Source organism: Streptomyces sp. NPDC031554, assembly GCF_055580685.1.
The window spans coordinates 55953-110969 of record NZ_JBVIKX010000013.1 but is presented as its reverse complement, the minus strand read 5'-3'; the positions used below and the strand labels follow the sequence as shown (position 1 = coordinate 110969).

52 protein-coding genes and 3 pseudogenes (2 of these 55 running past the window's edge) are annotated in these 55017 nt (G+C 74.9%); 29 read left to right on the top strand and 26 right to left on the bottom strand.

Annotated features, from left to right (window positions below; all coding sequences use genetic code 11):
* From bioD to ACZ5FU_RS28835, 3 genes are all read left to right on the top strand, one after another.
* Positions 1 to 551, top strand: partial view of a dethiobiotin synthase gene (bioD, locus tag ACZ5FU_RS28845; RefSeq protein WP_468643494.1) — the 3' portion only. The gene continues 244 nt to the left of window position 1, outside the view; 551 of the gene's 795 nt are visible here — the last part of the coding sequence; the start codon falls outside the window, past its left edge; the stop codon is at positions 549 to 551.
* A 65-nt stretch (positions 552 to 616) separates the two neighbouring features.
* On the top strand, positions 617 to 1312 hold the full coding sequence (locus tag ACZ5FU_RS28840) for a class I SAM-dependent methyltransferase (protein ID WP_451530276.1): 696 nt from the start codon (positions 617 to 619) through the stop codon (positions 1310 to 1312).
* 521 nt (positions 1313 to 1833) lie between these two features.
* Positions 1834 to 3108, top strand: coding sequence for a hypothetical protein (locus tag ACZ5FU_RS28835; RefSeq protein ID WP_469047363.1), 1275 nt, complete (start codon positions 1834 to 1836; stop codon positions 3106 to 3108).
* A 105-nt stretch (positions 3109 to 3213) separates the two neighbouring features.
* On the opposite strand, the pseudogene ACZ5FU_RS28830 reads toward ACZ5FU_RS28835, so the two are convergent.
* A pseudogene (locus ACZ5FU_RS28830) lies at positions 3214 to 3474 on the bottom strand (transposase family protein); the annotation flags it as partial.
* Between the two features lie 37 nt (positions 3475 to 3511).
* Here ACZ5FU_RS28830 and ACZ5FU_RS28825 point away from each other — a divergent pair.
* Positions 3512 to 3679 carry a hypothetical protein gene (locus tag ACZ5FU_RS28825; protein WP_469047361.1) on the top strand — a complete coding sequence of 56 codons (168 nt, stop codon included), beginning with the start codon at positions 3512 to 3514 and terminating at the stop codon, positions 3677 to 3679.
* Between the two features lie 667 nt (positions 3680 to 4346).
* On the opposite strand, the gene ACZ5FU_RS28820 is transcribed toward ACZ5FU_RS28825, so the two are convergent.
* Positions 4347 to 4721: a fic family toxin-antitoxin system, toxin component gene (locus ACZ5FU_RS28820; protein WP_451530279.1), complete on the bottom strand. Its 375-nt coding sequence runs from the start codon at positions 4719 to 4721 to the stop codon at positions 4347 to 4349.
* Between the two features lie 4 nt (positions 4722 to 4725).
* Entirely contained in the window at positions 4726 to 4968 is a 243-nt protein-coding gene (locus ACZ5FU_RS28815; RefSeq protein ID WP_451779495.1) for a toxin-antitoxin system HicB family antitoxin, read from the bottom strand.
* 351 nt (positions 4969 to 5319) lie between these two features.
* On the opposite strand from ACZ5FU_RS28815, the gene ACZ5FU_RS28810 reads away from it, so the two are divergent.
* From ACZ5FU_RS28810 to mug, 6 genes are all read left to right on the top strand, one after another.
* Complete coding sequence (locus tag ACZ5FU_RS28810) at positions 5320 to 5745, top strand: GNAT family N-acetyltransferase (RefSeq protein ID WP_451530281.1); 426 nt, start codon at positions 5320 to 5322, stop codon at positions 5743 to 5745.
* Between the two features lie 217 nt (positions 5746 to 5962).
* The gene (locus tag ACZ5FU_RS28805; protein WP_451530282.1) at positions 5963 to 7297 is read left to right on the top strand and encodes a hemolysin family protein; all 1335 of its coding nucleotides are present in this window, start codon (positions 5963 to 5965) and stop codon (positions 7295 to 7297) included.
* Positions 7294 to 8307, top strand: a complete 1014-nt coding sequence (locus ACZ5FU_RS28800; protein ID WP_451530283.1) for a hemolysin family protein — start codon at positions 7294 to 7296, stop codon at positions 8305 to 8307. The genes ACZ5FU_RS28805 and ACZ5FU_RS28800 overlap by 4 nt, the downstream gene beginning before the upstream one ends.
* 116 nt (positions 8308 to 8423) lie before the next feature.
* Positions 8424 to 9212 carry an SGNH/GDSL hydrolase family protein gene (locus tag ACZ5FU_RS28795; protein ID WP_451530284.1) on the top strand — a complete coding sequence of 263 codons (789 nt, stop codon included), beginning with the start codon at positions 8424 to 8426 and terminating at the stop codon, positions 9210 to 9212.
* Positions 9213 to 9295: 83 nt separating this feature from the next.
* Entirely contained in the window at positions 9296 to 10738 is a 1443-nt protein-coding gene (purB, locus tag ACZ5FU_RS28790; protein WP_469047358.1) for an adenylosuccinate lyase, read from the top strand.
* A complete protein-coding gene (gene mug / locus ACZ5FU_RS28785; protein WP_451530317.1) occupies positions 10735 to 11280 on the top strand; it encodes a G/U mismatch-specific DNA glycosylase in 546 nt (181 codons plus the stop codon). The genes purB and mug overlap by 4 nt, the downstream gene beginning before the upstream one ends.
* A gap of 150 nt (positions 11281 to 11430) precedes the next feature.
* Here the strand turns inward: mug and ACZ5FU_RS28780 are convergent, their stop codons facing one another.
* Together ACZ5FU_RS28780 and ACZ5FU_RS28775 are read right to left on the bottom strand one after the other, a co-directional pair.
* Positions 11431 to 12153, bottom strand: coding sequence for an ABC transporter permease (locus ACZ5FU_RS28780; protein WP_469047357.1), 723 nt, complete (start codon positions 12151 to 12153; stop codon positions 11431 to 11433).
* A 2-nt stretch (positions 12154 to 12155) separates the two neighbouring features.
* Positions 12156 to 13076, bottom strand: a complete 921-nt coding sequence (locus tag ACZ5FU_RS28775) for an ABC transporter ATP-binding protein (protein ID WP_469047355.1) — start codon at positions 13074 to 13076, stop codon at positions 12156 to 12158.
* A 108-nt stretch (positions 13077 to 13184) separates the two neighbouring features.
* On the opposite strand from ACZ5FU_RS28775, the gene ACZ5FU_RS28770 reads away from it, so the two are divergent.
* The 3 genes from ACZ5FU_RS28770 (at position 13185) to ACZ5FU_RS28760 (ending at position 16282) form a co-directional block, all read left to right on the top strand.
* The gene (locus ACZ5FU_RS28770) at positions 13185 to 14345 is read left to right on the top strand and encodes a sensor histidine kinase (RefSeq protein ID WP_451530288.1); all 1161 of its coding nucleotides are present in this window, start codon (positions 13185 to 13187) and stop codon (positions 14343 to 14345) included.
* 16 nt (positions 14346 to 14361) lie between these two features.
* Entirely contained in the window at positions 14362 to 15036 is a 675-nt protein-coding gene (locus tag ACZ5FU_RS28765) for a response regulator (protein WP_468838974.1), read from the top strand.
* Positions 15037 to 15124: 88 nt separating this feature from the next.
* On the top strand, positions 15125 to 16282 hold the full coding sequence (locus ACZ5FU_RS28760; RefSeq protein WP_451779511.1) for an ROK family transcriptional regulator: 1158 nt from the start codon (positions 15125 to 15127) through the stop codon (positions 16280 to 16282).
* A gap of 112 nt (positions 16283 to 16394) precedes the next feature.
* On the opposite strand, the gene ACZ5FU_RS28755 is transcribed toward ACZ5FU_RS28760, so the two are convergent.
* Positions 16395 to 17156: a GntR family transcriptional regulator gene (locus ACZ5FU_RS28755; RefSeq protein ID WP_469047352.1), complete on the bottom strand. Its 762-nt coding sequence runs from the start codon at positions 17154 to 17156 to the stop codon at positions 16395 to 16397.
* Positions 17157 to 17638: 482 nt separating this feature from the next.
* Between ACZ5FU_RS28755 and ACZ5FU_RS28750 the strand changes: the two genes are divergently transcribed.
* The gene (locus ACZ5FU_RS28750; RefSeq protein ID WP_451530292.1) at positions 17639 to 18469 is read left to right on the top strand and encodes an alpha/beta fold hydrolase; all 831 of its coding nucleotides are present in this window, start codon (positions 17639 to 17641) and stop codon (positions 18467 to 18469) included.
* Between the two features lie 45 nt (positions 18470 to 18514).
* Here ACZ5FU_RS28750 and ACZ5FU_RS28745 read toward each other — a convergent pair.
* Positions 18515 to 19351, bottom strand: a pseudogene (locus ACZ5FU_RS28745) (EamA family transporter); the annotation flags it as partial.
* Positions 19352 to 19398: 47 nt separating this feature from the next.
* Between ACZ5FU_RS28745 and pdxR the strand changes: the two are divergent.
* From pdxR to ACZ5FU_RS28730, 3 genes are all read left to right on the top strand, one after another.
* The gene (gene pdxR, locus ACZ5FU_RS28740; protein ID WP_468838970.1) at positions 19399 to 20826 is read left to right on the top strand and encodes a MocR-like pyridoxine biosynthesis transcription factor PdxR; all 1428 of its coding nucleotides are present in this window, start codon (positions 19399 to 19401) and stop codon (positions 20824 to 20826) included.
* Between the two features lie 131 nt (positions 20827 to 20957).
* Positions 20958 to 22532, top strand: coding sequence for an alkaline phosphatase D family protein (locus ACZ5FU_RS28735; protein WP_468838967.1), 1575 nt, complete (start codon positions 20958 to 20960; stop codon positions 22530 to 22532).
* A gap of 175 nt (positions 22533 to 22707) precedes the next feature.
* Positions 22708 to 24138, top strand: coding sequence for a GNAT family N-acetyltransferase (locus ACZ5FU_RS28730; protein ID WP_451530295.1), 1431 nt, complete (start codon positions 22708 to 22710; stop codon positions 24136 to 24138).
* Positions 24139 to 24411: 273 nt separating this feature from the next.
* Here the strand turns inward: ACZ5FU_RS28730 and ACZ5FU_RS28725 are convergent, their stop codons facing one another.
* Positions 24412 to 25629 carry a trans-sulfuration enzyme family protein gene (locus tag ACZ5FU_RS28725; RefSeq protein ID WP_451779522.1) on the bottom strand — a complete coding sequence of 406 codons (1218 nt, stop codon included), beginning with the start codon at positions 25627 to 25629 and terminating at the stop codon, positions 24412 to 24414.
* A 60-nt stretch (positions 25630 to 25689) separates the two neighbouring features.
* Here ACZ5FU_RS28725 and ACZ5FU_RS28720 point away from each other — a divergent pair, with 60 nt between their 5' ends.
* On the top strand, positions 25690 to 26181 hold the full coding sequence (locus tag ACZ5FU_RS28720; protein WP_451530297.1) for an Lrp/AsnC family transcriptional regulator: 492 nt from the start codon (positions 25690 to 25692) through the stop codon (positions 26179 to 26181).
* Between the two features lie 33 nt (positions 26182 to 26214).
* Positions 26215 to 27906: a DUF885 domain-containing protein gene (locus ACZ5FU_RS28715; RefSeq protein WP_451530298.1), complete on the top strand. Its 1692-nt coding sequence runs from the start codon at positions 26215 to 26217 to the stop codon at positions 27904 to 27906.
* Positions 27907 to 28355: 449 nt separating this feature from the next.
* Here ACZ5FU_RS28715 and ACZ5FU_RS28710 read toward each other — a convergent pair whose 3' ends face one another.
* Positions 28356 to 28910 carry a rhodanese-like domain-containing protein gene (locus ACZ5FU_RS28710; protein WP_469047350.1) on the bottom strand — a complete coding sequence of 185 codons (555 nt, stop codon included), beginning with the start codon at positions 28908 to 28910 and terminating at the stop codon, positions 28356 to 28358.
* 121 nt (positions 28911 to 29031) lie between these two features.
* Here ACZ5FU_RS28710 and ACZ5FU_RS28705 point away from each other — a divergent pair, with 121 nt between their 5' ends.
* On the top strand, positions 29032 to 29478 hold the full coding sequence (locus ACZ5FU_RS28705; protein ID WP_451530300.1) for an Lrp/AsnC family transcriptional regulator: 447 nt from the start codon (positions 29032 to 29034) through the stop codon (positions 29476 to 29478).
* Here the strand turns inward: ACZ5FU_RS28705 and ACZ5FU_RS28700 are convergent.
* The 5 genes from ACZ5FU_RS28700 to ACZ5FU_RS28680 form a co-directional block, all read right to left on the bottom strand.
* Complete coding sequence (locus ACZ5FU_RS28700; protein ID WP_451530301.1) at positions 29472 to 32462, bottom strand: AAA family ATPase; 2991 nt, start codon at positions 32460 to 32462, stop codon at positions 29472 to 29474. The two genes, ACZ5FU_RS28705 and ACZ5FU_RS28700, sit on opposite strands and share 7 nt — an antisense overlap.
* A complete protein-coding gene (locus ACZ5FU_RS28695) occupies positions 32459 to 33622 on the bottom strand; it encodes an exonuclease SbcCD subunit D (protein WP_468838953.1) in 1164 nt (387 codons plus the stop codon). The genes ACZ5FU_RS28700 and ACZ5FU_RS28695 overlap by 4 nt, the downstream gene beginning before the upstream one ends.
* A 162-nt stretch (positions 33623 to 33784) precedes the next feature.
* On the bottom strand, positions 33785 to 34411 hold the full coding sequence (locus ACZ5FU_RS28690) for a YigZ family protein (protein ID WP_451779539.1): 627 nt from the start codon (positions 34409 to 34411) through the stop codon (positions 33785 to 33787).
* A gap of 31 nt (positions 34412 to 34442) precedes the next feature.
* A complete protein-coding gene (locus tag ACZ5FU_RS28685; RefSeq protein WP_469047348.1) occupies positions 34443 to 34991 on the bottom strand; it encodes a SixA phosphatase family protein in 549 nt (182 codons plus the stop codon).
* On the bottom strand, positions 34988 to 35716 hold the full coding sequence (locus tag ACZ5FU_RS28680; protein ID WP_469047346.1) for a hypothetical protein: 729 nt from the start codon (positions 35714 to 35716) through the stop codon (positions 34988 to 34990). Before ACZ5FU_RS28680 ends, ACZ5FU_RS28685 begins: the two co-directional genes overlap by 4 nt.
* Positions 35717 to 35844: 128 nt before the next feature.
* Here ACZ5FU_RS28680 and ACZ5FU_RS28675 point away from each other — a divergent pair, with 128 nt between their 5' ends.
* On the top strand, positions 35845 to 36252 hold the full coding sequence (locus tag ACZ5FU_RS28675) for a CoA-binding protein (protein ID WP_451779542.1): 408 nt from the start codon (positions 35845 to 35847) through the stop codon (positions 36250 to 36252).
* Here the strand turns inward: ACZ5FU_RS28675 and ACZ5FU_RS28670 are convergent, their stop codons facing one another.
* The 3 genes from ACZ5FU_RS28670 to ACZ5FU_RS28660 all read right to left on the bottom strand — a co-directional run bounded on the left by ACZ5FU_RS28670 (position 36253) and on the right by ACZ5FU_RS28660 (position 38305).
* Positions 36253 to 36813, bottom strand: a complete 561-nt coding sequence (locus ACZ5FU_RS28670) for a YbaK/EbsC family protein (protein ID WP_469047344.1) — start codon at positions 36811 to 36813, stop codon at positions 36253 to 36255.
* A 43-nt stretch (positions 36814 to 36856) separates the two neighbouring features.
* Positions 36857 to 37429: a helix-turn-helix domain-containing protein gene (locus tag ACZ5FU_RS28665; protein ID WP_451530308.1), complete on the bottom strand. Its 573-nt coding sequence runs from the start codon at positions 37427 to 37429 to the stop codon at positions 36857 to 36859.
* A gap of 111 nt (positions 37430 to 37540) precedes the next feature.
* Positions 37541 to 38305, bottom strand: coding sequence for an acyltransferase (locus ACZ5FU_RS28660; protein WP_451779545.1), 765 nt, complete (start codon positions 38303 to 38305; stop codon positions 37541 to 37543).
* Between the two features lie 108 nt (positions 38306 to 38413).
* Between ACZ5FU_RS28660 and ACZ5FU_RS28655 the strand changes: the two genes are divergently transcribed.
* The gene (locus tag ACZ5FU_RS28655) at positions 38414 to 38941 is read left to right on the top strand and encodes a gamma carbonic anhydrase family protein (RefSeq protein WP_451530310.1); all 528 of its coding nucleotides are present in this window, start codon (positions 38414 to 38416) and stop codon (positions 38939 to 38941) included.
* A 28-nt stretch (positions 38942 to 38969) separates the two neighbouring features.
* Here the strand turns inward: ACZ5FU_RS28655 and ACZ5FU_RS28650 are convergent, their stop codons facing one another.
* On the bottom strand, positions 38970 to 39641 hold the full coding sequence (locus tag ACZ5FU_RS28650) for a DedA family protein (protein WP_451530311.1): 672 nt from the start codon (positions 39639 to 39641) through the stop codon (positions 38970 to 38972).
* Positions 39642 to 39927: 286 nt separating this feature from the next.
* Between ACZ5FU_RS28650 and galU the strand changes: the two genes are divergently transcribed.
* Complete coding sequence (galU, locus tag ACZ5FU_RS28645; protein WP_469047342.1) at positions 39928 to 40926, top strand: UTP--glucose-1-phosphate uridylyltransferase GalU; 999 nt, start codon at positions 39928 to 39930, stop codon at positions 40924 to 40926.
* A 218-nt stretch (positions 40927 to 41144) separates the two neighbouring features.
* On the opposite strand, the gene ACZ5FU_RS28640 is transcribed toward galU, so the two are convergent.
* Positions 41145 to 41582 (bottom strand): DUF4442 domain-containing protein, encoded by a 438-nt coding sequence (locus tag ACZ5FU_RS28640; RefSeq protein WP_451530318.1) that lies wholly within the window; start codon positions 41580 to 41582, stop codon positions 41145 to 41147.
* A 164-nt stretch (positions 41583 to 41746) separates the two neighbouring features.
* Between ACZ5FU_RS28640 and ACZ5FU_RS28635 the strand changes: the two genes are divergently transcribed.
* Entirely contained in the window at positions 41747 to 42781 is a 1035-nt protein-coding gene (locus tag ACZ5FU_RS28635) for a DUF8017 domain-containing protein (RefSeq protein ID WP_451530313.1), read from the top strand.
* Positions 42782 to 42906: 125 nt separating this feature from the next.
* Positions 42907 to 44250 (top strand): MFS transporter, encoded by a 1344-nt coding sequence (locus ACZ5FU_RS28630; protein WP_451530314.1) that lies wholly within the window; start codon positions 42907 to 42909, stop codon positions 44248 to 44250.
* A gap of 58 nt (positions 44251 to 44308) precedes the next feature.
* Here the strand turns inward: ACZ5FU_RS28630 and ACZ5FU_RS28625 are convergent, their stop codons facing one another.
* Both ACZ5FU_RS28625 and tuf read right to left on the bottom strand, forming a co-directional pair.
* Positions 44309 to 45154 (bottom strand): spermidine synthase, encoded by an 846-nt coding sequence (locus ACZ5FU_RS28625; protein WP_451530315.1) that lies wholly within the window; start codon positions 45152 to 45154, stop codon positions 44309 to 44311.
* A gap of 170 nt (positions 45155 to 45324) precedes the next feature.
* A complete protein-coding gene (tuf, locus tag ACZ5FU_RS28620; protein WP_451781441.1) occupies positions 45325 to 46506 on the bottom strand; it encodes an elongation factor Tu in 1182 nt (393 codons plus the stop codon).
* 404 nt (positions 46507 to 46910) lie between these two features.
* Between tuf and ACZ5FU_RS28615 the strand changes: the two genes are divergently transcribed.
* On the top strand, positions 46911 to 47705 hold the full coding sequence (locus tag ACZ5FU_RS28615; protein ID WP_451529925.1) for a TVP38/TMEM64 family protein: 795 nt from the start codon (positions 46911 to 46913) through the stop codon (positions 47703 to 47705).
* 187 nt (positions 47706 to 47892) lie between these two features.
* Here the strand turns inward: ACZ5FU_RS28615 and ACZ5FU_RS28610 are convergent, their stop codons facing one another.
* Complete coding sequence (locus ACZ5FU_RS28610; protein WP_468838901.1) at positions 47893 to 49062, bottom strand: thiolase family protein; 1170 nt, start codon at positions 49060 to 49062, stop codon at positions 47893 to 47895.
* 148 nt (positions 49063 to 49210) lie between these two features.
* Here ACZ5FU_RS28610 and ACZ5FU_RS28605 point away from each other — a divergent pair, with 148 nt between their 5' ends.
* Positions 49211 to 49687, top strand: coding sequence for a winged helix-turn-helix transcriptional regulator (locus ACZ5FU_RS28605; RefSeq protein ID WP_451781443.1), 477 nt, complete (start codon positions 49211 to 49213; stop codon positions 49685 to 49687).
* A 165-nt stretch (positions 49688 to 49852) separates the two neighbouring features.
* Here ACZ5FU_RS28605 and ACZ5FU_RS28600 read toward each other — a convergent pair whose 3' ends face one another.
* Together ACZ5FU_RS28600 and ACZ5FU_RS28595 are read right to left on the bottom strand one after the other, a co-directional pair.
* Positions 49853 to 50779 carry a DUF6807 domain-containing protein gene (locus ACZ5FU_RS28600; protein WP_451781445.1) on the bottom strand — a complete coding sequence of 309 codons (927 nt, stop codon included), beginning with the start codon at positions 50777 to 50779 and terminating at the stop codon, positions 49853 to 49855.
* Positions 50776 to 52032: a Gfo/Idh/MocA family protein gene (locus ACZ5FU_RS28595; protein ID WP_451781447.1), complete on the bottom strand. Its 1257-nt coding sequence runs from the start codon at positions 52030 to 52032 to the stop codon at positions 50776 to 50778. The genes ACZ5FU_RS28600 and ACZ5FU_RS28595 overlap by 4 nt, the downstream gene beginning before the upstream one ends.
* Before the next feature lie 316 nt (positions 52033 to 52348).
* Here ACZ5FU_RS28595 and ACZ5FU_RS28590 point away from each other — a divergent pair, with 316 nt between their 5' ends.
* Entirely contained in the window at positions 52349 to 53224 is an 876-nt protein-coding gene (locus ACZ5FU_RS28590) for an undecaprenyl-diphosphate phosphatase (RefSeq protein WP_451781448.1), read from the top strand.
* Between the two features lie 79 nt (positions 53225 to 53303).
* Here ACZ5FU_RS28590 and ACZ5FU_RS28585 read toward each other — a convergent pair.
* Positions 53304 to 53870, bottom strand: a pseudogene (locus ACZ5FU_RS28585) (TetR/AcrR family transcriptional regulator); the annotation flags it as partial.
* A gap of 213 nt (positions 53871 to 54083) precedes the next feature.
* On the opposite strand from ACZ5FU_RS28585, the gene ACZ5FU_RS28580 reads away from it, so the two are divergent.
* Positions 54084 to 54263: a hypothetical protein gene (locus ACZ5FU_RS28580; protein WP_451529931.1), complete on the top strand. Its 180-nt coding sequence runs from the start codon at positions 54084 to 54086 to the stop codon at positions 54261 to 54263.
* 45 nt (positions 54264 to 54308) lie between these two features.
* Here the strand turns inward: ACZ5FU_RS28580 and ACZ5FU_RS28575 are convergent, their stop codons facing one another.
* Positions 54309 to 55017, bottom strand: partial view of an AI-2E family transporter gene (locus ACZ5FU_RS28575; RefSeq protein WP_451781450.1) — the 3' portion only. Its footprint extends 407 nt past the window's final position; the window shows 709 of its 1116 coding nt (coding positions 408-1116); its start codon lies off the right edge, out of view — the gene reads right to left on this strand; it ends in the stop codon at positions 54309 to 54311.

Sequence of the window (55017 nt, the reverse complement as noted above, 5' to 3'; positions counted from 1 at the left end):
CCGGGATGGTGCCCGTGCGGCCGCGTGAGGTCGCCGACGCGGCGGCCAAGCTGGCCACCGAGCACGACCTGGTCCTCGTCGAGGGGGCCGGCGGGCTCCTGGTGCGGTTCGACGAGGCGGGCGGCACGCTGGCCGACGCCGCCGAACTGCTGCGGGCGCCGGTGCTGGTGGTGGCGTCGGCGGGGCTCGGCACGCTGAACACGACCGACCTGACGGCCCGTGAACTGCGGCTGCGGGGACTCGAGCTGCTCGGGGTGGTGATCGGCTCCTGGCCAGATTCCCCCGACCTGGCGACGCGGTGCAACGTCACCGACCTGCCGGACGTCGCCGGCGCCCCGCTGCTCGGCGCGCTGCCCGCGGGGTCGGGGTCGCTCACCCCGGCCGGCTTCCGTGCGGCGGCCCCCGGCTGGCTGGCGTCCCGGCTGGACGGGACGTGGGAGGCGGAGGCCTTCCGGAGCCGGACGGCACCGGAGCCCTGGAGCCCGTCCCCGGCGGGGCCGGGGGACCCGGGCCCGTCCTTCGGCCGGGGGGCGGACCGGTCGGACGCGTGAGCGGGGGCGCGGCGGGCCCGCACGGGGGAGAATCCCGGTAGGCCCGTCCGGCCCGGGAGGTCGCCATGCCGATACGGTCCGCCGGCTCCGGTGAGGTGTCCGGCGATCCCGTCCGCCACCCGCTGTTCGCGCGCTGCTACGCCCGGCTGAGCGTGACCGCGGAGACCCGCGGGGGCCTGGCCGCGCTGCGCGGCCGGCTGCTCGCCGGGCTCTCCGGCCGCGTCGTCGAGATCGGCGCGGGCAACGGCCTGAACTTCGCCCACTACCCAGGCACGGTCTCCGGGGTCGTGGCGGTCGAGCCGGAGCGGCGGCTGCGCGTCCTGGCGGCGCGGGCCGCGACGGGGGCCGGGGTGCCGGTGGACGTCGTGCCGGGCACGGCCGAGGCCCTGCCGGTGGAGAGCGGGGCCTTCGACGCGGCGGTGCTCTCGCTGGTCCTGTGCAGCGTGCGGGACCTGCCGCGGGCCCTCGCCGAGGTACGACGGGTGCTGCGGCCCGGCGGCCAGGTGCGGTTCCTGGAGCACGGCACGGGTGGCGGCCCGGCCATGGCCTTCGCCCAGCACGCGCTGGACCGGACGGTGTGGCCACTCCTGTGCGGCGGCTGCCACCTCTCCCGTGACCCGGTCGGGGCGCTGCGCGACGCCGGGTTCGAACTCGGCCCGTACCGGAGCCTGCTGGTCCCGGAGAGGGGACCGGCGCTGCCCTCGTCGTACTGCCGGCTGGGCACGGCCTGGCGGCCGGTCGCCGACGGGGCGCTCCGCTAGGGCGTGCCTGCCCCTTCCCGTCGGGCGCGCGACGCCCGGCACGGCTCCCCCACGGTCGGCTCCGCTCGCGCGGGAGGGACCCCCACCGCCGCGTCGTCGGACCACCCGGGTGCATCCGGTGCACGGGCGGTCGTACCGGTGTCCTGCCCCACCCCCGTGCGTGGTCACCGCGAGCCTTCCGGTGGCGCGTGGGTCCGCGACCTGATCCGTGGTGCCGGCAGGATCGCCACCGGCGACGGCCTCGCGGGGCGCGGCCCCGTCGTCGGCCGGGGCGCGTTCCGGAGGGTTCCCCCCTTGGCAGCGTGGTGCGGCCGACGAGCGAACGGGACCTTGTGTCGACTTCCGTTCATCTCGCCAGGGTTTGGACGCAACCAGGTGTCATCCAGAGTTGGTTGAGTGAGTCGTGAGCCGACGGAGCGGCCGTCCGGCCCGGTGCCGTGCACGGATGACCGGCCGGCGGCATCGGCGAGCACCGATGACATCGCACCGTCCGCCCCCACCTTCGACAAGGAGCAGTGCTCATGCCGCGTCAGCATGAACCCCGGGCCGGTGAGACGACGGCTTCCCTGGCCGTCCGCCGCGCGGTCGCCGTACCCGTGCCGGGCGAGGATCCCGGCACGGACCTGAGACCGCGCACGCCGGAGTCCGCCCCTGCTCCCGACTCCGCCGCCGATCCGGACGCCTCGGTGTCGACGGTGTCGTCCTCCGAACCCGCTCCCGGGCGGCGCACCCGATGGGACTTCCGGTCCACCACCGAGGAACCGGCGGCAGCCGAGCAGGAGGAGGAACGGCAGGAGAAAGAGGGGCAGCCGGAGGAACAGCGGCGGCAGGCGGCGGAGCCCGGCGAAGCGGGAGCCGGGGTGGTGGCCGGTGCGGTGGCCGGTGCGGTCGCGGCCGGCAACGGTGACGGCGGGAAGGCGGACGCGGACGCCGACGGGACGGGGCCGGGACGTCTGCGCGGGCCCATGGTGGCCGCGGCCGCCATCGTCGGGGCGGTGCTGATCTGCGTACCGCTGCTGATAATCGGACTGAACCGTGAGGACGAGCGCACGGTCGAGACGGCTCCCGCCGGCGGAACGACGCTCGACCCCGGTACGTCCGACGGCATCCCGGCCGTCGACTACCAGGCCGCGTCCCCGTCACCCTCGGCGTCGCCGAGCGGATCCGAGTCCGCGTCCGGCTCACCGGCCGAGTCCGATTCCGGGGCCGAGCCCGAACCCAGGTCCGAGCCCAAGTCCGAGCCCAAGTCCAAGTCTGTGCCGCCCCGTTCGGCCGAGGTGAAGGAAGCCGAGGCACCGGAGAGGAACGCGGCGACCGCCGTCCGGCGACTGGCCGTGAAGGATCCGGGCGGACGGCACATCTGCTACCGGGTCTACGCGGCGGGCCGGGGCTGGAGCGACGCGGTGTGCGACGGCGGGACAGCGGGCACGGCGGGCTCGGGGGCACCGATCACGGCCGTCAACATCGCCGTGTCCGGAACCAGGGGCACGTCCGGCGGCGCCTTCGTCCACGACCCCGCGTCGACCAACGGCGAGGGACACTTCCCCGAGCCGTGGTCGAACGCCGTCGACGGCATCGACAACTACGTCGGCAGTACCGAGAAGGACGCCCCGCACATGCTGGGGTTCACCATCAACGTCGACGGTGGCGCCGGCGCCGTCTGCCAGTCCTCCTACGTCCACGACGACGCCTGGCTCGGCCTGGCGTGCGACGAGCCCGGGACCGGGTACGACTTCACCTACGCCGGCACCCACGACAACAAGTCGTGGATCGAGGCGGTCCGGCTCGCGGTGTGATCCGGACCGTCCGCGGAGGGCCCGGCAAAGGGCCGGCGGGCGCGTGCCGTTCGGCCCGTCGACACGGGAGCGTGACAACGGGGCATTCGGGATGGTGAACCTCTTTCATCCTGAACAGTTGCAGATCAGCAGTGTGCGAACGGCTCGGGCGATGGTGCCGATACGGCGTGTGGAGCATCTGGCTCGTCGGAGCAGCCGCCAGGATCTCAACTGCGCGAAGGCGCGTTCGCCGGGTGCGCTCGGTCGGGCGTGGTCGCGGTTGAACTGCTGGTGGTGCTCGGGTTGTTCGCTGTGGTGGTAGCAGGGGGTGCGGACGGTGACGCCGGCGCCCTGGTAGGCGCGGTCCGCGAGGACGAGGATCTGCCTGTACCGCTCGGAAAGTCGTCGCTGCAGGTGCGTGCCCATGTCCTGGAGCGTCGGTAGCAGCTGGGCTGCCGTCATGGTGATCGCCTCGCTGATACCGCGCCGTCGCCGGGCGCAGGTCTTCCCGGTCCAGCACGGCCGTCCCGGCAAACTCCTACGCACCCGCACCCGCACCCGCACCCTCGGCGGAGCGATCAAAGAGTGCTGACATGCGACTTGACCAGTAGCGATGACTTTCCAAGCGGCACCGGTTCACCCCGGGCGATCGAGCGTTCTCGGCGTCGTGGCCGCACCGGCTGCCGTCGGAGGTGCCGCGCAGTCCGAGGGTGCTGGTGCGTCCAGATACGGTGCTGCGCTGGCACCGCGATCTGGTCGCGCGCCGCCACGCTGCTGCTTCCCGGCCGAAGCGCTCGGGAAGGCCGCGGACCGTGCGCTCCATCCGGCTCTTGGTGTTGCGGCTTGCGCGGGAAAATCCTGGTGGGGGGTATCGCCGCATCCACGGCGAACTCCTCGTTCTTGGGATCAAGGTGGCCGCCTTTACTGTCTGTGAGAGCCTCCAGGAGGCGGGGATCGACCCGGCACCGGACCGCGCTTCCAGTCAGCCCGGTGCGGCGGGAGGGCGTGCCGGGCGCCGCCGGGCAGGCGGACCCCGCGGCGTCCGGTGCTGGGGGCACCTCCCACGCCGTTCGGGCAGCGGGGGAGCGTCGCAAGGCGGCGGGCCGCCCCCGTGCCGGGTGCGGGCGGGCGGTCCCGACGACGCGGCCGGGGGTGCCCCCTCCGGGGGGAGTGGGTGCCGGACGCCGCGAGCCGGGCGGGACTTCGCGGACACCACCCGGCTCCTGTCCGGACGGCGCGTTCCGGGAGCCGGGGACCGCTCACAGGCTCCAGCGGCGCAGTTCCCGTGCGACGTCGTGGACCGAGGCGTCGCCGGTCTTGACCAGCCGGGCCAGGTCGCGGACCTGCTCGGGCGTGGTCACGACCTTCGCTCCGCTCGCCACCAGATAGGCGTAGGCGACGGCGCACGCGAAGAGGGCGTTCGAGCGCTCCAGCGCCGGGACGTGCAGGAGGAGTTGCAGGAGTGCCGCCGCGCGCGCGTGCGGCGAGTCGTAGACGGGGACGTCGAAGATCCGGGCCTCGTGGCGCGCGACCGCCGCCACCAGGGCGCCCCAGTCGGTGACCTGGGGGTCTCCGGGTGTCCTCCGCTCGGCGATCATCAGGAGCCAGGCGAGGTCGATCGTGAGGTCGCTCAAGGGGTCAGCGGCGACCTTCGCGGGCGCCGCCCTCGCGGAGCGTGCCGAACTCCTCCGCGAAGACGTCCTCGTACCGCTTCATGAAGTCGGCCGCGGCCTCGACGAACGTGTGGCCCGCCTCGCCGGTGTCCTGCCTGACCAGTTCCTCGATGTAGCGGTTGACGCTCATGCCGCGCGCGGTGGCGCGTTCGCGGGCGGCCTTGGCCGTGCCCTCGTCGACGCGCACGTTCAGCTGGGTCTTCGCCATACCTCGAAGCTAGCGCCGATCCGCTAGCACCGGCAAGGGCGGACGGGAACCCAGTAGTGATACCGGGTGCACTCCCGGTCACACCACGCTCGACCGGCCCCGGCCGGCCGCTGCGGGCGCGCTCACCGACCAGGACTCCGCCTGGGCTTCGGGACGGAGGGCGCGGCCCGGTCTTCGGCATCGCGACGGTCGCGACGTACGTGCCGGGCGGCCCCGTACGACCGCGAGGCCGGGCGGCCGGGCGGCCGGTCCGGCGTCCCGGCGTCCCCGCGTCCCGGCGGGAAAGGGGCCGCGGGCGTCCGGATGCTGGAATCCGGTGCCGGGGTGTCCCTCGCGTGGTGGGATCGCCCCATGTCTGATCTGCGGATACGGGCCGCGACGCCCGACGACCTCGACACGGTGCTGGCCTTCTGGAGGACCGCCGCCGAGGGCACGAGCATCAGCGACGACCGCGCGGGGGTGGAGCGGCTCGTCGCCCGCGACCCCGAGGCGCTGATCCTCGCGGAGCGCGGCGGTGAGCTGGTGGGCACGGTCATCGCCGGCTTCGACGGCTGGCGCTGCCACCTCTACCGGCTGGCGGTGCGTCCGGCGCACCGCCGGCAGGGCGTCGGCACGGCGCTGCTCGCCGCCGCGGAGGAGCGGTTCGTCCGGCTCGGGGGGCGGCGCGGCGACGCGATGGTGCTGACGCGCAACGAGACGGCCCATCATGCGTGGCGCGCGGCGGGGTACATGCCGGAGGAGAAGTGGCGGCGCTGGGTGAAGCCGCTGACCGGCTGAGCCGACGGCGCTCCGGTCGGGCGGCCGGTCCGGGGCCGCCGACAACGGTCTTTTGCCGCCCCTTTACCCTTGGGGGACCGTGCGATCCGCACGGGCCGCACGGTCCCCCTCACCGAGTCCTCGAAAGGTGTGAGCCTCCGCCCATGGGCGAGCCTCCTGGTTCCCGACGTCGCGCGATCCTTCCCCTCCTGTCCGATCATGGGACGGAGGTGAACCGGTGATGGAACTGCTGTTGCTGTTGGTGGCGATCCTGCTGTCGCTCGCGTGCGGCGCCTTCGTCGCCGCCGAGTTCTCGTTGACCACGGTCGAACGCGGCGAGCTGGAGCGGGCCGTCGAGCGCGGCGAACGCGGCGCGGCCGGTGCCCTCAAGGCCGTCCGCAACCTGACCTTCCAGCTCTCCGGCGCCCAGCTCGGCATCACCGTCACCAACCTGGTGGTCGGCATGCTCGCCGAACCCTCGATCGCCAAGCTGATCTCCGGGCCGCTGGAGTCGGCCGGTCTGTCGAGCGCGACCGCGAGTTCCGTCGCCCTGGTGGTGGGCACGGCGCTGTCGACGGTGTTCCTGATGGTCGTCGGCGAACTGGTGCCGAAGAACTGGGCGATCTCCACCCCGCTGGCCATGGCCAAGCGGGTGGGCAACGCGCAGCGCTTCTTCAGCGCCGCCTTCCGGCCGTTCATCGGTCACCTGAACAACACGGCCAACCGGGTCGTCCGCCGCTTCGGCCTGGAGCCCGCCGAGGAGCTGGCCTCCGCCCGCGGCCCGCAGGAGCTGGCGGCGCTGGCCCGGCACTCGGCCCGGCAGGGCGCCCTGGAGGCGGACACCGCCGAGCTGTTCGTGCGCACCCTGAACCTGGCCGACCTGACCGCGGAGAACGTGATGACCCCGCGCGTGCAGGTGATCGCCCTCGACGCCCAGGCCACCTGCGAGGACGTCGCGAACGCGACCCGGGCGACGGGCCTGTCCCGGTTCCCCGTGTTCCGCGGCGGCCTGGACACCGTCGTCGGCACCGCGCACATCAAGGACGTCCTGGCGGTGCCGGCGGAGCGGCGGGCGCGCGTGTCCGTCGCCGAGCTGATGCGCGAACCCCTGCTGGTCCCCGAGTCCCTCACCGTGGACCGGCTCCTCGACCGGCTCTCCGGCAAGCGGACGATGGCCGTGGTCATCGACGAGTACGGCGGCACGGCGGGCGTGGCGACCCTGGAGGACATCGTCGAGGAGGTCGTCGGCGAGGTGCGCGACGAGCACGACCCGCACGAGACGCCCGACCTGGCCCGCGCGGGCACCGACGACGAGGGCCGCCGGATCTACTCCGCCGACGGCGCCGCCCGCACCGACCAGCTCGCGCGCGTCGGGCTGCACGCCCCCGACGGCCCCTACGAGACCCTCGCCGGGCTGGTCGCCACCGAGCTGGGCCGCATACCGGCCGTCGGCGACAGCCTGGACGTGGCCGGCTGGCGCATGGACGTCGTCGACGCGTCCGGCCGCCGGGCGGCGCGCGTCCTGCTGCACGCCCCGCTCCCCCAGGACGACGTGGAAGGAGCGGACCGGTGACCGCCGTCCAGCTGCTGATCGGCCTGGCGACCCTGGTCGTCAACGCCTTCTTCGTCGGCGCGGAGTTCGCGCTGATCTCCGTACGCCGCTCCCAGATCGAGCCGTACGCCGAACAGGGCGACCGGCGCGCCAAGAGCGTGCTGTGGGGCCTGGAGCACGTGTCCGCGCTGCTGGCGGCCGCCCAGCTCGGCATCACGCTGTGCACGCTGGTCCTCGGCGTGGTCGCCGAGCCGGCGATCGCACACCTGCTGGAGCCGGTGTTCCACGCGGTCGGCGTCCCCGAGGGCGCGGGCCACGCGGTGTCCTTCGTGATCGCGCTGACCCTGGCGACGTACCTGCACATGCTGCTGGGCGAGATGGTGCCGAAGAACATCGCGCTCGCCGAACCGGTGCGCAGCGCCCTGCTGCTCGGACCGCCGCTGGTCACGCTCTCCCGGGCGCTGCGACCGGTGATCTTCACGGTCAACGCCTTCGCCAACGGTCTGCTGAAGCTGCTGCGGATCGAGGCGAAGGACGAGGTCACGGCCACGTTCTCGGACGCGGAGCTGGCGCAGATCGTGCGGGACGCCGGGGAGGCGGGCCTGCTCGACGACCGCGCCCAGGAGCGCCTGCACGACGCGCTGGAGCTGGGCCGCCGCCCGGTGCGCGACGTCGTCCTGCCGCTGGAACGCGTCGTCTACGCGCGCGTGGGGGTCACCCCGGAGGAGCTGGAACGGCTCGGCGCGGAATCCGGGTTCTCCCGCTTCCCCGTCGTCGACGAGGGGCGCCGGATCGTGGGCTACCTGCACGTGAAGGACGCGCTGGACGCCTCGCCGCGCGAGGAGCCCTTCCGGGTGCGGGACCTGCGGCCCATCGCCCGGGTGCGCGAGACCACGCCGCTGGACGACGTCCTCACCGCGATGCGCGGCAGCCGCACCCACCTGGCGGCCGTGCTCGGCTCCGACGGGCGGCTCGCCGGGCTGGTCACCATGGAGGACGTGCTGCGGGAGCTGTTCGGACAGCGGGCCTGAGACCGGGCGGCGAGCGGTTCCGGGGCCGGCCGTCCGGCCCCGGGACCGGGACCGCGACCGGGCGGCGGGGGTGACCGACCGCTGGGTATGGCGTGCGGGTTACCATCGCTGACGCCATGCAGACGAACACCACTCCCCCGTACTCCAGCCTGGTCGCGGTCGGCGACTCCTTCACCGAGGGCATGTCGGACCTGCTGCCCGACGGCACCTACCGGGGCTGGGCCGACCTCCTGGCGGGCCGGATGGCCGCGCACACGCCCGGCTTCCGGTACGCCAACCTCGCGGTGCGCGGCAAGCTGATCGGCCAGATCGTCGAGGAGCAGGTGCCGGTCGCGGCCACCATGGGCGCCGACGTCATCACCCTGGTCGGCGGCCTGAACGACACCCTGCGGCCCAAGTGCGACATGGTCCGGGTGCGGGACCTGCTGACCGAGGCCGTGGAGCGGCTGGCCCCCTCCTGCAAGCAGCTCGTGCTGATGCGCAGCCCCGGCCGCCAGGGCCCGGTGCTGGAGCGGTTCCGGCCGCGCATGGAGGAGTTGTTCGCCTGCGTCGACGGCCTCGCCGCCCGGCACGGCGCCCTGGTCGTCGACCTGTACGGCGCCCCGTCCCTGGGCGACCCGCGGATGTGGGACGTGGACCGGCTGCACCTGACGCCCGAGGGACACCGCCGGGTCGCCGAGGCGGTCTGGCAGGACCTCGGGTACGACCCCGAGGACACCGGGTGGCACGAGCCGATGCCCGCGACCGTGCCGCCGGCCTGGGTCGCGCGGCGGGTGGCCGACGCCCGGTTCGCGCGCCGGTACCTGCTGCCGTGGATAGCCCGCCGTCTGACCGGCCGCTCCTCGGGCGACGGCCTGCCGCCGAAGCGCCCCGACCTGCTGCCGTACGAGGGACCCCGGGCGTGACCGCCCGTGACCTGGGTCTCGTAGGTTCCGACGGACGGGGGCACGGCGCCGGTCTGCACGAATCGCCAGTAGAATCCGTACACGTGACTTCCGCTCCCGCCAAGCCCCGCATCCCCAACGTCCTCGCCGGACGCTACGCCTCCGCCGAGCTCGCCACGCTCTGGTCGCCCGAGCAGAAGGTGAGGCTGGAGCGTCAGCTCTGGCTCGCCGTGCTGCGGGCCCAGAAGGACCTCGGGATCGAGGTGCCGGACGCGGCGATCGCCGACTACGAACGCGTCCTCGACCAGGTCGACCTGGTCTCGATCGCCGAGCGCGAGAAGGTCACGCGGCACGACGTGAAGGCGCGGATCGAGGAGTTCAACGACCTCGCCGGGCACGAGCAGGTCCACAAGGGCATGACGTCCCGCGACCTCACGGAGAACGTCGAGCAGCTCCAGATCCGGCTGTCGCTGGAACTGGTCCGCGACCGTACGGTGGCGGTGCTGGCGCGGCTGGGCAGGCTGGCCGGCGAGTACGGCGAGCTGGTCCTGGCCGGCCGCTCGCACAACGTGGCCGCCCAGGCCACCACGCTGGGCAAGCGGTTCGCGACGGCGGCCGACGAGCTGCTCGTGGCGTACGGGCGGGTCGAGGAGCTGCTCGGCCGCTACCCGCTGCGCGGCATCAAGGGTCCGGTCGGCACCGCCCAGGACATGCTCGACCTGCTCGGCGGCGACGCGGGCAAGCTCGCGGAGCTGGAGCAGCGGATCGCCGGGCACCTCGGCTTCTCGCAGGCCTTCACCTCCGTCGGCCAGGTCTACCCGCGCTCGCTGGACTACGAGGTCGTCACCGCGCTGGTGCAGCTGGCCGCCGCGCCGTCCTCGCTGGCGAGGACGATCCGGCTGATGGCCGGGCACGAGCTGGTGACCGAGGGCTTCAAGCCGGGACAGGTCGGCTCCTCCGCGATGCCGCACAAGATGAACACCCGCTCCTGCGAGCGCGTCAACGGCCTCATGGTGATCCTGCGCGGCTACGCGTCGATGACCGGAGAGCTGGCGGGCGACCAGTGGAACGAGGGCGACGTGTCCTGCTCGGTGGTGCGCCGGGTCGCGCTGCCGGACGCGTTCTTCGCGCTCGACGGTCTGCTGGAGACGTTCCTGACGGTGCTCGACGAGTTCGGCGCCTTCCCGGCCGTCGTCGCCCGTGAGCTGGACCGCTACCTGCCGTTCCTCGCCACCACCAAGGTCCTGATGGGCGCGGTGCGGGCGGGCGTGGGCCGGGAGCTGGCGCACGAGGCGATCAAGGAGAACGCCGTGGCCTCCGCGCTCGCGATGCGGGAGCGGGGCGCCGAGCGCAACGAGCTGCTGGACAAGCTCGCCGCGGACGGGCGCATCCCGCTGGACCGGGCGCAGCTCGACGCGCTGATGGCCGACAAGCTGTCCTTCACGGGTGCCGCCGCCGACCAGGTGGCCCTCGTCGTCGGCCGGATCGAGGAGATCGTGAAGCAGCGGCCGGAGGCCGCCGGCTACACCCCGGGGGCGATCCTCTGACCCGCTTCACCCAGGCGGAACTGGAGGCCGCCCGCGACCGTCTCGTGCCGGACGTCGTCGCGGGCGGCCTCCGGGTGCTCTTCTGCGGCATCAACCCGGGCCTGATGTCGGCGGCGACCGGCCACCACTTCGCCCGGCCGGGCAACCGCTTCTGGCCGGTGCTGCACCTGTCCGGCTTCACGCCCGGGCTGCTGAAGCCGGCGGAGCAGCGGGAGCTGCTGTCGTACGGGCTCGGCATCACCAACGTGGTGGCGCGGGCGAGCGCGCGGGCCGACGAGCTGACGGCACAGGAGTACCGCGAGGGCGGCCGGCTGCTGCGGGAGAAGGTGCTCCGGCTGGAACCGCGCTGGCTGGCGGTGGTCGGCGTGACCGCGTACCGGGTGGCGTTCGACGACCGGACGGCCGGGATCGGGCCGCAGGAGCGGACGATCGGGGACACGCGCGTGTGGGTGCTCCCCAACCCCAGCGGGTTGAACGCCCACTGGACGACGGCGACGATGGCGCAGGAGTACGCGCGGCTGCGGGTGGCGGCCGAGGAGTGAGCCCCGGGGTCTCGCCGGGGGACGGGGCGTCGGCCGGGGCGGGCCGGTCCCGGTGACGGCGGGGCACCTCTCCTTTCACGGGTGGACCCGGCCGGCACGGACCGGGTCCGTGCCGGTCCGGTGGAGCGGCCGTGCCGGGGACCGGCGCGCTCAGGCGTCCCGGTGCCGCAGCCGCCAGGCTCCCGCCGCGAGGGCCGCCGCCGTCCACAGCGCGGTCACCGCCAGCCCGGTCCACGGTCCCAGGGCACCGTCCCACGTGCTGTGGAGGGCGATCTGGCCGGCCCGGTCGGGGAGGAGGTCGGCGGCGGAGCCGGACATGTCGCCGACCACGAAGGAGACGATCAGCAGGAACGGGACGAGGACGGCGAGCGTGGCCACCCCGCTGCGCACGACGGCCGTCAGACCCGCGGCGAGCAGGGCCATCAGCGTGAGATAGAGGCCGCAGCCGACGGCAGCGCGCAGTCCTTCGGCCGTACCGAACCGCGTCGTCCCGCCACCGGCCGCCCCGCCGGCCACGGCCCAGGCCAGCAGGCCGGTGGCCAGGCCCACGGCCAGGACGGGCAGGGCGATCGCCGTGGCCTTGGCGGCGGACCAGCGGCCGCGGTGCGGGACCGCGGCCAGGGACACGCGCAGCGCCCCGCCCTGGAACTCGGCCGCCACCGCCGTCGTCCCGAAGGCCACCGCCGCGATCTGGCCGAAGCTGACGCCGAAGAAGGCGGAGAACAGCGGGTCTGCGTCGGCCGCGTCGGTGTCGGCGGCGGCGAGCAGGGAGAAGGCGACGGTGGCGAGCGGGATCGCGCCCAGGGTGACGGTCTGGGACCGCAGCGTGCGCGTCTTGATCCACTCGGCGTGGAGCGCGGGAAGGAATCCCATGGTCAGACCTCCTGGGGAGCGGCCGCGAACTCGGCTTCGGCGGCGGTGAGATCGAGGTAGGCCTGTTCCAGCGTGCCTTCCTCCGCGGTCAGTTCGAGCAGCGGGACGCCCGCCTCGGAGGCGAGCCGGCCGATGTCGTCCACGCGCGCGCGGTGCACCGTCCAGTGGCCGTCGTCGTGGGCGACCGCCTCGTGTCCGTGCCGGGCCAGAACCTTCTCCAGGGCGGCGGGGTCGGAGGTGCGGACGCGGACCCGGGGCCGTACGCGCGCGTCGATGAAGTCCCGCACGGGGGTGTCGGCCAGCAGCCGGCCCCGTCCGAGGACCACGAGGTGGTCGGCGAAGGAGGCCGTCTCGTTCATGAGGTGGCTGGAGACCAGGACGGTGCGCCCCTCGCCCGCCAGCCGGCGCAGCAGCCCGCGGATCCAGACGATGCCTTCGGGGTCGAGGCCGTTGGAGGGCTCGTCGAGCAGCACCACCCCGGGGTCGCCGAGCAGGGCGGCGGCGATGCCCAGCCGTTGCCGCATGCCGAGGGAGTACGTCCTCACGCGGCGGCGCGCGGCCGGTGCCAGCCCGGTCTCCTCCAGCACCTCGTCGACCCGGCGGACGGGGATGCGGTTGCTCGCGGCGAGGGCCCGCAGGTGGTCGCGGCCGGTGCGGGAGCCGTGCGGGGCCCCGACGTCGAGCAACGCCCCGACGTGGCGCAGGGGTTCGGGCAGCGTGGGATAGGGGCGCCCGCCGAGGGTGGCGGTTCCCGAGGTCGGCCGGTCGAGGCCGAGGACGAGGCGCAGGGTGGTGGACTTGCCGGCGCCGTTGGGGCCGAGGAAGCCGGTGACGCGGCCGGGCAGGACGCGGAAGGTGAGCCGGTCCACGGCCCGCCGGGGGCCGAACTCCTTGGTGAGGTCGCGGACGTCGATGCTGGTCATGGCTCCATGGTGGCCGTCGGGCCGGGTGCCGGTCCTCCCCCGCCGGTGGGGTCCGCCTCCCCCGCCCGGGGGAGACCGCGGGCCGGCGGTGCCTGTCACGATGTCCGCATGGGCCGCTTGCTGCGCCCCCTGCTGCGGGGGACGACGTACACACGACTGCTGCACCTGTGGGTGCCCGGACTGCCGTTCAGCGTGTGGATGTTCATCGATCCCGGGACGCCTTGGCTGCCCGCGCTCGTACTGGTTCCGCTGGGGCTGGTCTCCCCGGTGCGCAGGGGCGAGGGCGTGCAGGCCCGGCTGCTCCTGACGCCCGGTGAGCGACAGCCGGGAATCTCGGAGGAGCCGGCGGCGACGTGGCGGGACCGGCTGCGCACCGCGCTGTGGCTGACGGTGCGTCTGGCGCTGGCGCTGGTGGCGGTCTTCGCCACGGTGTGGCTGCCGCTGCTGACCGTCTCGCTGGTGCAGCTGGCCACCGGGACGGTGCCCGGGGGCGTGCCGGTGCTGGAGGAGGCGCACCACCACTGGGCCTACGCGCTGCTCGCGCCGCTGCCCCTGGTCGTCCTGTACGCGGTCGTGGTGGGTCTCGGCGCACTGGTCACCGCGGCCGCGCGCCGCCTGCTCGGCCCCTCCCCCGCCGAACGGCTGGCCGCCCTGGAGGCCAGGACCGAGCAGCTCCTGGAGCGCACCCGCATCGCGCGGGAACTGCACGACTCCATCGGCCACGCCCTGACCGTCGCCGTCGTGCAGGCCGGTGCCGCGCGGGCGGCGGGCGACCCCGGTTTCACCGACCGGGCGCTGGACGCCATCGAGGAGAGCGGCCGGGCGGCGCTGGAGGACCTGGAGCGGGTCCTGGGCGTGCTGCGCGAGCCGGAGAAGCCCGTCGGCGGCCGCCCGACGCTCGTGGACGCCGACCGGCTGCTGGAGTCCGCCCGCGCGTCCGGGGCGGAGGTCGACGCCGAGGTGACGGGCCCTGTGGAGACCGCTCCGGGACCGGTGTCCCGCGAGGGCTACCGCATCCTGCAGGAGTCGCTGACGAACACGTTGCGGCACGCGGGAACGGTCCCCGTGCGGGTCCGGATCGGCGTCGCCGGGGGCACGCTGCTCCTGGAGATCCGCAACCCTCTGACGGAGGACGTGCCCGGCCCCGGCCCCGGGCGGGGCAGCGGACTGCGGGGCATACGCGAGCGCGCCGCGCTCCTGGGCGGCCGCGCGTGGACGGGGCCCGACGAGGGCGACTGGCGGGTGCGCGTGGAACTGCCGTTGGGCTGATCCATAGACTGGCCGGATGCCGGTCACCGTGCTCCTCGTCGACGACGAACCCCTGGTGCGTGCCGGGCTGCGGGCCGTACTGGAGGCGCAGCCCGACATCGAGGTCGTCGGGGAGGCCGCGGACGGGGCCGCGGTGATCCCGCTGGTGCGGCGCCTGCGGCCCGACGTCGTCGCCATGGACGTGCGGATGCCGTTGATGGACGGGATCGAGGCCACGCGCGCGGTGCTGCGGACGGTGGAGCGGCCGCCGCGCATCCTCGTCGTGACGACCTTCGAGAACGACGAGTACGTGTACGAGGCGCTGCGCGCGGGGGCGGACGGGTTCCTGCTGAAGCGGGCCAGGCCCGCGGAGATCGTGCACGCGGTGCGGCTCGTCGCCGAGGGCGGGTCGCTGCTGTTCCCGGCGTCGGTACGGCGGTTGGCCGCCTCGTACGGCGAGAGGCCGGGCGACCGGGCGGCGCGGGACCTGCTGGAGCGGGCGCGGCTGACCGAGCGGGAGGCCGAGGTGCTGCGGCTGATGGCGGGCGGGTTGTCCAACGCGGAGATCGCCGTGCGGCTGGTGGTCGGCGCGGAGACCGTCAAGTCGCATGTGAGCGCGGTGCTGACGAAGCTGGCGGTCCGCGACCGCACGCAGGCGGTGATCACGGCGTACGAGTCGGGGTTCGTCACGGCGGGCCGGGCCGGCGGGTGAGGCGGGGCGGCGCGCCGTCCGCGCTCGCCCGGGTGCCGCGCGCCGAGTACGATCCGCCCCACACGCGCACGAGCTGGGAGGACGGACGTTGGGGCGGCTGACCGGCGGGGATCCCTCGCTGTTGCGAAGGATCAATTCCGCGGTGGTGCTGCACGCGCTGCGTGCCGCCGACTGCGCGACGCTCACGGAGATCACGCGGGTGACGGGGCTGTCCCGGCCGACCGTCGAGGGGGTCGTCGAGGACCTCATGAGGGCCGGTCTCGTCGTCGAGAAGGCCGCCGAGGAGGGCGCCGCCCGCCGGCAGGGGCGTCCCGCGCGCCGGTTCCGGTTCCGGGCCGAGGCCGGTCACCTGCTGGGTCTGGAGATCGGGGCGCACCGGGTGGCCGTGCTCCTGGCGGACCTGGACGGGCGGGTGCTGGGCGCGCAGGCGAAGGACGTCGACGAGTCGGCGCCCGCCGACGAGCGGCTGGAACGGCTGCGGACCGCCGTCGCCGAACTCCTGCGGCGGGCCGGGGTCCCGCGCAGCTCCCTGCGGGCCGTCGGTGTCGGCACGCCCGGCATCGTGGAGGCGGACGGGACGGTGCGGCTGGGCACCGCGCTGCCCGAGTGGACGGGGCTGCGCCTGGGCGAGCGGCTGAGCCGTTCCTTCAAGTGCCCGGTGCTGGTGGAGAACGACGCCAACGCCGCGGCCGTGGCCGAGCACTGGAAGGGTTCGGCCACCGGGTCCGACGACGTCGTGTTCGTGCTGGCCGGGCTGAGTCCGGGCGCGGGTTCGCTGATCGGGGGACGGCTGCACCGCGGGTACGGCGGGGCGGCCGGGGAGATCGGCGCGCTGCACCTGCTGGGGCGCGGGGTGACGCCGGAGACGTTGCTGTCCACGACGGACGAACCGCTGCACCCGCTGGACGAGCAGGCGGTCGCCGGGGTGTTCGCACAGGCCCGCGAGGGTGACCAGCGGGCGCGGGCGGCCGTGGAGCGCTTCATCCAGCGGCTCGTCCACGACGTGGCCGCGCTGGCGCTCGCCCTCGACCCCGAGCTGGTCGTGGTGGGCGGCTGGGCGGCGGGTCTGGACGGCGTACTGGAGCCGCTGCGGCGGGAGTTGGCGCGTTACTGCCTGCGTCCGCCGAAGGTGGCGCTGTCCCTCCTCGGGGAGGCGGCCGTGGCGACGGGTGCGCTGCGGCTGGCCCTCGACCACGTCGAGGAGCAGCTCTTCGCGGTGGAGGGCACGGTGACGGGCCGCGCGTGAGGCGCGCCGCGCGGTCCGGGAGGCGGCGCGCCCCGGAAGGACTCCGGGGCGCGCCGGCCGTGCGGCCGGGGGCGGGCCGTTCAGGGGGCCTGCCCGTGCGGTCGCCGGGCGGTCAGGACGCCTGGCGTTCCGGGCCGTGGTGGATCTCCACGGCGCCCGAGGCGCCGAAGGTCAGGCGGCAGGTGTCCGCCCGGTAGGTCGCCACGGAGAGTGCCGCGGTGCGGCCCTCGGCGAAGAAGCGGGTGGTGACGACGAGGACGGGTGCGCCGGGGAGCCGGTCGAGTTCCTTGGCGTCGTCCGCGCGGGCCGAGCCCAGTTCCACCGCGCGGTCCTGGCCCTCCAGGGCAGGACGCCGCAGTTCGCGCAGCACCGCACGCGCGCGTGCGGCTCCGGACGGGGTGTCGATCGCGGTCAGGTCGGGCACCGAGAAGCGCGGGACGTAGAGCAGTTCCGCGGCGACGGGCCGGCCGTGGAAGAGCCGTGAGCGCCGCACGATGTGCACGGCCTCGTCGCGGTCGGTGCCCAGCGCGTCGGCGACGGCCTGCGGCGGCGCCGCGACCGTGCAGTCGACGGGCTGCCAGGCGTCCTCGGACGCGCCGGGCCAGGTCTCCCCCTCCGTGCCGACGTCGACCCCGACCCGGGGCGGCGCGACGGTCGTGCCGACGCCGCGACGGCGCTGCAGACGGCCCTCCAGCTCGAGCTGCTCGAGCGCCTGCCGGAGCGTGGCGCGGGCGACGCCGAAGCGCGCGGCCAGGTCCCGCTCGTTGGGCAGGATCTCGCCCACGGCGAACTCCGAGTCCAGTGCCTCGCTGAGCACAGTCCTCAGATGCCAGTACTTCGGTTCCGGTACCGATTCCAGTTGCGTGGTCCCCACCCTGTCCTCCGCAATCGCCGTGGTACGTCGGCGTTTTCGCGCCCTTGTTTATTAAAGGTTGTTGTACTTCTCTGCGACCATAGGACGGCCCCCACCCTTGGTCAAGACCAATCCTCCAACGCCGGGGAGCCCACAGGTGTCCGGCGCACAAGGGTTCACGAGGCGTTCGCACTCGGCCGCTCCCGTGACGTCCCGGCAGAACTCCCGTCGCGCCCGGGGGCGGGGGCACGAGACGGGGAGGGCGGGGGTCGGGGGCACGAGGAAGGCGGGGGCACGAGGAAGGCGGGGGCACGGGGGCGGACGAGGCCGGGACCCCGGCACGTGTCCGGACGGCGCGCCCGCCGGGGGCTACCCGTCGGTAGGAATTGCTGACAAGCTGTCCGGCGACCGGCCGCCGGTCGGCCCGTCCCGGCCGTCCCGTCACCGGCCGCACCGCCGTCGGACCCGTACCGCCTCCGCCCGTTCAGACGAGGAGCAGCCCCATGTCCGCCACCGTCTCCTTCCCGGTCCCCACCCCCGACGGACCGCAGACCGTCACCGTCTCCTACGCGCGCGTGGGACGCGGTGAGCCGCTGCTCCTGCTGCACGGCATCGGACACCACCGGCAGGCCTGGGACCCCGTGGTGGACATCCTGGCCACCGAGCGCGAGGTGATCGCGGTGGACCTGCCCGGCTTCGGGGCGTCCCCGCCCCTGCCCGCCGGGCTCGTCCACGACCTGTCCACGACGACCGCGGTGCTCTCCGCCTTCTGCGAGGCCCTGGAACTGGACCGGCCCCATGTCGCGGGCAACTCGCTGGGCGGTCTGCTGGCCCTCGCGCTGGGCCGGGACAAGCGCGTACGGTCCGTCACCGCGCTGTCCCCGGCGGGGTTCTGGTCGGAGGCGGAACGGCGCTACGCCTTCGGCGTGCTGCTGACGATGCGGCGGATCGCACGGCGGATGCCGCTGCCGCTGGTCGAGCGGCTGGCCCGGTCGGCGGCCGGCCGGGCCGCCCTGACCAGCACCGTCTACGCCCGTCCGGCGCGCCGTTCACCCGAGGCCGTGGTCGCCGAGACGCTGGCGCTGGCCGGGGCCACCGGGTTCGACCAGACCCTGCGCTCCGGTGGGTCCGTCCGGTTCACCGACGACGTCCCCGGCATCCCGGTCACGGTGGCCTGGGGCACCCGCGACCTGCTGCTGATGCGCCGCCAGGGCGTCCGCGCCAAGCAGATCATCCCCCGGGCCCGGCTGGTGCGGCTGCCCGGCTGCGGACACTGCCCGATGAACGACGACCCGGCGCTCGTGGCGCGCGTGCTGCTCGACGGCAGCCGCTGAGCCCCCGCGGAGGCGGCCCCGCGCTCCCGCACCCAGGGCGACCCCGGCTCCGACGAGGGCGCTGCCGACGGCCTGCGCGGGGCCGTAGGAGCCCGTGCCGACGAGCGGCGCGGTGCAGGCGGCGGCGACGGGGATGAGGCCGGAGAACAGCGTGGCGCGCTCGGCGCCGATCCGCTGCACGCCCGTGTACCAGCACACGAAGCCGACGACGGTGACGACGACCGCCTGCCACAGCAGTGCGGCCGCCTCCCCGGCGTCCGGGCGTCGCAGCCACCCGCCGCCGTCGAGGAGCAGGCCCGCCGCCGCGGACTCCGCGGCGGCCAGGGCGCACACCGTGGCCGACAGCAGCCGCGGGCCCAGCGGCCGCAGCACGGGCACGGCCAGCACCGCGAACCCGACCTCGCCGCCCAGCGCGCCCACCGAGCAGGCGAGGCCCGCGCCGTCGGTGCGGCCCCAGCCCTGCACGGTGAACGCGCCGACGGCGACCAGCGACGCGCCGTACAGGACGGCGCGGCGCGGGCGGCGTCCCTCCAGGAGCGGGACGAGGACCGCGACGACGACCGGCGCGCACCCCACCAGGACGCCGGGGACGGCCGGTTCGGCGGAACGTTCGGCGGCCAGGACGGCCAGGTTGAAGCCGACCATGCCGACGGCGGCGAGCAGGGCGAGGCGGATCCACCCACGGGCGGTGAGGGCGCGCAGGCGGGACAGGGAGCCGGCGCCGGCGAGCGGCGCGAGCAGCAGGCACGCGAGGCCGTAGCGCAGGGCCTGGCCGCCCGCGTACGGGTAGGCGCCGAGGACGCTGTTGGCGGTGAAGGATGCTCCCACGAGGACGCAGGCGAGCGCGGCGAGCAGGGCGCCGCGCGAGGTGGTGACGGTCATGAGGGTGACGTTAGGAAGCGCGGCGGCCCGGTTTAAGGTCCACTTCCATGACGTCATCGGGGACCGATCCGGCGGGGGCCGCCGCCTCCGCCGCGTGGGAGGTGCTGCTGCCCGCCGCCTCCGCCCCGCCCCGCGCGCGTGGCCGCACCCTGCGGGCCGCCCTGCGCGAGGCGGTCCGCTCGGGGCGCCTCGCGTCGGGCACCCGGCTGCCGTCGAGCCGGGACCTCGCGGCCGATCTCGGGGTGTCGCGCGGTCTGGTCACCGAGGCGTACGAGCAACTGGCGGCCGAGGGGTACCTGCGCAGCGGGCGCGGCGCCGGGACCTGGGTGAGCGGTGCCGTGCGCGCCGCGCCGCCGCGCGCGCGTGACCTCGCGCCCCGCTCCCCGGGCACGCGGGCCGACTTCACGGCGGGGACGCCCGACCTGTCGCTGTTCCCGCGGGCTGCGTGGGCCGCCGCGCAGCGCGGGGTGCTGGCCGGGCTCGCGCACCACGAGCTGGGCTATCCGGACCCGCGCGGGCTGCCCCGGCTGCGCACCGCGCTGGCCGACCTCCTCGCCCGGCGGCGGGGCGTGGTCGCCGATCCCGAGCGGCTCGTGGTCGTCTCCGGCGTGGCGCAGGCGACGGCCCTGCTGGGGCTGGTGCTCCGCGCGCGCGGCATCGACGCCGTGGGGGTGGAGGACCCCGGCAGCCCGCAGCACGGCGCCCTGTACGCGGCGGCGGGCGTCACCGCCGTGCCCGTCCCCCTCGACGACGAGGGGATCGCGCTCGGGCCGCTGGGGGCATCGGGCGTACGGTCCGTGGTGACGACGCCGGCGCACCAGTTCCCCACCGGGATCGCCTACTCGGCGCGGCGGCGCACCCGGCTGCTCGACTGGGCGCGCTCCGTGGACGGCTTCGTGCTGGAGGACGACTACGACGGCGACTTCCGCTACGACCGTGCTCCGGTGGGCGCGTTGCAGGGGCTGGACCCGGAGCGGGTGGCGTACACCGGGTCGGTCAGCAAGTCCCTCGCGCCGGGGCTGCGGCTCGGCTGGCTGCTGGTGCCCGAGGCGCTGGCCGACGAGGTCGTCGAACGCAAGCGGACCCTGGACCTGGGTCATCCGGCGCTGGACCAGGCGCTGTTCGCCCGCTTCGTGGAGCGCGGCGACTACGACCGGCAGCTGCGCCGCTGCCAGCGCGCCTACCGCGACCGCCGTGACGCGCTCGTGGCGGCGCTCGCGGAGCACTTCCCCGGCACCCGCGTGACCGGCATCGCCGCCGGCCTCCACGTCATCGCGGCGCTGCCCGGCCGCCACGGCCCCGAGGCGGAGTTCGTCGCACGGGCGACGGCGGCGGGCGTGGCGGTGCGTCCTCTCTCGGGGTACGCCCACGCGGGCACCGTCCCCGGCCCGGGGGTGCGGCTGGTCCTCGGGTACGCGCACCTGTCGCCGGCGCGGATCCGGGAGGGCGTCCGCCTGCTGGCGGGAGCGGGGTGACGGGGCGGGGCGACGGGGCGGCCCGCGGGGTTCCGCGGCCGGTTGTTCACCCGTGGTTCGCGTGCGCGCCGCGGCGTTCCCGTAGGTGTGGCGGTGCACACCGGCAGGTTCCCGTTCCAGGAGGCCCACCCATGTCCCACCGTCCACTCCCCGGACGCCGCAGCGTGCTGCGCGGCTCGCTCGCCGCGTCCGCCGCCCTGTCCCTGCCCGTCGGCCTCGGCGCGGCGCCCGCCCTCGCCCTGTCGGGGCGGCCCCGCGCGGAATGGGGTGTGCAGACCGGGGACGTGACCGCGGACTCCGGGCTGGTGTGGGTGCGTTCGGACCGGCCGGCGCGGATGATCGTCGAGACGTCGGCGACGGAGTCGTTCCGCAACGCGCGCCGCTGGCGCGGTCCGCTGCTCGGCGCCGGAACGGACTTCACCGGCACGACGCGGCTGCACGGGCTGCCGTCCGGCCAGGAGATCCACTACCGCGTGCTGCTGGCCGACCCGGAGGACCCGCGCCGTACCGGCGAGCCGGTCACCGGCACCTTCCGGACCGTGTCCGCACGGCGGCGCGACGGCGTGCGGTTCGTCTGGTCCGGCGATCTGGCCGGGCAGGGCTGGGGCATCAACCCGGAGCTGGGCGGTTACCGGATCTACGACGCGATGGCCGCGCTCGACCCGGACTTCTTCCTGTGCAGCGGCGACAACGTCTACGCCGACGGCCCCATCGAGGCGACGGTGGCCCTGCCCGACGGGCGGACCTGGCGGAACGTCACCACGGAGGAGAAGTCGAAGGTCGCCGAGACCCTCGCGGAGTTCCGCGGCAACTTCCGCTACAACCTGCTGGACGAGAACCTTCGGGCGTTCAACGCGCGCGTGCCCTCGATCGTCCAGTGGGACGACCACGAGGTCACCAACAACTGGTACCCCGGCGAGATCCTCGCCGACGCGCGGTACACCGAGAAGAGCGTCGACGTGCTGGCCTCCCGCGCCCGGCGGGCGTTCTCCGAGTACTTCCCGATCTCCACGCTGCGCCGCCCGGACGGCCGCGTCTACCGGGTGCAGCACCACGGTCCCCTGCTGGACGTGTTCGTCCTGGACATGCGCACCCACCGGAACGCCAACTCCCCCGGCGACCAGGGCACGGACGTCCAGGGCATCCTCGGCGAGGAGCAGCTGGCGTGGCTCAAGCGCGAGCTGTCCCGCTCCCGGGCGGTGTGGAAGGTGATCGCCTCCGACATGCCGCTCGGCCTGGTCGTGCCCGACGGCACGGACGGCCGGCCGAACGTCGAGGCGGTCGCCCAGGGCGACCCGGGCGCGCCGCTGGGCCGGGAACTGCAGATCGCCGAACTGCTGCGGTTCGTCAAGCACCGGCGGATCACGGGGACGGTCTGGCTGACGGCCGACGTCCACTACACCTCGGCGCAGCACTACGACCCGTCGCGGGCGGCGTTCAAGGACTTCGCGCCGTTCTGGGAGTTCGTCTCCGGGCCGCTCAACGCGGGCGCCTTCCCGGCGAACGCGCTGGACGGCACCTTCGGCCCGGACCGGGTGTTCGTCAAGGCCCCCGCCACCGCCAACGTCTCCCCGGCCGGCGGCTACCAGTTCTTCGGCGAGGTCGACATCGACGGCGGTAGCGGGGAGCTGACCGTGCGGCTGCGCGAGCAGGACGGCACCGTGCTGTTCACCAAGGCGCTCCAGCCGGGCCGGGTCGGGCAGTAACTCCCTTATCCTGGGAGGCGGTCCGCGCACCGGCGTCATCTCCCGGTGCGCGGCGCCCGCACGGGGGCCACGGCCCGGGAACGTCAAAGAATTAATAAAAAGGACAAATGTATCCTTTACCCATCGGTCACAAACCGTTCGTGATCGCGCAACACCATTCCTTCACAGTGGCTGCATGACTCGAGACATGTCCGATGTGACGCGGACCAGGCACGGCCGCCCGGCGCACCACTGGCGGCGGGACGTCGTGGAGCTCGCCGCCCTGTTCACGGCGGTCGCGGTGGCCGACGTGGTGGCCGACCTCGTGGGCCACGGTCCGCAGGGTCCACGACTGCTGGTGATCTCGGCGGTCGCCCTGGTGGCCACGGCCGGATTCCACGTCTGGTGGTCACGACGCCACGGCCACGCACCGCCCACCGGCGATACCGGCGCCCGGCCGCCCTCCACCGAGGCGCAGGCCGGGCCGTCCACGCTCCCCGACGGCGTCGCCGGCGAGAGCACCCTGTGGCGGATGCGGACCACGGTGAAGGACGCCCCGGGCTCGCTGGCCGCGCTGTGCACGGCGCTGGCGGAGCACCGCGTCGACATCCTGAGCCTCCAGACGCACCCGCTGGGCCGGGACACCGTGGACGAGTTCCTGCTGCGGGCTCCCGGCGCGCTCGCGGCCGCCGAGATCGGCCGGGCCGTGGCACGGGCGGGCGGCTCCGGCACCTGGATCGAGCGGGCCGACGCCCACGACCTGGTCGACGCCCCGACCCGGGTGCTGGGCCTGGCCACCCGGACCGCGCTGGACGCCGCCGAACTGCCGCTGGCGCTGCGCCAGCTGCTGGGTCGCTGCACGATCCGCTCGCTGCCCGCCGCGGTGCGCGGCGCGGGGCGCGGGCCGGAGGGCGTGCCCGTGGAAGGGGTCCTGGACCTGGAGGACACCGTGATGCGCCTGCGGGCGCCTGAAGGCGGAGTGATCACCGTGGAGCGGCCGTACCTGCCGTTCACGCCCACCGAGTTCGCGCGGGCGCGGGCCCTGGTGGAGCTGGACGCCCGGCTGGGTCCGCGCGTCCCGCCGGGCCAGGACGTGCTGACGCTCCCCGAGGGCGACGCCATCACCGTGCGGCGGGCCGACCCCGGTGACCTGGCGGCGGCGAAGGCCATGCACGAGCGCTGCTCGCCGCGCACCCTCGGCATGCGCTACCACGGGCCGGTCGGTGACGCCGACCGCTACCTCAAGCACCTGCTCAGCCCGCGTTTCGGCCGCACGCTGGCCGTGCAGACCCCGTCGGGGCGCGTCGTCGGCCTCGGCCACCTGCTGTGGGACGGCGACGAGACGGAGGTCGCGCTGCTCGTCGAGGACGAGTGGCAGCGGCGCGGCATCGGCGCCGAACTGCTCGGCCGGCTGGTCGCGATGGCCGTCGAGGCGGGCTGCGAGAGCGTGTACGCGGTGACGCAGGCCTCCAACACCGGGATGGTCGCCGCCATGCGCGGCCTCGGCCTCCCGCTCGACTACCAGATCGAGGAGGGCACGCTCGTCATCACCGCCCGTCTGGACACGGCCGCCGCCGGCTCCCGGCAGCCGTACGGGCCGCACACGGAGCGGACCTTCCGCGACTGAGCCGGACGCCGCACCCGATCGTCCCCGGCCGCCCGGGAGACCTCGGTCGACGGGCGGCCGCACGGCGGCTCGGACCGCGGCTCGGACCGCGGCTCGGACCGCGGCTCGGACCGCGGCTCGGACCGCGGCTCGGACCGCGGCTCGGACCGCGGCTCGGACGGCGGCTCGGACGGCGACGGCGAACGGCCCGGCGACAGTTCGGTCGCCGGGCCGTTCGCCGTTCGCCTCCCCTCCTCGGTCCCCCTGCTTCCCCCGGGAGCAGGGCGCGGGGCGTCAGCCGACCGTGACCACGGACCCGTTCAGCGCGGCGTCCAGATCCGCCCACAGGTCCTCGACGTCCTCCAGGCCCACCGACATCCGCAGCAGCCGGTCACCGACCCCGGCTCCCCTGCGGTCCTCCGCGCCCACGATCCGGTGGCTGATGGACGCCGGGTGCTGGATGAGGGTGTCGACGCTGCCGAGGCTCACGGCCGGGGTGACCAGGCGCACGCCGGCGATCACCTCGTGCGGGTCACCGTGCACCTCGAAGGCGACCATCGCGCCGCCGATCCGCGGGTAGTGCACGCGCGCCACGCGCGGGTCGGCGGCCAGGCGACGGGCCAGTTCGGCGGCCGTCGCGGAGGCGGCCCGCACCCGGACCGGCAGTGTCGACAGACCCCTCAGCAGCAGGTAGCCGGCCAGCGGGTGCAGCACCCCGCCGGTGGCGAAACGCACCTGTCGCAGCAGTCCGGCGAACTCCTCGTCGCAGGCCACCACGCCCGCCAGGACGTCCCCGTGGCCGCCCAGGTACTTCGTCGCGCTGTGCAGCACCAGCCGCGCCCCCTGCTCGGCGGGGCGTTGCAGCACCGGCGTGGCGAAGGTGTTGTCGACGAGCAGCGGCACCGAACCGCAGGAGTGCGCGACCGCCCGCAGATCCACCTCGGCGAGGGTCGGGTTGGCGGGCGACTCGACCATGACCAGGCCCGTGTCCGGGCGCAGCGCGTCCGTGATCCCGGCCGGGTCGGTCCAGGTCACCTCCGTGCCGAGCAGCCCGGCGGTCAGCAGGTGATCGCTGCACCCGTACAGCGGACGGACCGCGACCACGTGCCGCAGGCCCAGGGAGGCGCGGGCCAGCAGCACCGCGCTCAGCGCGGCCATGCCGCTGGCGAAGGCGACCGCGCTGCCGGTGCCCTCCAGCCGGGCCAGCGCGGTCTCGAAGCGGGCGACGGTCGGGTTGCCGAGCCGGCCGTAGACCGGTGGGCCCTCCGGTTCGGCGCCGGTCGCCGCGAACGCGTCGATGCGGGCGGCCTCGGCACGGCTGTCGTAGGAGGGGTAGGTGGTGGACAGGTCGATGGGCGGGGCGTGCAGGCCCTGACGGGCCAGGTCGTCCCGCCCGGCGTGCACGGCCTCGGTGGCCAGTGCGCGGGGCGCTCCGGACGTGCGTACGTCGTCGTACGCGTGCGTGCCCGCGGGGTCCGGGTACGCGCGTGTGCTCGCTGCGGCTGAGTCCATGGACGGCAGGGTGAACAACGGACGGCCCCTCCGGGGTAGAAGCCGTGCTACGTTCGGCCGATGGCCGAATCCGTCGTACTCGACCCGGTGGACCTCCAGCTGCTGCGGCTGCTCCAGAACGACGCCCGGACGACCTACCGCGACCTCGCCGCGCAGGTCGGGCTCGCGCCGTCGACCTGCCTGGACCGGGTGACGCGGCTGCGCCGCTCCGGCGTGATCCTCGGCGACCGGCTGCGGCTCGATCCGGCCAAGCTGGGACGCGGACTGCAGGCGCTGCTGTCCGTGCAGGTGCGGCCGCACCGGCGGGAACTGGTGGGGCCGTTCGTGGAGCGCATCCGGGGGCTGCCGGAGGCGCTGACCGTCTTCCACCTCACCGGTCCCGACGACTACCTGGTGCACGTGGCCGTCGCGGACATGGCGGACCTCCAGCGGCTGGTCCTCGACGAGTTCACGGCACGCCGGGAGGTGGCCCGGGTGGAGACCCGGCTGATCTTCCAGCAGTGGGACTGCGGGCCGCTGCTGCCGGCGACGGCTTCGGGCCGAACGCCGTGACGTGCGGCACCGTCGCGTACGAGGATGGTGTCCATGTCACAGACCAACAGTCCGCTGCCCCGTGCGGTCGCCGACGCCTACGTCGACGCCCTCATCGCCCTCGACCCGGTGACCGGAACCTTCCTCGGTGTGCGGGAGAGTTCGAGCCGTCTGCCCGACTTCTCGCCGGCGGGGCAGGAGGCACGCGCACGACTCGCGCGCGACACGCTGGCCGAGCTCGACGAAGCGGAACGCGCGCCCGGCGCGGACAGTGACGTCGAGCGCCGGTGCGCACGCCTGCTGCGCGAGCGGCTGACCGCCCAGCTCGCCGTCCACGAGGCCGAGGAGGGCCTGCGCGAGGTCAGCAACCTGTCCTCGCCGGCGCACCAGGTGCGCGAGGTGTTCACCGTGACGCCCGCGGAGACCGAGGCGGACTGGGCTGCGATCGCCGAGCGGCTGCGCGCGGTGCCCGCCGCGCTGGCGGGCTACCGGGAGTCCCTGGCGCTCGGCCTGGAGCGCAAGCTGTACGGGGCTCCCCGGCCGGCGGTCACCTTCACGGAGCAGCTCGCGGAGTGGACGGACACCGACGGCTCGGGCCGCGGCTGGTTCGAGGACTTCGTCTCCGCCGGCCCCGAGGCGCTGCGCGCCGAACTGGAGCAGGCGGCCCGCACCGCGAACGCCGCCCTGGGCGAACTGCGGGACTGGATGCGGGACGTGTACGTGCCGGCCGTGCAGGGCGCCCCGGACACCGTCGGTCGGGAGCGGTACGCCCGCTGGGCGCGCTACTACAACGGCACCGACCTCGACCTCGACGAGGCGTACGCCTACGGCTGGGCCGAGTACCACCGGCTCCTCGCCGAGATGCGGCAGGAGGCGGAGAAGGTCCTGCCGGGCGCCGCGACGCCGTGGACGGCGCTCGCGCACCTCGACGAGCACGGCCGGCACATCGAGGGCGTCGACGAGGTCCGCGACTGGCTCCAGGGACTCATGGACCAGGCCGTCGACGCGCTGGACGGCACCCACTTCGAACTCGCCGCACCGGTGCGCAGGGTCGAGTCGCGCGTCGCGCCGCCCGGCGGCGCCGCGGCCCCCTACTACACGCCGCCGTCCGAGGACTTCTCCCGGCCCGGCCGCACCTGGCTGCCGACCATGGGCCTGACCCGCTTCCCGGTCTACGACCTGGTCTCCACCTGGTACCACGAGGGGGTCCCCGGCCATCACCTCCAGCTGGCCCAGTGGACCTACGTGGCCAAGGACCTCTCCCGCTACCAGGCCACCGTGGGCATGGTCAGCGCCAACGCCGAGGGCTGGGCGCTGTACGCGGAGCGGCTGATGGACGAACTGGGCTTCCTCACGGACGCCGAGCAGCGCCTCGGCTACCTGGACGCGCAGATGCTGCGCGCCGTGCGCGTCATCATCGACATCGGCATGCACGCGGAGCTGGAGATCCCGGCCGGCTCCCCCTTCCGGCCGGGCGAGCGCTGGACGCCGGAGCTGGCCGAGGAGTTCTTCGACGCGCACAGCAGCCGCCCCGGGGACTACGTGGCGAGCGAGCTGACCCGCTACCTGAGCATCCCCGGCCAGGCGATCGGCTACAAGCTCGGCGAACGCGCCTGGCTGCTGGGCCGGGAACGGGCCCGGGCCCGTCGCGGCGACGCCTTCGACCTCAAGTCGTGGCACATGGCGGCCCTCTCACAGGGCTCCCTGGGTCTGGACGACCTGGTGGAGGAGCTGGCACGGCTCTGACACCGGCAGGCCCCACCCAGCCCGCCGCCCCGCTCCGGCCGGCTGCCGCACCCTCGGCCGTACGCCGAGCAACTCTGCGGGCGCAGGCCCGACCGGGGACGCGGACAGCGGCGGGCGGCACGGGCGGCGGCTGCTCGCCGCCCGTCCCCCGGCAGCGGGCGGGTGCACGGCCGGTCGCCGCACCCTCGGCCCCGTGCGGCCCCGCCGGCGGCGGCGCGCGCCACGCCGGCCGACCGTCCCACGGGGGCGGCGGCCGCAAGGACGTGCGGCGGGCTGGCCCGGCGCGGGCGGTCATCCCGGCGACGGGCAGGGGCACCGGCGGGCCGGCCCGGGGACGGGCCGGCGGAGCGGGCCCCGCACCCACGGTGGCCGGTCGCACCCGCGAGCGGTCGGCGGGTCGGCGGGACGCAGGGGCGGACCGCCCGGCCGGTCCGTGCCGCGGCCCTCGTTCAGCAGCCGCAGTCCGCCGCCACCACCGGGGAAGTGAGCGGATCGGCGCCGCGCCGCTCGGGACCCTGCCGGGTCTCGAACGCGAAGCCCTCGCGCACCCAGTACTCGAAGCCGCCCAGCATCTCCTTGACCCGGTAGCCGAGTTCGGCGAGGGCGAGGGCGGCCCGGGTGGCCCCGTTGCAGCCGGGGCCCCAGCAGTACGTCACCACCGGCACGTCCTTGTCGAGGAGCTGCCCGGCCCGCTCGGCGATGAGCGCGGTCGGCAGGTGGACTGCGCCGGGGATGTGGCCCTGGTCCCAGGACTCGGTGGAGCGGGAGTCCAGGACGACGAAGCCGGGGCCGCCGCCGGCCTCCAGCGCGGCGGCCACGTCGGAGACGTCGGCGTGGAAGACGAGGGAGGCCCGGAAGTGGGCGGCGGCGTCGGCCGGGGCGGCGGGGGCGAACCGCAGGACGCGGTCGGCGGCGGGCGAGGGGGCGGCGGCCACGGCGGTGGCGGTCACGACGGCGGGGGTGGCCACGGCGGCGGCGGGCGCAACGGCGGGGGTGGCGGTCATCTGTGGGCCTCTCGGTGTGGTGGGGATGACCGGAAATCTACGGCCGCCGGCCGTCCCGTTGAAGGGCCGTTCCCCGGCGTGGATCTTGCCGGACCGGGGATTCCCCTGGTATTCCTCGGCAATGACCGTGTATTCCCCGGACGCCACCGACTGGCGCATTCTCGAGGTCCTCCAGCGGGAGGGCCGGGCCAGTTTCGCCGACCTGGCGCGGGCCGTGTCGATGTCCGCGAGCGCGGTCACCGAGCGGGTGCGGCGGCTGGAGGAGGCGGGCGTCATCCAGGGGTACGCGGCGGTCGTGGATCCCGAGCGGCTGGGGCTGTCGATCCTGGCGTTCGTGCGGCTGCGCTACCCCAACGGCAACTACAAGCCCTTCCACGACCTCGTGGCCGTCACGCCCGAGATCCTGGAGGCGCATCACGTCACGGGCGACGACTGCTTCGTCATCAAGGTCGCCGCCCGCTCCATGCGGCACCTGGAGGAGCTGACGGGGAAGATCGGCGGCCTGGGGTCGGTCACGACCAGTGTCGTCTACTCCTCGCCGCTGCCCCGGCGCCCGCTCGGTCACTGACCACGCTGCCGCACCACCGATCCGGACCGTCCCTTCACGATCTCCAGCTGGGCGTGGACGCGCCGCCGCAGGTCGGCGACGTGGCTCACGATGCCTACGCTGCGGTCGCGTTCGCGCAGGGAGTCGAGGACGTCGAGGACCTCGTCCAGCGTCTGGTCGTCGAGGCTGCCGAACCCCTCGTCGATGAAGAGGGTGTCCAGCCGGACCCCGCCCGCCTCGTCGGTGACGACGTCCGCGAGGCCGAGGGCGAGGGCGAGGGAGGCGAAGAAGGTCTCGCCGCCGGACAGCGTGGCCGTGTCCCGTTCGCGTCCGGTCCAGGCGTCGACGACGTGCAGGCCGAGCCCGCTGCGGCCGCGCCCGGCCCGGTCGTCGGAGTGCACGAGGGTGTACCGCCCGGACGACATGCGCTGGAGGCGGACGGTCGCGGCGGCGGCCACCTGTTCCAGACGGGCGGCCAGGACGTACGCCTCCAGGCGCATCTTGCGCTCGTTGTCCGCCGAGGTGCCCGCGGTGAGGCTGGCCAGGCGGGCCACCCGCTCGTACTCCTCGCGCAGCGGTGCGAGCCGCCGTACGGCGTCGGCCGCGTGCGCGGAGAGCCGGTCGAGTTCGGCGCAGCGGCGGGCGGCCGCGTCCTGGGCGGAGGCGGCCCGGCGCAGCCGTTCGGCGGCCCGGCCGGCCTCGTGCTCGGCTGCGGCGAGGTCGACGGGGGGCCGGTGGCCGGCGGCCACGGTGCCGGGCTCGGCGAGGACGGCCCGTACGGCGGCCTCCTCGGACTGCCAGGCGTCCAGGCGGTGTTGCAGGTCGCGGTGGTCCGCCTCGTCGAGGAGGGCGTCGGCGGCGGCCTGCGGGGTGTCGAAGCCGGCCCGGAAGGCGGCCTCGTCGAGGCGGCCGTCGGCGGCCTTGAGGCGGCCGGCGCTCTCCTCGGCGGCGCGGGCCGCGTCGGCCGCGTCGGCGAGCCGCGCGGCCTGCCGCTCCAACTTCTCCGCCCGTGCGGACACACTCGGTGAGCTGCCCCGCGCCTCGGCCAGCTCCTCCTCCAGAGCGAGGCGTTCGCGCTCCAGCCGCTCGCGGTGGCCCACCCGGGAGGCGGCCCTGACGGCGGCCTCCCGCTGGGCGGCCGTGCGGCGCTCGTGTTCCTGCTCGGCCCGGCGCAGCTCCTCGCGCGCGGAGTGCAGCGCGGAGGCGTCCCGGCGGGCCTGATCGTGGACGCGTTCCAACTCGTCGCTCTCCGCGGCGAGTTGTCCGGTGGGGGTGTCTCCGGCCTCGGCGCGGGCGGCGGCGAGGTCCTCCCGGAGGCGTCCGAGGTCGCGCTCGGCGTCCGTGCGCTCCTGTTCGGCGCGCTGGTAGGCGGCGAGGGCCTCCTCCTCCGCCTCCCGGCCGACGTGTCCGGCAACCTTGCGGGCGGGAGCGGGGTGGTCGGTGCCGCCGCAGACCGCGCAGGGTTCGCCCGCGCGCAGGGTGGCGGCCAGTTCGGCGGCGATGCCGCTGAGCCGCTGTTCCTTGAGGTCGAGCCAGTGGGTGCGGGCCGCCAGTGCCCGCTCACCGGCGGCGAGCGCCTCCCGCCGGGCGTCGTCGGTGTCACAGGCTAGCCGGTCGCGCAGCCGGGCGGCGGCCAGCCGGCGGCGGGCGGGCTCGCGCTGCCCGGCGAGCTGTTCGGCGCGGGTGGCGGCCTCCTGGGCGGACTCGACCCGCTCCTGGAGCGCCGCGCGGGTGGCGTCCCAGTCGGCGAGCCAGCCCTCGGTCTCGGCGAGCACGTCCTCGTCGGCGCGCTCCTGGCGGTCCAGGTCGGTGCGCTCCGCGAGGAGTGCGGCCAGCCGTCGTTCGCCGCGGCGGGCCGACTCCAGCCCACCCAGCTCCTCCGCGGCGCGGCGGGCGGCGGAGGCGAGTCCGGCCGCGCCGGCGTCGGCGAACCGCTCCGGCAGCAGCGCGCGTGCGCGTGCCTCGGCGGCGGCGGCCCCGCGGTGCTCGGCGTCGGCGGCCTCCCGCAGTTCCAGAGCCGGCGCCACCGCCTCGGCCTTGCGCGCCCGTTCCTGCCGCGCCCGCGCCTCACGGTGGGCTCCGGCCCGCTCCTCCAGCAGCCGGGCCCGCTCCCGCGCTTCGGCGAACCGCCGCTGCGACCGGTCGAGTTCGCGCGCGTCGGCCAGCGCGCGCTCGGCGGCCGCCTGCACGGAGCCTGCGGCCAGACGGCCGCACTCGGCGATCGTCAGCCGCTCCCGGGCGGTGCAGCGGGCCATGGCGGCGGCGGTCAGCACGGCCTCGGCCAGGCCCGGCTCGCCCGGTGCCATTTCGGGCAGGTCCATGGCGTCGCCGGCGGCCTGCTGCATGCGGTGCGCGTCGGCCAGGAGCGCCGCGTCGCCCTCCCGCACGCGCGCCTCGGCCGTACGCCGGCGCTCGGCGAGCCGTTTCTCGACGTCGGCGAAGCGCCGGGTGTCGAAGAGGCGGCCGAGCAGCCGGCCGCGGGCCTCGGCGTCGGCGCGCAGGAACCGTGCGAAGTCGCCCTGGGGCAGCAGCACGACCTGGCAGAACTGCTCGCGGCTCATGCCGAGCAGTTGGGTGATCTCCTCGCCGACCTCCTGGTGGGAGCGGCTGAGGTCCTTCCAGGTCCCGGCGACGGCGTCGTGCTCGCGCAGCCAGGTCTGGGCCTTCTCGACGGTGGTGCCGGTGCCGCGCTTCTTGGGGCGCTCCCAGGGCGGCTGCCGGGTGACCTCCAACCGCCTTCCGGCGACGGTGAGTTCGAGGGTGACCTCGGTGCGGGTGCCGGGGGCGGCGTGGTCGCTGCGCAGCGACAGGCCCTGACCGCTCTGCCGGGCGCCGGGGACGGAGCCGTACAGCGCGTAGCACACGGCGTCCAGGACGGAGGTCTTGCCCGCGCCCGTCGGCCCGTGGAGCAGGAAGAGCCCGGCGGCGGACAGCTCGTCGAAGTCGACGCTCTGCCTGCCGCCGAAGGGCCCGAAGGCGGTCAGGTCGAGGCGGTGCAGCCTCACCGGGTCACCTCCCGCGCGCTGTCGTCCGCGCGCACCGCGTCGAAGGCGTCCCGCAGCACGCCTTGTTCGTGCGTGTCGGGGCCCGCGCCGCGCACGTGCGCCACGAAGTCCTCGGCGATCTCCTGGTCGCTGCGGTCCGCGAGGCGCCGGGCGTAGGACACGTCGGGGTCGTCCGGGGCGCGCTCGGGGGCGAAGACGAGGCTGAGGGTGTGCGGGAAGCGGTCGGTGAGCCGGGCCATGGGGTCGGCCGGGCGCACGGCGTCGGTGAGGGTCGCCTCGACCCACGCCTCCTCGTGCCGGTCGAGCAGGGGGTCGGCGAGCAGTTCCTCCAGCGTGCCGCGCAGCCGGGCCAGTCGACGGGGGACGGGGCAGTCGATCCGCTCGGCGGTGACCTCTCCGCCGGCGTCGAGGTCGACGAGCCACATGGTCTTGCGGTGGTCGGCCTCCGAGAAGGAGTACGGCAGCGGGGAGCCGGAGTAGCGCACGCGCTCGGTGAGGGTCTGGCAGCCGTGCAGGTGCCCGAGCGCCGCGTAGTCGACGCCGTCGAAGACACCGGCCGGCACGGAGGCGACCCCGCCGACGGTGATGTCGCGCTCGCTCTCGCTGGGCCGGCCGCCCGTGACGAAGGCGTGCGCGAGGACGACCGAGCGGGTTCCCGGCGGGCGGCCCGCGAGGTCGGCCCGGACCCGGTCCATGGCGGCGGCGAGCACCGTCTCGTGCGCGGCCTTCTCCACGCCGAACTCGTCCTTGACCAGGGCGGGTTCGAGATAGGGGAGGCCGTAGAGGGCGACGTCGCCGTGGGCGTCGCCCAGGATCACCGGCGTGCCGGCCGCGGCCGGGTCGGTCAGCAGGTGGACGCCCGCGCGCCGGATCAGTCCGGCGCCCACGCCGAGCCGCCGGGCGGAGTCGTGGTTGCCGGAGATCATCACCGTGGGCACGCCCAGACCGGCGAGGCGGTGCAGGGCGTCGTCGAACAGCTCGACGGCGGCGAGCGGTGGTACCGCGCGGTCGTACACGTCCCCCGACACGAGCACGGCGTCCACCTCGCGCTCCCGCACGGTGTCGACGAGGTGGCCGATGAATCCGGCCTGGGCGCCGAGCATGTTCACCCGGTGGAATGCCCGGCCGAGGTGCCAGTCGGAAGTGTGCAGGAGCCTCATGGTTCCCGAGCGTATCGGGAGGCCACGGCAGCAGGGGCGGCCGCTCCGCCAAGTTCGGCCCTTGGTGCCCGCTTTGGATGGAATGTCAGATATCGCCGTGCCGCGGGATCCCGGTGTGACGTCGTGCCGTCCTGAGCCGGCGCCGTCCCCGGCCACCGCCCCTCACGCGTCGCCGTACGCCTCGCCGCCCGTCTCGAACCCCGCCGTCCCCGCCGTCGCGTCGGCGAGCCAGGCGCGGAAGGCGTCGACGTCGGCCTCGGGGAGGCCGATCTCGATGGTGACCGCCTCGCCGTAGCGCACGTCGCGGACCTCGCGGCCGGTGGCGCGCAGGTCGTTCTGCACCTTGCCGGCCCGCTGGTGGTCGACGGTCACCGTGGCCAGCCGGAAGCGGCGGCGGGTGAGGGTGCCCAGGGTGTCCAGTGCCTCGCCCACGGCACCGCCGTAGGCGCGGATGAGCCCGCCTGCGCCGAGCTTGACCCCGCCGTAGTAGCGGGTGACGACGGCGACGACGTAGCGCATGTCGCGGCGCAGCAGCATCTGGAGCATCGGGACGCCCGCGGTGCCGCCGGGTTCGCCGTCGTCGCTGGCCTTCTGGACGGAGGCGTCGGCGCCGATGACGTAGGCCCAGCAGTTGTGGGTGGCGTCGGCGTGCTCCTTGCGGACGGCCGCGACGAAGGCCTGCGCCTCCTCCTCGGTGGCGGCCGGGGCGAGCGCGCACAGGAAGCGGGAGCGGTTGATCTCGGTCTCGTGCACGCCCGGGCGGGCGACGGTGCGGTACTCGTCCTGCATCGGGCCAGCCTATGCCGTCACCGGTGTCCCCTCAGCCGCCGTCCTCGCGCCCCCGCGGCACGGCCGTCCAGGTCAGCGGGGCCGCGCCCGGCCGCAGGTCGCTCCAGGCCGGGCCGTGCCAGGTCAGGACCGCGACGGCGGAGGTGGGGAACTTCGCCCGGATCCCGTCCGTCGCACCGCCGGGGGCGTCCGCGGCCAGGTCGAGGACGAGTTCCTGCAGACCGGGGTTGTGGCCGACCAGCAGCAGGGTGCCGACCCCGGCGGGTGTCGCGCGGACCACGGCCAGCAGCTCGGCCGCGTCGGCGGCGTACAGACGCGGTTCGTACCGTACGGGCGGCGCGGTGTCCCACCGGGCCGAGGCCAGTTCCCAGGTCCGGCGGGCGCGTACGGCGGTGGAGCACAGGGCGAGATCGGGCAGGTGGCCGGTCCCGGCCAGCGCGCGGCCGACCGCCGGGGCGTCGCGCAGGCCGCGCGGGGCGAGCGGCCGCTCGTGGTCGGGCACGCCCTGGGGCCGGGCCGACTTGGCGTGCCGCAGGACGACCAGCCGGCGCGGCGGTCCGGCCTCGGTGCCGGCGCTCACGCCGGGGTTCCGACGTCGCGGGTGAGTTCGAGGCCGAGGAGGCGGTCGGCGTAGGCGTACGTCTCGAAGCGGGCGCCGTCCGGGAGCCGGGGCCCGGCCTCCTCCACCGAGCGCAGCACGCGCAGCACGGCGGGCAGGTCCAGGTCGTCCTCCCAGGCGGCCCGCAGCCGCAGGCGCAGGTCCTCGGGGACCGGCCGGGAAGGGCTCCGCGCCCAGCCGGCGACGGCCCGGCGCCAACGGGTCAGGGTGGTGCCGGCCTCGCGCAGCGCGGCCTCGTCGAGGGCGGCGGGGGCGCGGTGGTGAGGGGAGAGGAGGGCGAGGCGCAGGGCGGCGGGCTCGGGCGCCGCGCCGGCCGGGGTGTCCGGTCGCACGGCCGCGACCGGCACCCACACGCCCTCCCCCGCCGCGGCGTCGGCCTCCGCCGCCACGTGCACGGTCTGGGCCTCGCCGAATCCCGCGGAGACGTCCCTGCCGTCCTCGAAGGGGCGGACGCCGAGCCGGGTGGCGGCCGCCCGCAGTTCCGCCTGCTCGCGTTCGCCGGTCAGGACGGGCAGGACCGACGTACCGCCGAGTTCCAGCACCCGCACGACGAGGTCGGCGACGAGGAGGACGCGGAGCGTGCCGCCGCCGCACCCCGAGGCGTGGGCCTCGACACGGGTGAGGCCGCGGCGGACGGGGGCGGCGACGACGGGCTCGCCGGTTCGGGGGTCGATGATGCGCAGCACGCGCCCGAGCGTAGGCGGACGAGGGGCCGCCCGCAGTCCCGGGTGCGGAATCGGTGGCGGCCGTCCGATGTTGAGCGGATGGGCGCCGTTCGGCGTCCCGCGATGTCCGTCCGTCAGAGGAGGCCGCCGTGCACGGCGACGAGGCAACCGTCCGCAGGATCCTGACCGAGCTGGGCGACACCTGGGCGGTGGTGGGGCTGTCCACGAACCCGCGCCGGGCGGCGTACGGGGTCGCGGAGGTGCTCCGGCGCCACGGCAAGCGGGTCGTCCCCGTCCACCCGAAGGCGGAGACCGTGCACGGGGAGCGGGGGTACGCCTCCCTCGCGGACATCCCCTTCGACGTGGACGTGGTGGACGTGTTCGTCAACAGCGACCTCGCCGGGGCCGTCGCGGACGAGGCGGTCGCCAAGGGCGCGAAGGCGGTGTGGTTCCAGCTCGGCGTCGTCGACGAGGCGGCCCGTGCGCGCACCCGGGCCGCCGGCCTGGAGATGGTGATGGACCGCTGCCCGGCGATCGAGATCCCCCGGCTGGGCTGATCAGAGCGCGACGCCCAGCCCGTCCAGCACCACCGCGCCGGGCAGTTCGGCGAGCGCCGTGCCGGGCACCAGCAGCTTGCCGCGCCGTCGCCCGCTGCCGACGAGGACGTACGGCAGGTCGACGACGGCCGGGTCCACCAGCAGCGGCCAGGCGGCGGGGAGCCCCACGGGGGTGATGCCGCCGTACTCCATGCCGGTCTCCCCCACCGCCGTGTCCGTCGCGGCGAAGGACGCCTTGCGGGCGCCGAGCCGGCGGCGCACCACGCCGTTGACGTCGACGCGGGTGGTGGAGAGCACGACGCACGCGGCCAGGGTGGTCTCGGTGCCGCGCTTGCCGGCCACCACCACGCAGTTCGCCGACCGCTCCAGCAGTTCCCGTCCGTAGTGCTCGACGAAGACGGCCGTGTCGGCCCACCGCGGGTCGGTGTCGACGTAGACGATCCGGTCGGCGGGGACGGTGCCGCTCCAGTGGCGTACCGCCTCGGCGACCGGGCCGACCAGGTCGTCGAGGCGGTCGGGGGCGGAGGCGGCGTCGTCGAAGTGTCCGAGGGGTGCGTCCATGGCCGCACGCTAACAGCGGTGCCGGGCCGGTCGGCGGGGTGTCTCAGTGCACGGGCGGCACCGACACGGTGAGCACCATCTCGGTCGGGACCTCGCCCCGGTTGGCGTAGGTGTGGGCGGCGTCGGCCTCGAAGGTGACGCTGGCACCGGCCGGGACGCGGTGCTGCGTGCCCTCGACGGTGAGGGTGAGTTCACCGGCGGTGACGTGGGCGATCTCGACCGTGCCGGCCGGGTGCGGGTCGGAGCCGCTGCTGTCGCCCGGCATCAGCCGCCAGTCCCACATCTCCAGCGGGCCGGGGGCCTCCGTGCCGGCGAGGAGCCTGCTGTAGCTGCCCGCGTCGGTGTGCCACAGCCGCACCACCTGGTCGGCGGGGACGACGCGGACCTTGGGCCCCTGCTCGTAGTCGAGGAGGGTGGTGATGCTGATGCCGAGCGCGTCGCCGATCTTGACGACGGTGCCGAGGCTGGGGTTGGTGCGGGCCTGCTCGATCTGGATCAGCATGCCGCGGCTGACTCCGGCGCGGGCCGCGAGGGTGTCGAGGGTGAAGCCGCGGTCGGTGCGCCAGCGTTTGACGTTGCGCGCCAGGGACCGGGTCAGCAGGTCGAGGTCCGACACGTTCCGTCCAATGAGCCCTGTCCGGACGCTGTCCGGAGTCCGCCAGTCTGGATGACGGAGTTTACTGTCCTGCGCCGCTCGGCCGACGGCGGCCGGGCGACGCCGTACCCGTCACCTTTCCGGTTCGAGTGCGGCGAGCCTCGCCGCCGACTCCTCGTCGAGGCCGGACAGCGCGACCAGTTGGTCGGAGGTCACCCCGTCGGGGATCGGCACCGGGGCCGGGGTGCGCAGCGGCGGCTGCCAGCCGTCGGCGGGGGTCCACCGGCGTACGACCCGGGCGGGCGCCCCCGCCACCACGGCGTGGTCGGGCACCGTGCCGCGCACCACCGCACCGGCCGCGACGACGACGTTCCGTCCGATCCGCGCCCCCGGCAGGATCACCGCGCCGGTGCCGATCCAGCAGCCGGAGCCGATCTCGACCGGTTCCATCCGCGGCCACTGCCGGCCGATGGGCTGGTGCGGGTCGTCGTAGGAGTGGTTGGTGGAGGTGACGTAGACGTACGGCCCGAAGTAGCAGTCGCTGCCGATGGTGACCGTCGTGTCGGCGATGACGTGGCTGCCGCGGCCCAGCACGACGCCGTCGCCCATCCGCAGGATCGGGTCGGGGCCGAGGTCGAGGTCCGGCATCAGACCGGCCGTCAGCGTGACCTGCTCGCCCACGATGCAGTGCGCGCCGAGGTGGATCCAGGGTTCGCCGAAGACGGTGCCGAGCGGGAAGGCGAGCCGGGTGCCGGAGCCGATCGAGCCGAAGCGGAGTCCGCCGGGGTGCTCGGCGGTGACCGAACCGGTGCGCCGCACCCAGTCCCAGCCCGCGTGGACGGCCCGCTGGGCGAGGCGGCGCCGCCATGAGGAGAACGTGTTCTTGCGCTTCGGCACCCGCTCACCGTACTCAGCACGTGCTGCCGCCAGGACGCCGGAGACCTGTGATCTTCACCCCACCGGGTGACGTACGGTGCGGGGACGGACGAACGCGAGGAGACGGTGATGACGCACAAGGCGCTGATCGTGGGCATCGGCGGCAGGGAGCCGAGGATCGACGGGGAGGCGTTCGTGTCGCCGACGTCCTCCGTCATCGGGGACGTGACGCTGGCGGCGGGCGCGAGCGTCTGGTACGGCGCCGTGCTGCGCGGTGACGTGGAGCGGATCTCGGTCGGGGCGTGGAGCAACGTCCAGGACAACTGCACGCTGCACGCCGACCCCGGTTTCCCCGTGACCATCGGCGAGCGCGTCTCCGTCGGCCACAACGCGGTCGTCCACGGGGCGAGCGTCGGGGACGACTGCCTGATCGGGATGGGCGCGACCGTGCTCAACGGCGCGGTGATCGGGGCCGGTTCGCTGGTCGCCGCGCAGGCGCTGGTGCCGCAGGGCATGGAGGTGCCGCCGGGGTCGCTGGTCGCGGGGGTGCCGGCGAGGGTCAGGCGGCCGCTGACGGAGGAGGAGCGTCAGGGCCTCACGCTGAACGGCACGCTCTACGCCGACCTGGCGAAGGCCCACGGCGAGGTCCACGGGTAGGGGCACCGCGACGGCGCGCGGCGACGGCCTACTCGGCGGCCGTCACCGTCCCGGCCTTCGGCTCGGCGGCGGTCCCGGTCTCCGTCCCGGCCTGCCGCGCGGCGTTCTTCGCCTTGCGCTTGAGCACGATCATCGAGGTGAGGCCGATGAGCACGGCCAGCACCAGGCCCAGCCAGGAGAACCGCTTCAGCCAGGATTCCGCGACGACGCCCACGTAGTAGATGACGGCCGTCGTGCCGCCCGCCCAGACGATGCCGCCGAGCAGGTTGGCGGTGAAGAACCTCCAGTACGGCATGTGCAGCACGCCCGCGAGCGGTCCGGCGAAGATCCGCAGCAGGGCGACGAAGCGGCCGAAGAAGACGGCCCACATGCCCCACTTCTCGAAGGACCGCTCCGCCGTGGCGATGTGCCCCTCGCTGAAGTGCCGGGGGAACTTCTTGCCCAGCCAGGCCAGCATCGGGCGGCCGCCCTTGCGGCCGATGGCATAGCCGACGGAGTCGCCGATCACCGCACCCGCGGTGGCGCAGGCGCCGAGGATCACGGGGTTGATGTCGCCGTGCTGCGAGGCCAGCAGCGCCGAGGAGACGAGGATGATCTCGCCCGGCAGGGGGATGCCCAGGCTCTCCAGTCCGATGACCAGACCCACCAACGCGTAGATGGCGACCGGGGGTACGGCCTCGAGCCATTCCTGGACGTGCACCGCCGGCTCCTCCCGCGCGAGTCCTGCTTCCGGCGCACCGGGAACGGGCGCACGCCGGGAAGCCTACCGGGTCGGCCCCGCGGCCGGCCCGCCCCGTGGTGCGCCCCGCCCGGCTCCGGTGCGGATCCGGAGCCGCCGCCCCGTCCGGGCGGGCGGGTGAGCGGTCCGGCCCGCGCGCACGGGAGTCCCAGGGCGCGGGGCCCTCCGGGCACAGGAGTCTCCGGGCACAGGAGTCTCAGAGGTGTCTCCCGGGGAACTCCCATCCCCGTGGTCCAGCATGACCGCCATGAACGCCCCCCACCCCTCCGCCCTTCCCGAGCCCCCTGCCGGCCGTGTCCCGGCCGCCCCCGCCGTCCGCAAGGCGGTCGTCCCGGCGGCCGGGCTCGGCACCCGTTTCCTCCCGGCGACGAAGGCGACGCCGAAGGAGATGCTCCCGGTGGTCGACAAGCCGGCCATCCAGTACGTCGTCGAGGAGGCCGCCGCGGCCGGTCTGGACGACGTGCTGATGATCACGGGCCGCCACAAGCGGGCCATCGAGGACCACTTCGACCACGCCTTCGAACTGGAGCAGGCCCTCGCGGCCAAGGGCGACACCGTGCGGCTGGACGCGGTCCGCGATCCGGCCCGGCTCGCGGACATCCACCACATCCGCCAGGGCGACCCGCTCGGCCTCGGTCACGCCGTGCTGTGCGCCCGCAACCACGTGGGCGACCAGCCGTTCGCCGTCCTTCTCGGCGACGACCTCATCGACCCGCGCGACGCGCTCCTCAGCCGCATGCTGGAGGTCCGCGACCGGCGCGCCGGCAGCGTGGTCGCGCTGATGGAGGTGCCGCCGGAGCAGGTGCACCTCTACGGCTGCGCGGCCGTGGAGCCGTCCGGCGAGGACGGTGTCGTACGGGTCACGGGGCTGGTGGAGAAGCCCGCGCCCGGGGACGCGCCGAGCCGGTACGCGGTCATCGGGCGGTACGTCCTCGACCCCGCGGTCTTCGACGTCCTGGAGCGCACGGAGCCGGGCCGCGGCGGCGAGATCCAGCTCACCGACGCCCTCCAGGAACTGGCCGCGGGCGGCACGGTGCACGGCGTCGTCTTCTCCGGCCGCCGCTACGACACCGGCGACAAGGCCGACTACCTGCGCACGGTGGTCCGGCTGGCCTGCGACCGGGACGACCTGGGCCCGGAGTTCGTCTCCTGGCTCAAGGAGTTCGTGGCGGAACTGGAGGAGACCGGCGCGCCGGGGCGCGAACGGTCCCGCCCCGTGCGGGCGAGGGCCGCAGGGGCGGCGTAGCGCCGGCGCCCCGGCGGCGGCACGGGCGGGGCGACGGCGGCGCGAAGCGCCCGCACCGGGCGGTGCGGGCGGGGAAGGTCACGGGCGCCGGGCGACACCGTCGCGCGCCGCGCCGGCGGGCGCGGCGGGCAGGCGCGACGGGCGGGCGCGGGCCCCGGGGACGACCGCGGCCCCGGACGCGTCCGGGGCCCGGGGGCCCGGACCGGTGACCGGTCCGCTCAGCCGTTGGGCCGCAGTGTCCACACCACGGTCATCTCTCCGGTGACGGCCCCGTCTTCGCGGCGGATCTCGATCGCCACCGGGAACTCGGGCCGCTCCCCCGCGTCGAGCTGGGCGACGACCTCGGCGGCCGGGCGGCCCAGCGTCGCGGTCGCCGTGACGGGCCCCGTCGCGAGCTTGCGGTAGGCGATCTCGGCGCGCACGGCGAGCGGCACGGCCCGGGACAGCTGGTCCCCGAACGCGGCGAGGACGATCGCCCCGCTCGCGGACTCGCCGAGGGTGAACATCGCCCCGGCGTGCGGCCCGCCCACGTGGTTGTGGAACGCCTCCTGGTCCGGCAGGGCCAGCACGGCCTTCTCCGGCCCCGTCTCCAGGAACTCGAGGTTCAGGGTCCGGGCCATGGGCACGGTGGCGGCGAGCATCTCGCCGATGGACATCCGGTCTGCGCTCATGCCGCGATGTTACCCACGAGTAGAGTCCGCTGACCAGGGGGAAGGAGCGGGCATTCCTCGCGGAAGGGGTGCGCCCCGGCCGATTCGGTACCACCCTGACGAGGGGCGGTGACCTGTTCGTGTCATGGACGGCACTAGGGTTTCCGGCCATGTGGCCAGGACAGCAGCCGCCCGGGGGAGAGCAGAACCCGCCGGCGCAGAACAACCCGTACCAGCAGCCGGGACACCCGCAGCCGAATCCGTACCAGCAGCCCGGATACCAGCAGCAGCCCGGTTATCCGCAGCACCCGGGCGCCTACGCGCAGACCGCCCAGTGGGGCGTGCCGGGGGGCCCGGGCTCCCCGCAGCCCGGCGGGGGCGGCGGGAACCGGACGAAGGTGGTCGCGATCGTGGCGGCCGCGGCCGTCGTCCTGGCCGCCGGTGTCACCGGGTTCCTGGTGCTGGGCGGCGACGACGAGCAGCCGGAGGCCAAGGGCAAGGCCGGTGCGAGCCCCACGGTGTCGGCCGAGCCGAGCGGCTCGCAGTCCTCCTCGGCCGGCACGGACGACAACCCGCGCACCGCCGAGACCGAGAAGCCGACCGTGGCGGGCTGGAAGGTCGTCGTGAACCCCAAGTGGGGCATCGCCTTCGACGTGCCCGCCGATTGGGAGGTCCAGTCGCCGGGCCTGAGCCAGGGCTTCGAGTGGGAGGACAAGGAGCAGCCCGACGGCTACGACGCGATCATCCAGGGGGGCACCGCCGAGTACAAGTCCAAGTGGTGCACGTCCGACGACGACAAGGACGGCAAGACCGACGACACCGCGCTGGCCATGGTCGGCAGCAAGGGTGCCGAAGGGGCCAAGAACACCGACGAGATCGCCCTCAACACACCCGCCTGGTGGGTGTTCGGCGGCTACACCGAGCCGGACCGCAAGAGCATCACCACCGACAAGAAGGCCACCCCCTTCACCACCGCCTCGGGGATCGAGGGCAGCTACGCCTGGGCACGGTCGACGAACACGCCCCAGAAGGGCAAGTGCGCCAGCGACGGCAAGGCGATCACCTTCGGCTTCAAGAACTCCAACAGCGACTACGTGTCGTGGAACCTGTACGGCGCCAAGGGCGTGAAGGACGAGCTGCCCGACGCGACCGTCCTGAAGATCCTCGCCACCGTGCGGCTGCACGGGGAGCCGACCGGCGGCTGAGTCCCCACCGCCCACCTGCCACCGCCCGCGCGCCGGCCCCCGGCCGGCGGGACCGGTCGGCGAAGCGACGGCCGGTCCCGCCGACCGGTTTGCCGGATCGGCGGCCGGGCGGGGATAGTCGGCCGGTGACCTCAGCCGCCGATCCCCGCCCCCGCCTGCGCAGACCCTCCTGGGCGGGCCGCAACTACAGCCTGCTGACGGCCTCCGCGTTCGTCACGGGCCTCGGGGCCAACGGGGCCCTCATCGCCGCCGCGTTCGCCGTCCTCGAAGCCGGCGGCGACGGCGGCGACGTGGGTCTGGTGGCGGCGGCCCGCACGCTGCCGCTGGTGCTGTTCCTGCTGATCGGCGGGGCGGTCGCGGACCGCCTGCCGCGGCACCGGGTGATGGTCGCGGCCAACGCCCTCAACTGTGTGTCGCAGGCCGCGTTCGCCGCGCTCGTCCTGACCGGCGAGCCGCGGCTGTGGCAGATGATGCTGCTGACCGCCCTCGGCGGCACCGGTCAGGCGTTCTTCAGCCCGGCCGCCGAGGGCATGCTGATGTCCTCGGTGCGGGGCGAGCAGGCCGGCCGGGCGTTCGCGGTGTTCCGGATGGCGATGCAGGGAGCGGGCCTCGGCGGTGCGGCCCTCGGCGGCGCCATGGTGGCGGTGATCGGTCCGGGCTGGGTGCTCGCGGCGGACGCCGCCGCCTTCGCCGTCGCCGGGTCGCTGCGCGCCTTCCTCGACGTGGGACACATCCCGGCCCGCGAGCGCGGCGGCGGCCTGCTGGCCGACCTGCGGGAGGGCTGGCGGGAGTTCAGGGGCCGCCCCTGGCTGTGGGGCGTGGTGCTCCAGTTCTCGATCGCCAACGCCGTCGTGGGGGCGGCCGACGCGGTCTACGGTCCTCTCGTCGCCCGGGACCACCTCGGCGGGGCGGGCCCCTGGGGTCTCGCCCTCGGCTTCTTCGGCGCGGGCACGGTGGCGGGCGCCCTGCTGATGACCCGCTGGAAGCCGCGCCGCCTCCTCTTCGTCGGCACCCTGTGCGTGTTCCCCCTGGCCCTGCCCTCGGCGGCCCTCGCCGTGCCGGTGCCGGTCGGCGTCCTGTGCGCGGTGATGTTCCTGACCGGCATCACCCTGGAGGTGTTCGGGGTGTCCTGGATGACCGCCCTCCACCAGGAGATCCCGGAGGAGAAGCTCTCCCGCGTCTCGGCCTACGACTGGTTCGGTTCGGTCGCCCTGGTTCCCCTGGCCACGGCCCTGGCCGGCCCCTCGGAGTCCCTCTTCGGCCGCACGGCCTCCCTGTGGGGCTGCGCGGTCCTCGTCGTCGTGGTCACGGCGGCGGTCCTGTGCGTACCGGACGTACGCCGTCTGACCCGCCGCACGAAGCCGGTGGCCGGCGGGCGGGCGGCCACGGCCCCCGCCGTCCTCCTCCCGGGGACGCCGGACCGGGCCGCCCCGGCGGAGCCGGGGGCGGGCACCGGCGCCCTCGGCTGAGGGCCGCGCGGGTTCCCCGTTCCGGACGCCGTCCGTGCGCAGGGGAGGCCGACGCGGCTCACCCGATCCCGAACGCCCCCTCGGGCGGCACCGGTGACGGCACCGCCTCGTCGTCGGCCACCGGGCGGGCGTCGCCGGTGAACTCCCTCAGGGCCGCGCCGTGTTCCACCCGGGCGGGAAAGGCGTCGGAGGCCGTACGGCGGGCCAGGGGCGGGACGTCGAGGGGGTGGTGGGCGGCGACGAGGACGGTGTTGCCGAACCGCCGGCCGCGCAGGACCGCCGGTTCCGCGATGACCGCGAGATGCTCGAACGCCACCGCGAAGGTGGCGAGTTGGGAGCGCAGGAAGGCGAACGGGGCCGCGTCCGCGAGGTTCGCCAGATAGACACCGTCGGCGCGCAGGACCCGCGCGGCCTCACGGGCGTAGGACAGCGTCGTCAGGTGGGCGGGGACGCGGGAGCCGCCGAAGACGTCGGCCACCAGGACGTCGGCGGAGGCCGTCGGGGCCGCCTCCAGCCAGTCCCGCGCGTCGGCCGCGTGCAGGGTGACGCCGGTGCCGGCCGGGACCGGCAGGTGCTCGGCCACCAGGTCCAGCAGGCCCCGGTCGGCCTCCACGACGTCCTGCCGGGAGCCCGGCCGGGTCGCGGCGAGGTACCGGGGCAGGGTGAGCGCCCCGCCGCCCAGGTGCAGCACGTCCAGCGACCGGCCGGCCTCGGCGACGGTGTCCAGCACGTGCCCGAGCCGCCGGGTGTACTCGAACTCCAGGTGCGTCGGCTCGTCCAGGTCGACGTACGACTGCGGCGCCCCGTCGACCGTGAGCAGCCAGGCCCGATCCCGGTCGACGTCGGGCATCAGCTTGGCGGTGCCGTGATCGACGGCTCGGGTGACGGGTATGGGGTCGTTCACCCTGTCATTGTGCCCGGGCGTCCCCCGGGGCCGTGGGGCCCCCGAGGGGGGCCGCGGCGTGCACGGAGCGGGCGGCGCTCCCGCGGCGGGACGCGGGCCCCGCCGGGACGCGGGGTCCCCGTGGGGCCGGTCCGGACCGGCCCCACGGGGACCCCGCTCGTCCGCCGCCGTCACTCCACGGTGGTCACCGTGCCCGCCCCCACGGTCCGTCCGCCCTCCCGGACGGCGAAGCCGAGGCCGGGCTCCAGCGGCACCCCGCGCCCCAGCTCGACGGTCACGGAGACCGTGTCACCGGGGTGGGCGACGGCCGTCTCCCCGAGGTCGACCTCCCCGACCACGTCGGCCGTGCGGAGGTGGAACTGCGGCCGGTAGCCGGTGGCGACGGGCGTCGAGCGCCCGCCCTCCCGCGCCGACAGCACGTGGATCCGCGCCGTGAAGCGCCGGCTGGGCACCACGCTGCCGGGCGCGGCGACCACGTGCCCGCGCCGTACGGCGTCCCGCGGCACGCCCCGCAGCAGCAGCGCCACGCTGTCCCCGGCCTGCGCCTGTTCCATCGGCCTGCCGAAGGTCTCCAGGCCGGTCACCACCGACCCGAGGCCGGCGCCGAGGACGTCGACCCGGTCGCCGGGGCGGACCGTGCCGCGCTCCACCGCGCCGGTGACGACCGTCCCGCGTCCGGTGATGGTGAGCACGTTCTCCACCGGCAGCAGGAACGGCGCGTCCACGTACCGCTCGGGCATCGGCACGTAGGTGTCCACCGCGTCGAGCAGCGCGTCGATCGCCGCCGTCCAGCGCGGGTCGCCCGCCAGCGCCCTCAGCCCCGAGACCCGGACGACGGGCGCGGAGTCGCCGCCGTAGCCGTGCGCGGTGAGCAGGTCGCGGACCTCCAGTTCGACGAGGTCGATCAGCTCGGCGTCCTCGCCCTCGTCGACGGCGTCGGCCTTGTTGAGGGCGACGACGATGTGGTCGACGCCCACCTGGCGGGCGAGCAGGACGTGTTCGGCGGTCTGCGGCATGATCCCGTCGAGCGCGGACACCACGAGGATCGCCCCGTCGAGCTGTGCGGCGCCGGTGACCATGTTCTTGACGTAGTCGGCGTGCCCCGGCATGTCGACGTGCGCGTAGTGCCGGGTGTCGGTCTCGTACTCGACGTGCGCGATGTCGATGGTGATGCCGCGCGCCGCCTCCTCGGGGGCGCGGTCGATGCGGTCGAAGGGCACGAAGGTGCCGGTGCCGCGCTCGGCGAGGACCTTGGTGATGGCGGCGGTGAGCGTGGTCTTGCCGTGGTCGACGTGACCCATCGTGCCGATGTTCAGATGCGGTTTGGTGCGCACGAAAGCCGTCTTGGGCATGGCGATACCTCGGAGCCTCTCGGAGGGTGCGGTGTGACGGCCCCGGCGGCGACGGACGCGTCGGCCGGGACGGGGACCCCGAGGAACTCGCCGACCCTCCCCCTGCGGGGTCCGCCGGTCGATCCGGAGAGGGTCAGCTTCGGGCGCCGTCGACAGCGGCCACGAGAACGGGAACGGCAGCCTTCGGCGCATCCGCGACCGCGGATGCCACGAGGAGGAAGGCGTACCGGAACATGCGGTCGATCCTCACCGACGGCGGAACCGGTGTCGAACGGTTTTCCACGGCCGGACGGGCCCCGGACCGCGGGCCGGCACCGGCCACGGGAGCGGCGGCGGCCCGTCCGGTGACGGTCGTGAGACAGACCATACGGCGATCACACCCGTCCTTCGGTTAGTGTCACCGGATGCTCGATGCCCACACCCGCTCTGGGGGCACCGCCACGGCCTCTCCCCGGGCCGCCGCCGCTGAGCTGGTCCTCCCGCTGCCGCCCCTCCCCCTGCCCGTCGCCGCCCCGGCGCCGACGGGGTTCGCCACGCGCCGCGCGAGAACGCTGCTCTCGCCGTGGGCGCGGTTCTCGCTCCTGATCGTGCTCCTGGCGGCGGCCGCGTCGAGCGTGCTGCTGTTCGAGCCGCAGCGGCTGCTCTCGGAGGGCTGGCCGCCCCAACTGGGCGGATTCGCCGCCGCGTCGGTGTTCGCGGCGGCGTACGGCCTGTGCACGGTGGCGTTCGTGCCGCGCCCGTTGCTGAACCTGGCAGCCGGGGCGCTGTTCGGTTCGCAGCTGGGGGCCGGGGCGGCGCTGGCGGGCACGGTGCTGGGAGCCGGGCTCGCCTTCGGGCTCGGCCGGTTCCTCGGTCAGGACGCGCTGCGGCCCCTGCTGCGGGGGCGGCTGCTGAAGGCGGCGGACGGCCAGTTGAGCCGCCACGGACTGCGGTCGATGCTGGCGGCCCGGCTGTTCCCGGGGGTGCCGTTCTGGGCGGCGAACTACTGCGCCGCCGTCTCCCGCATGGGCTGGCTGCCGTTCCTGGCCGCGACCGCGCTCGGTTCGATCCCGAACACGACCGCGTACGTCGTCGCCGGAGCGAGCGCCTCCTCCCCGACCTCGCCCCTCTTCCTGGTCTCGATGGCGGTCATCGCCCTGCCCGCGGCGGCGGGCACGGTGGTCGCCTGGCGCAAACGCCACCACCTGCGCCGCCGCTGACACCCCCGCGGCACGCGCCGCGGCCTGGGCCGCCGCCGGCACCTCCGCGGCCCGCGCACGCGCCACCGTCCGTGCCGCGGCCGGCGCCCGTGCGGGCGCCGGCGGCCGTCCGTCCGTCGCACCGGGGCGCCCGCGCGTCGGACGGCACCCGCGCTCCGGACGGCCCCGCGTCGGCCGTGTTCGCGCGTCAGACGCCCTCGATGATCATCGCGTTGGCGAGACCGCCCGCCTCGCACATGGTCTGCAGGGCGTAGCGGGAACCGCGTTCGCGCAGGGTGTGGACCAGGGTCGTCGTCAGGCGGGTGCCGCTCGCGCCCAGCGGGTGGCCGAGTGCGATCGCGCCCCCGCGCACGTTGACCTTGCGCAGGTCCGCGCCGGTCTCCTGGGCCCAGGCGAGGACGACGGCGGCGAAGGCCTCGTTGACCTCGAACAGGTCGATGTCGTCCAGGCGCAGGCCCGCCCGGCGCAGGACCTTCTCGGTCGCCGGGACGACCCCCGTGAGCATCAGCAGCGGGTCGGAGCCGGTCACCGCGAAGCTGTGCAGGCGGGCCAGCGGGCGCAGGCCGAGGCGGGCGGCGGTGTCGCCGGACGTGATCAGCACGGCCGCGGCGCCGTCGTTGACCGGGCTGGCGTTGCCCGCGGTGACGTTCCACCCGATCTGCGGGAAGCGCTCCGCGAAGGCGGGGTCGTGATAGGCGGGCCGGAGCCCCGCCAGCACGTCCGGGCTGCTGTCCGGGCGGACGCACTCGTCGCGCGAGACCCCGTCGAGGGGCGCGACCTCGGCGTCGAACAGGCCCTCCCGCCAGGCCTCGGCCGCCTTGCGGTGCGAGGAGACGGCGAAGGCGTCCATCCGCTCGCGCGTGATCGACCACTTCGCGGCGATGAGTTCGGCGCTGATGCCCTGGGGGACCAGTCCCTGCGGGTAGCGCTCGGCGACGCCCGGGCCGAAGGGGTCCTTGCCGGGCGGCACGTTGGACCACATCGGCACCCGGCTCATCGACTCCACGCCGCAGGCCACGACGAGGTCGTAGGCGCCGGAGAGGACGCCCTGCGCCGCGAAGTGCACGGCCTGCTGGGAGGAGCCGCACTGCCGGTCGACCGTGGTCGCGGGCACCGTCTCCGGGAAGCCCGCCGACAGGGCGGCGTACCGGGTGGTGTTCATGGCCTGTTCGCCGACCTGGTCGACGGTGCCGCCGATGACGTCGTCGATGAGCGCGGGGTCGACGCCGGAGCGCTCGACGAGGGCACGCAGGGTGTGGGCGAGGAGTTCCACGGGGTGGACGTGGGCGAGGGAGCCGTTCGGCTTGCCCTTGCCGATCGGGGTGCGTACGGCTTCGACGATGACTGCGTCACGCATGTGCGGGCCTCCTTGGCCGCCGGGCGGTGACCGGTCGCCGGACACGGCGACTACCGGTGAGTAGGAAATCCGGACTCACCATAGCCTTGCGAGTTGGAAAAACAAACCCGCCAGTTGGAGAATCCAACCCCCCTCTAGACTGGGGGACATGGCCGCCTCCACCAAAGATCCGCGTCCCTGCTCCATCGCCGACGCCCTGGCGCTGGTCGGCGAGAAGTACTCCCTGCTCGTCCTGAGGGAGGTGTGCCTGGGCAACGGCCGTTTCGACCAGCTGGTGCGCAACATCGGCGCCCCGCGCGACATCCTGGCCACCCGGCTGCGCCGCCTGGTGGACGCGGGGATCCTCACCAAGTGCGCGTACAGCGAGCGCCCGCAGCGCTTCGAGTACCGGCCCACCCGGGCGGGGCTCGAACTGGAACCGGTCCTGCTGACGCTCATGGCGTGGGGCGACCGTCACCTGCGCGCGGACGACGACCGTCCCATGGTCGTCTCGCACGTCTGCGGCCACGAGATGGTCCCCGTGGTCACCTGCACGGCCTGTGGCGCCCCGGTCCACCACGAGGACCTCTCGGCACACCCCCAGGTCCCCGGCTGGACGGTGGCGGGCCCGACGGCCGCCGCCTGAGAGCCCTCCTCCCGGACCGGGCCCGCGGGCGCACCCGATCCCGGCCCCGGCCCACCGGGGGCACCGCCCGGACCGGGTCCGCGGGCCCGGCGTCGACCGGGCAGGAGCCCTCCGGCGCTGCGCCCCGCGAGGCGGCCCACGCCGGCGGCGGGGGCCGGACCGCGCTCACCAGGGATGCGCCGCCAGGTACTCGGTGATCTCCTTCCGCTCCCAGGCGCCGTCCGCCACGACCACCCGGTAGCGGCGGCTGAGCGTGTCGCCGGGGGCCAGTTCCAGTTCGTCGTGGAAGGCCCAGGACGGAGCCAGGCCGGCGAAGGGCTCGTTGCGGACGAACCAGTGCGCGGGATGGGACCCGGCGTCGCCGCACCAATCGTTCTCGGGGGCGTGCGCGAAGACGACCGTGGCGTGGCCGTCGGTGCCGTCGTGCTCGCCGGACAGCGCGAGCCAGGGGCCCTGCGTGCCCATCAGCGCGGGCCCCTCGCCCTCGGGGCCGATGATCCGGCCGCCTCGGAAGGCGCGCGGGCCGCGCCAGAACAGGCCCGTGTAGCCGGCCATCTCCCGTCCGGCGGTGGTCGGACTGCCGAACCGCAGCGGTTCCCGGCGGCAGTTGGTGATCGCGCTGGTCCAGGTCAGCGCCCAGGAACCGGCGGCCCGGTCCACGTCGTGCACCTCGATCCGGCGCCGCTCCTCGGCCCACAGCTCCCCGTCGTGCGGGTGCCAGGTCAGCCGCTCGGTGAGGACGGCCCGGTCGCCGTCCGCCGTGACCTCGTCGAAGCCGACGTGGGCCATCGAGCCGACGCGCTCGGGGAGTTCGAGGTACCCCTCGCCGTGGACGTAGCTGTTGCCGCCCCACAGGTTGGCGCCCGAGAGGTGCGAGGCGGTCAGCGACAGCCCCTTGTGCCAGCGGTGGTCGTTGGGCCGGTAGTCGGTGACGACGTCGCCCGCGAGGGTGCGCAGCGGGTGGACGTACGGCTTCGGCGCCTCCCAGGCGGCCTCGGGCCGGTAGACGTACGCGAGCAGTTCGACGCCGCTGCCGGAGTCGGTCACGGTGACGCGGTCGCCGTGGGTGTGGACCAGGCGCAGCCCGCTCATGCCGTCCCCTCCCGGCCGCCGCCCGGAACGGCCGGGACCACCGGGGCGACGGGAGCCACGGTGGACCCCGAGGCCGGTTCGACGACGGGAACGCCGGTGGACGCGGCAGGTGCGGGTGCGGCAGGCGCGACGAGGGGTGCCCAGCCGGGAGCGCCCCCGTGCAGGGCCGTGTAGAAGGGGTCGCCGGGCCCGATCTCGCCCCGCCTCACCGTCACGTCCGTGAACGCCGCCTTGTACAGGGCGCTGACCAGTTCCAGGCTGGTGCGCCCGTCGGCGCCGCTGCTGCGCGGCCGCCGGCCCGCCCGCATGCCGGCGACCAGCTCCCGCAGCTGGGCCAGGTGCGAACTCGGTACGTCCGCGCCGAAGTCCTGCCAGGCCGCGGCCCGTTCCGCGGGGACGTCCGGTGCCGGGGTGATCCGCCAGTCGTCGTTGCGGTGGCCGTAGAGATGGGTCAGCTCGACGGTGGCGTGCTCGCAGTCGACGCGGATGCGGCTGACCTCGTCGGGGCTGAGGACGCTGTTGACGATCGTGGCCATGGCGCCATTGTCGAACCGCACCAGGGCGGTGGACACGTCCTCGGTCTCCACGTCGTGCACGAGCCGGCCGGCCATGGCCCGCACCTCGCTCCACGGTCCGAGCAGATCGAGCAGCAGGTCCATCTGGTGGATGCCGTGCCCCATCGCGGGACCTCCGCCCTCGGTCCGCCAGCGGCCGCGCCAGGGGGCGGCGTAGTAGGCGGCGTCGCGGTACCAGGTCGTCTGGCAGTGCGCGACGAGCGGCCGCCCCATCGCCCGCCCGGCGAGCAGCCGCCGTACGTGGTCGGCACCGGACCCGAAGCGGTGCTGGAAGACGATCGCGGCGTACGGCCCCCCGGCGGCCCCCTCCTCGGCCGTCACGGCGTCGTAGTCGGCGAGGGTCGGCACGGGCGGCTTCTCGCACCACACCCAGGCACCCGCCCGCAGCGCGGCGACGCTCTGCTCGCGGTGCAGGGTCGGCGGGGTGCAGATCGTCACCAGGTCGGGGCGCTGCTCCGCGAGCATCCGCTCCAGGTCGGTGTAGGCGTGCGGGATCCCGCCCTCCGCGCAGAAGGCCTCGACCGCGCCGGCGTCGATGTCGACGGCCGCGACGACCTCGGTCTCACCCTCCTCCGCGAGCCGGGCGAGCGCGGGCAGATGGGAACCGCGGGCGATGGCACCGGTGCCGATGACGGCGGCGCGGACGCGGCGACCCGCGAGCGGAGGGGACGGGGACATGGGCGTGATCAGCACTCCTCCGACGAACGGCCCGGCAACGGGAGCGAGAGCGGCAGACCGGGCCGGCGCGACAACCGGAATAGCAAGCGCTTTCCCTCGGCAGCAACGTAAGCGGCGGCCCCCGGGCCGGTCAACACATACGCCCTGTTCGGCAGCCGTGCGCGCTTCCCCTGCCCACCCTCCTTCGAAACCCCTGTGCCGGGCCCGTCATCCGGGAGCGCTACGCTGCCTCCGACACATCACCACTTGATCACCGCGCGCGCGGCGGCCCGCCGTGTCCGTCGCCCCCCGATCGGCACTTGGACTCCGTAACCTCATGTCTTGGTTTGAATCTCTCATCCTCGGACTCGTCCAGGGGCTGACCGAGTTCCTCCCCGTCTCCTCCAGCGCGCACCTGCGGCTGACCGCGGCCTTCTCCGGATGGGAGGACCCCGGGGCGGCCTTCACGGCGATCACACAGATCGGCACGGAGGCCGCGGTGCTGATCTACTTCCGCAAGGACATCGGGCGGATCATCTCCGCGTGGTCCAGGTCGCTCTTCGACAAGACGATGCGCAAGGACCACGACGCCCAGATGGGCTGGCTGGTGATCGTCGGCTCCATCCCGATCGGCGTCCTCGGTGTCACCCTCAAGGACCAGATCGAGGGCCCGTTCCGCGACCTGCGGGTCACCGCGACGATGCTCGTGGTCGTCGGCATCGTCATCGGCATCGCCGACCGACTGGCCGCCCGCGACGAGAACGGCGGCCGGCACCGGGCGCCCAAGCAGCGCAAGGGCCTGGAGAACCTGGGCGTCAAGGACGGCCTGATCTTCGGTCTCTGCCAGGCCTGCGCCCTCATCCCGGGCGTCTCCCGTTCCGGCGCCACGATCAGCGGCGGCCTGTTCATGGGCTACCGGCGCGAGTCCGCGGCCCGCTACTCGTTCCTGCTCGCCATCCCGGCGGTGCTGGCCTCCGGCGTCTTCGAACTCAAGGACGCCATGGAGGGCGGCCACGTGGCCTGGGGGCCGACGGGGTTCGCGACGGTGATCGCGTTCGCGTCCGGTTACGCCGTCATCGCGTGGTTCATGAAGTTCATCAGTACCAAGTCGTTCATGCCGTTCGTGTACTACCGCGTGGTCCTCGGCATCGTGATCATCGTCCTCGTCACGATGGGCGTCCTGAGTCCGCACGCGGCGGAGTCGGCGGGCTGATCCCGCCCGGCGGCCCCGCCGCCGGGGCCGGCCCCGCCGGCGGCGTACGGCGGACGGCGGGGCCCGCCCGTCCCGCCGCCACGATCCGGTCGACCGCAGCTGTCACCAGCTCGTCGCGCTCCGCCGCCGTGAAGACGTCCGGCAGGGTGAGCTGCTCCACGATCAGCCAGTTGAGCGTCAGGATCAGCAGTTTCACGGCCATGGCGTCCCCGGGGAGCCCGGAGGCCTCGTGGTGGGCGACGTTCGCCTCGACGTCGGCCCGGACCCGCTCGGTGAGGACCTCGCGCAGTTCGGGACGGCGGGTGGCCTCCAGGCGCAGCTCGAGCAGGGCGAGGTAGCCGGTGCGGAACGAGGCGACGCGGGCGACCAGCTCCCGCATCAGCTCCGCGTACGTTTCCCGGTCGCGGCCGGCCGTCCGCTGCCGGGCGAGGGTGGCCTCGTCGGGCCGGAGCCGCTCGTAGACGCGGGCACCGGCCTGGGTGAGCAGGTCGTCGCGGCCGGTGAAGTAGTTCGACGCGGTGCCGACGGGCACGGCGGCCTCGGCGTCCACCGCCCGGAAGGTCAGACCCCGCGCTCCCTCCCGGGCCAGCACCTCGATCGCGGCGTCCACCAGGGCGGCGCGCCGCTCGTCGTTCCTTCTCGCCATGGACACCCTCCCGGTGCGCCGTCAGACCACTTCATCGAGAGTACTACGGGTGAAGTTGTCGAACGGAGCGCCGGCGGGCCGCCGTCCCTCGCCCGGCCGGTCCGGGCAGGGGACGCCGCCCCGGCCCGGTGCACCGGGCCGGTGACCAAGCCCATAGGGCCGGCGTAGCCACCCGGTAGCGCAGTGTCAGTGCTTGCCCCTAGGCTGTTGCGCATGTCCCCGAGTTCATTAGCCCCTGGTTCCGTGCGGTCTGCCGCCGAGTTGAACGAGCAGATCCGGGCTCTGTGGCTGCGCGCGGGCGGGTCGCTGTCGGCCCAGGAGCGGGCGGAGTACGAGCTGCTGGTGGTCGAGTGGGCCGCCGCCGTCCGCGAAGAGGTCGTGAAGGCGGCCTGAGGCCGTGGCCCCGGCCCTCCTGTCCGGCAGCATCGGCGCGGCGCGCTACGACGGCACCACGACCCCGTCCAGCGCCTCGTCCGCCCCCGGCCCCTCGGCCGGGTCGGTGAGCTGCTCGCGCACGTAGGTCCAGATCACCGCGAGCACTGCCGCGACCGGCACCGCGAGCAGGCTGCCGACGATCCCGGCCAGGCTGCCGCCGAGCGTCACCGCCAGCAGGACCACCGCCGCGTGCAGGCCGAGTCCCCGGCTCTGGATCATCGGCTGGAAGACGTTGCCCTCCAGCTGCTGCACCACGACGATGACGGCCAGCACGATCAGTGCGTCCGTCAGCCCGTTGGAGACCAGCGCGATGAGGACGGCGACGAAGCCGGCGAACAGCGCGCCCACGATCGGCACGAACGCGGAGACGAAGGTCAGCACCGCCAGCGGAAGCACCAGCGGCACGTCCAGGATCCACAGCCCGAGGCCGATGAGCACCGCGTCGAGCAGGCCCACGACCGCCTGCGACCGGACGAACGCGCCCAGCGTGTCCCAGCTGCGGGCGGCCACCGTCGGTACGTCCGCGGCGAACCGGCCGGGCAGCTGACGGGCCAGCCAGGGCAGGAACCGGGGGCCGTCCTTGAGGAAGAAGAACATCAGGAAGACCGCGAGGACCGCGGTGACGAGGCCGTCGACCACCGTGCTCACGCCCGTGACGACGGCGGTGACCATGCTCCCCAGGCCGTCCTGGGCGCGGGCGACGCCGGTGTCG

Coding starts and splice junctions, on each gene's coding strand:
- ACZ5FU_RS28840 (WP_451530276.1), top strand. CDS start 617: ATGCCGATACGGTCCGCCGGCTCCGGTGAGGTGTCCGGCGATCCCGTC.
- ACZ5FU_RS28835 (WP_469047363.1), top strand. CDS start 1,834: ATGCCGCGTCAGCATGAACCCCGGGCCGGTGAGACGACGGCTTCCCTG.
- ACZ5FU_RS28825 (WP_469047361.1), top strand. CDS start 3,512: ATGTCCTGGAGCGTCGGTAGCAGCTGGGCTGCCGTCATGGTGATCGCC.
- ACZ5FU_RS28815 (WP_451779495.1), bottom strand. CDS start 4,968: ATGGCGAAGACCCAGCTGAACGTGCGCGTCGACGAGGGCACGGCCAAG.
- ACZ5FU_RS28810 (WP_451530281.1), top strand. CDS start 5,320: ATGTCTGATCTGCGGATACGGGCCGCGACGCCCGACGACCTCGACACG.
- ACZ5FU_RS28795 (WP_451530284.1), top strand. CDS start 8,424: ATGCAGACGAACACCACTCCCCCGTACTCCAGCCTGGTCGCGGTCGGC.
- ACZ5FU_RS28780 (WP_469047357.1), bottom strand. CDS start 12,153: ATGGGATTCCTTCCCGCGCTCCACGCCGAGTGGATCAAGACGCGCACG.
- ACZ5FU_RS28775 (WP_469047355.1), bottom strand. CDS start 13,076: ATGACCAGCATCGACGTCCGCGACCTCACCAAGGAGTTCGGCCCCCGG.
- ACZ5FU_RS28770 (WP_451530288.1), top strand. CDS start 13,185: ATGGGCCGCTTGCTGCGCCCCCTGCTGCGGGGGACGACGTACACACGA.
- ACZ5FU_RS28765 (WP_468838974.1), top strand. CDS start 14,362: ATGCCGGTCACCGTGCTCCTCGTCGACGACGAACCCCTGGTGCGTGCC.
- ACZ5FU_RS28750 (WP_451530292.1), top strand. CDS start 17,639: ATGTCCGCCACCGTCTCCTTCCCGGTCCCCACCCCCGACGGACCGCAG.
- pdxR (WP_468838970.1), top strand. CDS start 19,399: ATGACGTCATCGGGGACCGATCCGGCGGGGGCCGCCGCCTCCGCCGCG.
- ACZ5FU_RS28735 (WP_468838967.1), top strand. CDS start 20,958: ATGTCCCACCGTCCACTCCCCGGACGCCGCAGCGTGCTGCGCGGCTCG.
- ACZ5FU_RS28730 (WP_451530295.1), top strand. CDS start 22,708: ATGACTCGAGACATGTCCGATGTGACGCGGACCAGGCACGGCCGCCCG.
- ACZ5FU_RS28725 (WP_451779522.1), bottom strand. CDS start 25,629: ATGGACTCAGCCGCAGCGAGCACACGCGCGTACCCGGACCCCGCGGGC.
- ACZ5FU_RS28720 (WP_451530297.1), top strand. CDS start 25,690: ATGGCCGAATCCGTCGTACTCGACCCGGTGGACCTCCAGCTGCTGCGG.
- ACZ5FU_RS28715 (WP_451530298.1), top strand. CDS start 26,215: ATGTCACAGACCAACAGTCCGCTGCCCCGTGCGGTCGCCGACGCCTAC.
- ACZ5FU_RS28710 (WP_469047350.1), bottom strand. CDS start 28,910: ATGACCGCCACCCCCGCCGTTGCGCCCGCCGCCGCCGTGGCCACCCCC.
- ACZ5FU_RS28705 (WP_451530300.1), top strand. CDS start 29,032: ATGACCGTGTATTCCCCGGACGCCACCGACTGGCGCATTCTCGAGGTC.
- ACZ5FU_RS28695 (WP_468838953.1), bottom strand. CDS start 33,622: ATGAGGCTCCTGCACACTTCCGACTGGCACCTCGGCCGGGCATTCCAC.
- ACZ5FU_RS28690 (WP_451779539.1), bottom strand. CDS start 34,411: ATGCAGGACGAGTACCGCACCGTCGCCCGCCCGGGCGTGCACGAGACC.
- ACZ5FU_RS28670 (WP_469047344.1), bottom strand. CDS start 36,813: ATGGACGCACCCCTCGGACACTTCGACGACGCCGCCTCCGCCCCCGAC.
- ACZ5FU_RS28655 (WP_451530310.1), top strand. CDS start 38,414: ATGACGCACAAGGCGCTGATCGTGGGCATCGGCGGCAGGGAGCCGAGG.
- galU (WP_469047342.1), top strand. CDS start 39,928: ATGAACGCCCCCCACCCCTCCGCCCTTCCCGAGCCCCCTGCCGGCCGT.
- ACZ5FU_RS28640 (WP_451530318.1), bottom strand. CDS start 41,582: ATGTCCATCGGCGAGATGCTCGCCGCCACCGTGCCCATGGCCCGGACC.
- ACZ5FU_RS28635 (WP_451530313.1), top strand. CDS start 41,747: ATGTGGCCAGGACAGCAGCCGCCCGGGGGAGAGCAGAACCCGCCGGCG.
- tuf (WP_451781441.1), bottom strand. CDS start 46,506: ATGCCCAAGACGGCTTTCGTGCGCACCAAACCGCATCTGAACATCGGC.
- ACZ5FU_RS28615 (WP_451529925.1), top strand. CDS start 46,911: ATGCTCGATGCCCACACCCGCTCTGGGGGCACCGCCACGGCCTCTCCC.
- ACZ5FU_RS28610 (WP_468838901.1), bottom strand. CDS start 49,062: ATGCGTGACGCAGTCATCGTCGAAGCCGTACGCACCCCGATCGGCAAG.
- ACZ5FU_RS28605 (WP_451781443.1), top strand. CDS start 49,211: ATGGCCGCCTCCACCAAAGATCCGCGTCCCTGCTCCATCGCCGACGCC.
- ACZ5FU_RS28600 (WP_451781445.1), bottom strand. CDS start 50,779: ATGAGCGGGCTGCGCCTGGTCCACACCCACGGCGACCGCGTCACCGTG.
- ACZ5FU_RS28595 (WP_451781447.1), bottom strand. CDS start 52,032: ATGTCCCCGTCCCCTCCGCTCGCGGGTCGCCGCGTCCGCGCCGCCGTC.
- ACZ5FU_RS28590 (WP_451781448.1), top strand. CDS start 52,349: ATGTCTTGGTTTGAATCTCTCATCCTCGGACTCGTCCAGGGGCTGACC.
- ACZ5FU_RS28580 (WP_451529931.1), top strand. CDS start 54,084: ATGTCCCCGAGTTCATTAGCCCCTGGTTCCGTGCGGTCTGCCGCCGAG.